This is a genomic window from Microbacterium sp. R1, from assembly GCF_015159725.1.
GTDB classification, from domain to species: Bacteria; Actinomycetota; Actinomycetes; order Actinomycetales; family Microbacteriaceae; genus Microbacterium; species Microbacterium oxydans.
Window position 1 is genome coordinate 280160 of record NZ_JADDUD010000004.1, and the last position, 57630, is coordinate 337789.

Genomic DNA, 57630 nt, shown 5'->3' on the forward strand with positions numbered 1-57630 from the left:
CGCGGCCGTGCTCGCGTATGTGCAGGGCGGCGTGGATCGTCCCATCACCCTCGTGGGTGAGAACACCACCGGCGTCGTCACCCCGACCCCGCAGATCGCGGGCTTCTCGAGCCGCGGGCCCATGCTGGCCGACGGCAGCGACGTGATGAAGCCGGATGTCGCGGCTCCCGGTGTCGCGATCCTCGCGGCGACCGAGAACGCTCCGGGGGAGAAGCCGACGTTCGGCATCCTCTCCGGCACGTCGATGGCCTCCCCGCACGTGGCCGGCCTCGCCGCGCTCTACCTCGGCGAGCACCCCAAGGCGACGCCAGCGGAGATCAAGTCGGCGATGATGACCACCGCCTACGACACCGTGCTGCCCGACGGATCGAAGAACACGAATCCGTTCGAGCAGGGTGCAGGCCAGGTCGACCCGAAGCGCTACCTGAACCCGGGTCTGCTCTACCTCAACGGTGTGAAGGACTGGGCGGCGTTCCTCGACGGGAAGGGACTGTCGGACTTCCCCGGCATCGACCCCATCGACGGCAGCGATCTGAACCAGGCGTCGATCTCGATCGGCTCCCTGACCAGCGCACAGACCGTCACCCGCACGGTGACCTCGACCGAGAAGGGCACCTTCACGGCCAAAGCCTCGGTGCCCGGAGTGAACGTCAAGGTCACGCCGCAGCAGTTGAAGTTCGACCGTCCGGGCCAGACCAAGACGTTCACGGTGACCTTCGACAACGCCACGGCTCCGGTGGAGCGGTGGGCCACCGGTTCGCTCACCTGGACGAGTGCGAAGAACTCGGTGCGCTCGCCGATCGCGCTGTTCCCGGTCACGGCCGATGCGCCGGCCGAGGTCACGGGCAGTGGCGTCGACGGCAGCACCGCTGTCGAGATCACCCCCGGTCTCACCGGTGACCTCGCGCTCGGACTCTCGGGTCTGACGCCGTTCGAACTGCTCGCCGACGCGGACAACCCCGTCGAGGGGCACTCGGGTGACGAGAAGTCGGGCGACGCCAACAAGGACGTCTCGTGGATCGTGAACGTACCCGAGGGCACGACCCTCTCGCGGTTCGACCTCGATTCGTCGGACGACAAGGGCAGCGACCTCGACCTCACCGTGTACCGGGTGGTGAGCCCGGACGACCTGCAGTACTACGAGCGCTGGCGTTCGGCCACCGGCTCGGCGGACGAACAGGTCACGATCCCGTCGCCTAAGGCCGGAACCTACCTGGTGGTGGCGAACATCTACTCGACGACGGGCCCGATGACGTGGGACATGACCTACGCCAACGTGCTGGCCGACGGCGAGGGTGACCTCACGGCAACGCCGAACCCGCTCGCCGCGGTGCGCGGCAAGAAGACGTCGTACAACCTCGGCTGGACCGGCCTGACCGCCGGCACCCGCTACCTCGGGGTCGTGCAGTACGGCGAATCCGACGTGCGCACCGTCCTGACGGTCGACGTGCCGGCGGCGAAGGCTCCGGAGACTCCGGCGCCCGAGACGAAGGCACCGGAGACCCCGGCACCGGAGACGAAGGCACCGGAGACCCCGGCACCGGAGACCCCGGCACCCGAGGCATCACCGACGGGCGCGCCTCCGACGAGTGCGCCGGAGACGGCGAAGCCGGAGTAGCCCCTCCACACACACACGACGCCCCGCGGTCTCCCTTCCGCGGGGCGTCGTGTGCGTGGCGCTCGGAAACAGGCGATCCCGCGGAGACAGGCCGATTCGCGAGGCAGCCGCCTGATGTGGCGGGAGGGCCTGATGCGGCGGGGCGAACGGACATCCCCGGTATCCGTTCATCGCGCCATCCGCGCCGCTCGTCGCAGCAACCGCGGCGAGCGGTCATGTCGGGAGCGGGATCTTCCTAACGTGGGGGAACGCAACGTCGCGTATCCCGAGGAGACCCCCATGACCGCACCTTCGTCGCGCCGCCGCGACGGCGCCGGACTCGTCGACGACGAGCCCATCATCGTCACCGACCCGAACCTCCCTCCCGTGGCCCTCACCGAAGAGCACCACGAGAAGGCGAACCGCTGGACCCTGCCGAAGATCATCCTGTGGGCCGCGATCGCCCTGCTGGGTGCCGTCGCCTGGACCATGCTCGCGATCGTCCGCGGCGAGACGGTCAACGCGATCTGGTTCGTGTTCGCCGCGGTCTGCACGTACCTGATCGGCTACCGGTTCTACTCGAAGGTGATCGAGAAGTACATCACCCGACCCGATGACCGCCGGGCCACCCCCGCCGAGGTGAAGCAGGACGGCAAGGACTACGTCCCCACCGACCGCCGGGTGCTCTACGGTCACCACTTCGCCGCGATCGCCGGTGCCGGCCCGCTCGTCGGCCCCGTGCTCGCGGCGCAGATGGGGTACCTCCCCGGCACGATCTGGATCATCGTCGGCGTCGTGCTCGCAGGAGCCGTGCAGGACTACACGGTGCTCTTCTTCTCGATGCGACGCGGTGGTCGCACGATCGGGCAGATGGCCCGTCAGGAACTCGGCAAGATCGGTGGAACCGCCGCGATCATCGCCTCGCTGCTGATCATGCTGATCATCGTCGCGATCCTCGCCCTCGTCGTCGTCAACGCGCTCGGGGAGAGCCCGTGGGGCGTCTTCTCGGTCGCGATGACCATCCCGATCGCGTTGTTCATGGGCGTGTACCTGCGCTACCTGCGCCCGGGCAAGGTGACCGAGGTCTCGATCATCGGCTTCGTGCTGCTCATGGCCGCGATCATCGGCGGGGGCTGGGTCGCCGGCACCGAGTGGGGCCAGGCGATCTTCCACCTCGACCGCACCACGATCGCCTGGGGCATCATCATCTACGGCTTCATCGCCGCGGTGCTCCCGGTGTGGCTGCTGCTCGCCCCCCGCGACTACCTGTCGACCTTCATGAAGATCGGCGTGATCGTGATGCTCGCCGGGGCCATCGTGCTGGTCCGTCCCGAGATCACCGTCCCCGCCATCAGCATCTTCGGTGAGAACGGCATGGGGCCGGTGTTCGCCGGTCCGCTGTTCCCTTTCCTGTTCGTCACGATCGCCTGCGGAGCACTGTCGGGCTTCCACGCCCTGATCGCCTCCGGCACCACCCCGAAGCTCATCGAGAAGGAGCGTCAGACGCGCTTCATCGGCTACGGCGGCATGCTCATGGAGTCGTTCGTCGCGATCATGGCACTCGTCGCCGCGATCTCCATCGACCAGGGCATCTACTTCGCGATGAACGCACCGACCGCCGCCACAGGGGGCACGGTCGAGGGGGCCGTGGCCTTCGTGAACTCGCTCGGCCTGACGGGGGTGAACCTGACGCCCGACATGCTCACAGGCACGGCAGCGGCTGTCGGGGAGGAGTCGATCGTCTCGCGCACCGGTGGTGCCCCCACCCTGGCGCTCGGCCTCGCGCACATCATGCAACAGGCTCTCGGTGGCCAGGCCCTCATGGCGTTCTGGTACCACTTCGCGATCATGTTCGAGGCGCTGTTCATCCTCACGGCCGTCGATGCAGGAACCCGCGTCGCCCGGTTCATGCTGCAGGACTCGATCGGCGCCTGGTTCCCCAAGTTCCGCGACGTCTCCTGGCGCCCCGGGGTGTGGATCTGCACCGCGATCATGGTGGCCGGCTGGGGAGCGATCCTCATCCTCGGCGTCACCGACCCGCTCGGCGGCATCAACACCTTCTTCCCGCTGTTCGGCATCGCCAACCAGCTGCTCGCCGCGATCGCGCTCGCCGTGGTGATGGCCATCGTCGCCAAGCGCGGCAAGAGCTACATCAAGTGGCTGTGGATCATCGGGCTGCCTCTGGCCTTCACCGCGGTGGTCACGATCACGGCGTCGCTGTACAAGATCGCCTCTCCCGTGCCGGCCATCGGCTATTGGGCGAATCACTTCCGCTACGTCGCCGCCCGCGACAGCGGAGACACCTCGCTCGGCGAGCCGGCGGTGCTCGATGCGGTCATCCGCAACACCGCCGTGCAGGGCACGCTGTCGATCATCTTCGTGACCCTGGCGATCATCGTGATGGTGGCGGCCGTGATCGTCACGATCAGGGCGATCCGCAACGGTGGTGGCGAGAACACCGAGGACGCACCCGTGGCCTCGCGCCGCTTCGCCCCGGCCGGGTTCCTGCCCAGCGCCGAAGAACGCGAGCTCGAGAAGCAGTGGGAGCCGATCCTCGCCGACGAGCGCAAGGCGTCGACCCACTGATGTCGAGACACTGAGATGGCTGACACCACGAGTCGGACGGATGCCGCGACCACCCTCCTGCGGACGCTGCTCAGCGCCGCGGTGCGGGCCGGCCGCGGCATCCGCTGGTACATCACGACCCTGATGGGCGACAGCGCCTACGCGACGTACGTCGCCCATCACGGTCGCGTGCATCCCGGCGAGGAGCCGCTGACCGAGCGGCAGTTCTGGCGGCAGCGGATGGACGACCAGGATCGCAACCCCGGTGCCCGCTGCTGCTGAGGCGTGCGCGGCTCCGTAGGCTGAACCCATGACCGACGTCGTTCTCGCAGCGATCCTCGGCGTGCTCGGCGGCATCGTCCTCTCGGTGCTCCTCCTGCTCGCACGTCGACTCGCCCGCGGCGCCGCCGAGCTGGGGAGCGACGCCGAACAGGCCGCCCTCACCGTGCTGCATCAGGCGAGTCTGGCGGCACCGCATCTACGCGCTGGACTGTCCGCCCCCGACGTCGTCAAGGCCGCGCGTCACCTGCGGGTGCTCCTCGGCAGCGCGGCGGTCGCGATCGTCAGCGCCGAGGGCACGGTGTCGTTCGACGGGCCGTCCGACGGACTGGAATCCGCTGCCCGCCGCATCGCCGCCAGGGTCGGGGAGTCGGGACGCAGGCAGGTCTTCCCCGCGCCCGGTGCCGACGACGACCTCGAGGCCGTCGGGGCGCCCATCCTGGTCGATGGACGCGTGATCGGCGTCGTGGTCGCCTTCGCGGCGCCCGTCCGTGCCGCGCTGGTGCGTGCCTCGGAGGAGGTGGCCGACTGGTGTGCCGCGCAGGTCGAGCTCGGCGGACTCGACGCGTCCAGGACGCAGCTGGCCGAGGCGGAGCTGCGCTCGCTGCGTGCGCAGATCTCGCCGCATTTCATCTACAACGCCCTCACGGCGATCGCCTCCTTCGTGCTCACCGACCCCGCACGCGCGCGCGAGCTGGTGCTGGAGTTCGCCGACTTCACCCGCTACTCCTTCCGGCGCCAGGGGGAGTTCACGACGGTGGCCGACGAGCTCGGCAGCATCCACTCGTATCTCGAGCTCGAACGAGCGCGGTTCGGGGACCGTCTGCGCGTGACGCTGCAGATCGCACCGGAGACGCTGGCCACCGTCATCCCGTTCCTCTCGGTGCAGCCGCTGGTCGAGAACGCCGTCCGTCACGGGCTCGAGCCCGGCGAAGGGGGAGGGGAGATCCGCATCGCCTCACGCGACGACGGCACCCACACCGAGATCACGGTCGAGGACGACGGGGTGGGCATGGACCCCGAGGCTCTTCATGCGACGCTCACCGCCGGCGACGACGGGGTCCACGTGGGACTCCGCAACGTCGACACCCGGCTCCGCCAGCTCTACGGGGCGGACGGCGCTCTGGTGGTCGAGACGAACACGGGCGCCGGTACCCTGGTGCGCATGCGGGTCCCGAAGTCCCAGCCGCAGCACGACCCGGACGGCGACGGCCGAGCATGACCAGAAGCGTGCAGCCGATCGATGTGCTCGTCGCGGACGACGAGAGACCCGCCCTGGATGAGCTGGTCCATCTGCTGCGCACGGACGCGCGCATCGGCGCGATCGTCACCGCATCATCGGGTGCGGAAGCCCTGCGGCTGCTGTCGGAGCGGGCCGTACGGATCGCATTCCTCGACATCCACATGCCGGGGCTCGGCGGGATGGAGCTCGCGCGTGCGCTGCTCGCCCTCGCGGAACCGCCCGCCGTCGTGTTCGTGACCGCCGATGATGCCAGGGCGGTGGAGGCGTTCGAGCTGCGTGCCGCCGACTACCTCCTCAAGCCCGTGCGCATCGAGCGGCTCCGACAGGCGGTCGGACGGGTGGTCGAGGTCGCGGAGGCTCCGACGCCCGGCGACGACGAGATGCTGCCGGTCACGATCGGATCCGTGGTGCGGTTCGTGCGTCGCAGCGAGGTGCGCTGGGTGCAGGCCCAGGGGGACTATTCCCGGTTGCACACCGGCGACGGTGCGGGGCACCTGGTGCGCACGCCCATCTCGGAACTCGAGACGCGGTGGGCGGACGCCGGGTTCCTGCGCATCCATCGCTCCTCGCTCGTGCGCATCGCCGTCGTGTCCGAGGCCCGGCTCTCCGGCGCTGAACCCTCGGTCTCGATCGGCTCCGTCTCGCTGCCGGTGAGCAGACGCCTGGTGCCAGCGGTGCGCGATGCCCTGTTGCGCGGGGAGGTCGGGGGATGACGGAGAAGCCGAAGCGCGTGCGGGTGCGGGTGACCGCTGATCTGCCTGATCGTCGGCCGGCGGCCTTCACCCGGGGAATCGCGCTGCCGGGCGCACCCGTCGACGAGGCGGATGCCGTCTACGCCAGGGCTCTCATGCGCAGTCAGCTGCGACTCGCACTCGGAACGGTCGCCGGGTTCGTGATCGTCGTCATCGCGCTGACTCTGGCGATCGCGCTCATCCCGGAGATCGGGCAGGTCATGGTCTGGGGCCTGCCGTTGTCATGGCTGCTGCAGGCGTACGCGTTCTATCCGATCATCGTGGTGTTCGCGGTGCTCTACGTGCGCACCGCAGCGCGCAACGAACGTCGATATCGTGCCCTCCGGGATCGCGAATGAATGCCGTGCTCGACCTCATCGGCGTCGCGCTCGTGATCGTCGCGACGCTGCTGATCGGCATCTACGGTCTGCGCATCTCGCGCACGACCGGCGACTTCTTCGTCGCGTCCCGCACCGTGCGGCCGGTATGGAACGCCTCGGCGATCAGCGGCGAATACCTCTCGGCCGGCACGTTCCTCGGGCTGTCCGGCCTCGTGCTGCTCGACGGCGCCCGTGGCTTCTGGTTCCCCATCGGCTACGCGGCCGGCTATCTCCTGGTCCTGGCATTCGTCGCGGCACCCCTTCGGCGCAGCGGGGCCTACACGATCCCGGACTTCATCGAGGCGCGGTTGGAGTCGCCGTCGGCGCGCCGGGTCACGAGCGTCGCGGTGCTGGTCATCGGCTGGCTCTACATCGTGCCGCAGCTGCACGGCGCGGGATTGACGCTGCTGGTCGTCGCCGGGCTGCCGGAGTGGGTGGGCGCCGTCACCGTCGCGGTGCTCGTCGCCGCAGCGGTCGCGGCCGGGGGCATGCGCGCCATCACCTACGTGCAGGCTTTCCAGTACTGGCTCAAGCTCACCGCGCTCCTCGTTCCCGTGGTCTTCATCGCGTTCGCGCTCAGCGGGGGGCCGCACGACTTCGATCCGGCGCTGGTGTTCCCCGTCGAGGCCGGGCCCTCGGGGTTCGACGCCTACGAGACCGCCTCGCTCCTGCTCGCGCTGCTGCTGGGCACGATGGGTCTACCGCACGTGCTGGTGCGCTTCTACACGAGTCCGACCGGGGTGTCCGCACGGCGCACGACCGTGATCGTGATCGGCATGGTGAGCGCCTTCTACGCGGTGTCGAGTACGATGGGGCTGCTCGCGCGCATCGCCGCTCCCGACCTCGCGGTGCCCGGTGTCGCCGACACGGTGGTGCTGCTGCTGCCCTCGCGTGTGTTCCCCGGTGTGCTCGGCGAGCTGCTGACCGCGTTGATCGTCGCCGGGGCGTTCGCTGCGTTCCTCGCGACATCGGCCGGACTCGTCGTGTCGCTCGCCGGTGTGATCAGCCAGGACGTGTTCTCCGGATCCGTGCGGTCGTTCCGGCTGTCGGCGGTGCTCTGTGCCCTGGTGCCGCTCGCCGTGGCGCTGCTCACGGCCCCGGCGGGCCTCGGGTCGAGCGTGGGTGTCGTGTTCGTGGTGGCGGCGTCGACCCTCTCGCCGGTCGTGCTGCTCGGCGTGTGGTGGCGGGGGCTCACCGCACGAGGTGCGGTGGCCGGAATGGTGTCGGGTGGGTGCGCTGCGGGACTCGCCCTGCTCGTGCACGCGGCGGTCGGCGGCATCGGAGCAGCGGCGCCCTATCTCGCGCAGCCCGCCGCATGGACGATCCCGCTCGCCACAGCGGTCACGGTCGTCGTCTCGCTGCTGGATCCGCGGGGTCCGTCGCCGCGCACCGAGCGCTTCCTCGCCCGCGTGCACACCCCCGAGCGCGGCTGAGTCAGAGCTTGCGGCTGCGCGGCATGAGCCGAACAGGGGGGAGGGGCGGCGCGGGTATGCGCACATCGTGCCCGGCCACGACTCCGAAACGGTCGGACGCCGCCTCCCACTCCTCGCGGGCCTCGACGATCTCTTCGTGTGTGCGTCCGGCGAAATTCCACCACATCACGATGTCGTCCTCGAACGGCTCACCGCCCAGCAGGAAGAGCAGGGCGCCCTCGGTGCTCGACACCTCGACCGCATCGCGGGAGTCGCCGAGGTAGAGCAGTCCGTTGCGGTCGAGTGGATGCCCGGCCACCACGGCATCGCCTTCGACGAGCATCAGCGCGTGCTCCCAGTCGGAACGCAGTGGCAGGCGCACGCGCGAGCCGGGGGAGATGACGACCTCGGCGCCGACGATCGGGGTGTGCACGGTGGCGGGCGAACGCACCCCGGCGAGTTCGCCGAGCACGACCGTGGCCTCGGCATCTGCTCCCTCTTCGGCCGGGAGTGCGAGTGTCGGCAGCGCGGTGTGCCGTTCGAAGCCGGGGGCACCGCGGCGGGCCGAGTCGGGCAGCACCACCCAGAACTGCAGGGCGTCGAGCGGCACCGGTTCTTCACCGATCGAGTACTCCGAGTGCGAGATGCCGTCGCCCGCTGTCATCAGGTTCAGCTGCCCGCGGCGCAGGTCGGCGTCGCTGCCGAGCGAGTCGCGGTGGCGGATCTCTCCGACGAGCGGCCAGGTCACGGTCTGCAGTCCGATGTGCGGATGCGGCTCGACCCGCATCTTTGTGTCGGCGGGACCGAACCGGTCCAGGAAGCACCAGGCGCCGATCGTCGGCAGGTTGCGGTGGGGCAGCGCCCGCAGCACGTTCATGCCGCGCACTCCGCCCAGCGGCACCTCGCGGGGCTCGAGGATGAGGCGGTGCTGCCCGATCATTCGGCTCGGCCCGTCGGCTCTTCGCCCGTCGATGCGCCATGGCTCGGCGACGCCCGCGGCCAGCGGATCTCGGCTCCGGCGATCTCGTGCGTTTCGAGGTACTTCGCGATGTACGGGCACAGCGGGACGATCGCCTCACCGCGTCCTGCGGCATCCGTCAGCGCTGCCGATGCCAGCTTTCCCGCCAGCCCCTGGCCCTGGAACGCCGGGTCGACCTCGGTGTGGATGAAGCGGATCGATCCGGGGCGCAGGTCGAACTCCGCGAAACCTGCGAGCACGTCGTCGGAGCGGATCTCGTAGCGCGACTCGTCGTCGTTGCGGGTCACGGTGATGTCGGTCATCGGAGGCTCCTTCGAACGGGTTGACTCCAACCTACGCCCGCGTGAGATCGCTGGGGCGGGCGAGAACCCGGTCCGTCTGGCGCCGACGCAGACGGTCCGGGTTCTCGCCCACCGATCCGGTCAGCCCGCTGTTTCCATCACGGCTACCCCGTGCGCATCCTCCCGACTCTTCTTCGGGAAGAGGAAGGTGAGTGCGAGGAAGGCGACGAGCATGATCGCGGGCACGATCAGGGTCTGCTGATACGCCTCCGCCGGGGTACCGGAGTCGATCGCATCGAAGAACACCGAGGCGAAGATCGCGACACCCACTGCGCTCGCGATCGCCTGGACCGCGGTGAGAACGCCCGAAGCCGAACCGATCTCGTCGTCCTTCACCGCGGCGAGGATCGTGCTGAACAGTGCGGCGATGATCGCGCCGCCGCCGACCCCGAACAGGGCGATGCCCGGGGCGATGGTCCAGATGCTGAAGTCGCCCGGCTGCTGCAGCTCGAACCACAGCAGTCCCGCGCCGAGCAGCTGCGTGACTGCTCCGAGCTGCAGCACGGACCGCCCGATCTTCTCGGCGAGCCATGCGCCGCTGATCGCACCGCCGACCGCGGAGCCGATCGCGAGTGGCAGGTTGCTCAACCCCGCCTCGCCGGCGCTGAAGCCGTTGCCGACCTGCAGGAACAGCGTCAGCACCAGCTGTGTGCCGGTCAGGCTGCTGAAGAACAGGGCGATGCCCACGAGCCCGAAGGTGTAGGCCCGACGCGTGAACATGGTCGCCGTGACCAGCGGCACTCCGCCGCGGGCGAGGAGTGCGCGCTGCTGCACCCCGAAGAGGATGAAGCCGGCAAGGCCGGCGGCCACGCACGCCCAGGCCCACAGCGGCCAGTCCAGCTCGGGTCCGAAGGTGAGGCCGAGCACGAGGATGCCGGATGCCGCGACGATGACGGCTGCGCCGAGCATGTCGATGCGGACCGCCCGATCCCCCGAGCGTCGCGGCAGGATGCGCCAGGCGATGACCAGGGCGACGATCCCGATGGGGATGTTCACGAGGAAGACCGAGCGCCATCCGAGCCCGAGGATGTCGGCCTCGATCAGTCCGCCGCCGATGATGGGGCCCAGGATGCCGCCGAGGCCCAGCGCCGGACCGAAGATGCCGAATGCGACGGCGAGCTCGGCGCCGGAGAGGTTCTCACGCAGCAGACCGAGGCCCTGGGGGAGCAGCAGCGCGCCGGCCGCGCCCTGGAGCAGACGGAAGGCGATCAGTAGCTCAGCGGTCGGCGCGAGGGAGCACAACAGCGATGCGATCGTGAACGCCGACAGGCCGAGGAGGAACATCCGGCGCCGCCCGAAGCGGTCACCCAGGCGACCGCCCAGGATCAGTCCCGCCCCCAACGCGAGGGCGTAGCCGCCGATCACCCACTGCAGGCCCAGGGCGTTCGTCCCCAGGGAGGACTCCAACGAGGGGCCGGCGACGTTGACGATCGTCGCGTCGAGCATGTCCATGATCTCGGCCGCGAGCATCACTCCGAGGATCGCCCAGCGCCAGCGGTAGGGCGCTTCTGTCGCGTCTGTCATATCGTCTCAATCCTTGATTATCAATCAAATTAGCAATATGAAGTATTACCATGGTGCGCATGGATGTCAAACGGTCCGAGCGGGCGACGGAATCGGCCTCGACGTATGACCCGTCACGTCGGCACGACGCCGGCGAGATCGACGAGATTGACATCCGCACCCGCGTGCAGCAGCTCACGATGCGTCAGCAGCGCTTCGAGCGCTCGATCGCCAAGCAGCTCGAACTCGACGCCCCGGGCCTCGAGGTGCTCGACCACCTCATCTCCCGCGGCCCCACGACTCCGACCGAGCTGGCCCACCGCGTCGAGATCTCGACCGCAGCCATGACTCTCGTCCTCAATCGCCTCGAAGATCGCGGCCATGTGCGCCGAGATCGGCATCCGTCCGACGGGCGAAAACTCATCGTGACCGCGTCAGAGGATGCCGCCGCCGATGCCGAGCGCCTGGTGGAGCCGCTCATCGTCGAGGTCGAGGCGCAGATCGCCGCGATGAGCGAGGGCGAGCGGGCGACGGTGGCGAAGTTCCTCGACGACCTCATCCGCGCCTACGACCGGTCGACCGCGAGCTGATCGAGACTGCGCCTGTGGATGAGGCGCGGCCCACGTCGGCGGGGGTCGTTACGCTGGAGGGATGCCGCAGACTCCCCGTGACCCGTACGCGGACCTGCCGTACGCCGACGAGCCCTATGACGACGGGTGGGAGTCGTCCATCCCGCCCGAGCCGATGGACTGGGAGCCTCAGGGCGCCGGGTTCGAACCGCCGCTGGACTGGGGTCAGGGTCCGGTCACCCCGGTGGCCCCCGCGGCCTCCGCGCCGGCCGTGCGCCGAGCGACGCCGAGCCGCTACTCCACCGCACGCGAGGCCCTGCACACGGTCTTCGGCTACGACGAGTTCCGCGGCGACCAGGCAGGCATCGTCGATCAGGTCATCGGGGGCGGAGACGCCGTCGTGCTGATGCCCACCGGTGGCGGCAAGAGCATCACGTACCAGGTGCCCGCGCTCGTGCGCGAGGGCACGGGGCTCGTGATAAGCCCGCTCATCGCGCTCATGCACGACCAGGTCGACGCTCTGCGGGCCAACGGCGTCAACGCCGCCTATCTCAACTCCACGCAGGCGATCGACGAGCGCCGCGAGGTCGAGCGGGCGTACGTCGCCGGTGAACTCGACCTCATCTACGTCGCCCCGGAGCGGTTGTCGAACGCGCAGACCACGGCGCTCCTGCAACGCGGCACCCTCAGCGTGATCGCGATCGACGAGGCCCACTGCGTGTCGCAGTGGGGTCACGACTTCCGGCCCGACTACCTGGCTCTCGGCGATCTGGGCGAGCGGTTCCCCGGTGTTCCACGCATGGCGCTCACGGCTACTGCGACCGCAGCGACGCACAAGGAGATCACCGAACGTCTGCACCTCGACGGCGCAGAGGGGCGGGCGCCGGCGAAGCACTTCGTGGCGAGCTTCGATCGCCCGAACATCCAGTACCGGATCGTGCCCAAGGTCGACCCGCGCAAGCAGCTGGTCGCGTTCATCAAGTCGCAGACCCCGGTGACCGACGACGCCGCGCAGCCCGCGGGCATCGTGTACGCGCTCAGTCGCAAGTCGGTCGAGCAGACGGCGACGTACCTCGCCGCCCAGGGTCTCGATGCGCTGCCGTACCACGCGGGTCTTCCCGCCGAGGTGCGCGCGGCCAACCAGGCGCGCTTCCTCCGCGAGGACGGCGTCGTCATGGTCGCCACCATCGCATTCGGGATGGGCATCGACAAGCCGGATGTGCGCTTCGTCGCGCACATCGATCTGCCGAAGTCCGTGGAGGGCTATTACCAGGAGACCGGGCGCGCCGGTCGAGACGGCGAGCCCTCGGTGGCCTGGATGGCTTACGGGCTCGGCGACGTCGTGCAGCAGCGCAGGCTCATCGACCAGAGTCCCGGTGATCGCACCTTCAAGATGCGCATGGGGCAGCACCTCGACGCCATGCTCGCGCTGTGCGAGACCGTGGAGTGTCGTCGGCAGAACCTGCTCGGCTACTTCGGCCAGGAGTCGCAGCCGTGCGGCAACTGCGACACCTGTCTCGACGACACCGAGACGTTCGACGGGCTCGTCCCAGCACAGAAGCTGCTCTCGACGATCGTGCGGTTGAAGCGCGAGCGCAATCAGGCGTTCGGCGCCGGGCACCTGATCGACATCCTCCGCGGGGCCTCGACAGAGCGCATCAGGCAGCAGGGTCACGACAAGCTCGCGACCTACGGCATCGGCAGCGATCTCTCGGATCAGGATTGGCGCAGCGTCGTCCGTCAGCTCCTGGCCCGCGGCATTCTCGTCGCGCAGGGTGACTACGGCACCCTCGCGCCCGGTGAGCAGGCGGCAGGAGTACTGCGTGGTGAGACCGCTGTACCCCTGCGCAAGGACACGATCGGGCGTCCGACGTCCTCGGGCCGGGCCCGCAAGGCCAGCGCCGCCGATGCCCTGGACGCGGGGGATCGGCCACTGTTCGAGGCACTGCGTGCATGGCGTGCCGAGACCGCTCGCGAGCAGGGCGTGCCCGCGTACATCGTGTTCGGTGACGCGACGCTGCGCGCGCTCGCGGAGCGCCGCCCTGCTGCTCTCGCCGACCTCGACGGCATCACCGGCATCGGTGCGAAGAAGCGCGAGGCGTACGGCGAGGGCGTGCTCGCGGTGATCGCCGGCGCCTGACGCCGACGCCCGACGCCTCGCCTTCGGGCGTACTCCGGATCGTGGCGTCTTGAACACTTGCCCATATGGGTATATGTTGATCACATGGCGCGAGCGGCAACCACATCCGATGTCTTCAACGCGATCGCCGAACCGCGACGCCGGGACATCCTGACGCTGCTGCGCAGTGGCGACCGCCCCGTGACCGAGGTGTCCGAGGTGCTGGGGATGACTCAGCCGGGTGCCTCCAAGCACCTGCGTGTGCTGCGCGAGGTCGGTCTCGTGCGCGACCGCCGGGAGGGCAAGCAGCGGGTCTACGGGCTCGACGCCACGGGGCTCCGGGCCGTCCATGAGTGGACGGGCGGCTTCGAGCAGTTCTGGAACGAGAGCTTCGACCGGCTCGACGCCTACGTGCAGGACCTGAAAGCGGAAAGAAGGCAGGAGTAGTGGATGGATACGACGATTGATCGCGAGATCGTGATCTCGCGCGTGATCGACGCCGCGCCGGCGCTGGTGTTCGAGGCGTTCACCACGGTGCAGCACCTCTCGAGGTGGTGGGGCCCCGACGGTTTCACCACGACGACGCGATCGTTCGAGTTCCGTGTCGGGGGCGAATGGGAGTTCGTGATGCACGGACCGGACGGCACCGAATACCCGGAGTGGATCGTGTGGACCGACATCGTCGCGCCGGAGCGGATCGTGATGCTCCATGGTGAGCACCGCGACGATCCTGAGGCATTCGAATCACACCTCACGTTCGTGCTGGACGGCGATCGGACCCGCATCGAGATGCGCACGGTGTTCCCGACACCGGAGCTGCGCGACCGGGCGATCGAGCGGCATGGCGCACTCGAGGGTGGCCGGCAGACACTGGACAACCTCGCCGTCCACGTCGCGGAGATGGCGATCGCGCGAGGGGAGCGCTGATGGCCGGAGCGGTGTTCTTCAGCGTCTCGATGTCTCTCGACGGGTTCATCGCCCCCGAGTCGCCGGACGAGTTGATGGGTCGGCAGTGGATGGAGCTGCAGAAGTGGGTGTTCCGGCTGCGGTCCTTCCGCGAGAATCTGCACCTGGGCGAAGGTGGGGACGAGGGACGCGACAACGACATCGTGCGCGAGACGTTCGAGCGCACCGGGGCGAGTGTGATGGGGAAGCGGATGTTCGACGCCGGCGAGCACGCGTGGCCGGAGGACCCGCCGTTCCATACGCCGGTCTTCGTCGTCACCCATGAGGAGCGCGAGCCGTGGGAGCGCCGCGGCGGCACCACGTTCCACTTCGTGACCGACGGCATCGAGTCGGCGCTCGACCAGGCGCGCGCTGCTGCCGGCGACCTCGACGTCCGCATCTCGGGCGGCGGTGAGACGATCGTCCAGTTCCTCAATGCCGGTCTGGTCGACGAGTTCCACATCGCTCTCTCACCTGTGCTGTTCGGGGCAGGAGTGCGCCTGTTCGACGGTGTGGACGGGGAACGCCTCTCGCTCGACCTGGTGGGCGCGGAGGATTCCCCGCAGACGACGCATCTGCGCTACGCCGTCCGTCTGCGCTGATCCGCGCGGCGTCGTCTCCGCGCGGCATCGTCTCCGCGCGGCATCGTCTCCGCGCAGCGCCGTCTCCGCGCAGCGCCGTCTCAGCGCAGCGCCGTCTCAGCGCGGAGGCAGCACGTCGTCGAGATGAGCCCGCAGGTGCGTGGCGATGTCGACCCTGTCGCGGTCGTACAGCCACTGGTACTGCAGCCCGTCCCACATCGCGATGAGCCAGGTGGCCTCGTGCACGGGATCGCGGTGCGCTGGCAGGTCGCCGTCGACCTGGGCGAGGCGGAAGAGCTCAGCGAAGTAGTCGAGGGCGTTCGCGAACCGCATCGTGAAGTAGTCGTGTGCGGGGTGTGCGACGGGGACGGCCTCGCACGACAGCACCGCGTAGACCTCGATCAGTCCCGGTTCGTCCCGTGCGCTGAGCGCCGCGCCCTCGGGAATGCTGCGGAGCACCGTGGCAGCCGACGCGGTGCTCGTGAACATCTGGTTCTCGTTGATGGCGCTGTCGCGTTCGGTGAGCACGGCGCTCAGCAGCAGCTCCTTCGACGCGTAGTGGTGCAGCAGCGTCGACTTCGACACTCCGACCGCGGTGGCGATGTCCTGCAGGCTGGTGTCGCCGTAGCCGTCGCGGGCGAACAGGCGCATCGCATCGGAGAGGATCTGTGCGCGCCTGCGGCGGCCGACCGCGTAGCCGGGGTCGGTGTCGGCGACACTGGTGGCGCGCAGTCGCGGGAGGGGACCGGCGGCCGTCGCGGACCCGGATGAGGGCTCGTCGTCGGGGTCCCGCCACGCGTGCGGCAGAGCCCACAGGTTCTCGCGCTCCTCGAGCATCTCGACGACGTCCACCCGATCGGGCAGGTACTGCGACAGCAGCTGCAGCCCGTCCCACCCCGCCGTGTGCCGGACGGCCTCGCCGTCGACATCGCGGTCGGCGGCGACCACCCCGTGGTACTGGGCATCCTCGAGCACGTCGTTGCTGAGTGCGCGGATCCGGCAGTAGCGCTCGCGCATCCGCTCGTGCGCGGGGTGGTCCGGCGCCGAGGCCTCCCCGGTGAGGGCCGCGAACAGCTCGAGGTAGCCGGCGGTGCGCGCATTGCGCTCGGCGATGCCGGCGAAGACCAGCTCGCCCGGTTCGGATGCGGCCGAGATCGCGCTGAACACGGTCTCGTTCTCGGCTTCGAGCCCGGCGACCACCTCTCCGAGCAGATCGTCCTTCGAGGCGAAGTGCCCGAGGAGCCCCGGGTGGCTGACGGAGGCGGCTGCGGCGATGTCGCGCAGCGACGTGGATCGGTAACCGCGGGTCACGAACAGATCGTGCGCGGCGTTGAGGATGCGCTGCCTCGTCGCGACGGCGCGCGAGTGACGGGTGCCGGTCGCCGTCATCGTCATCACATCCTCCGTCATCACTCTATCCTCGCTCATTACCAATCGGTCTGGTTTGACTTACCAACCGGTCGAGATTGGTGTACTGTCATGCCAGAACCGCATCGCCCGAAGATGTGCGGTGAATCGAAAGGACTGTCATGACAGAGCTGTCATCCGCCGCCAACGCGGCCGCGGTGGGCACCACGGGATTCAAGGCCCCAGGGACCACGCCGCCCAAGACTCCGCGCGGCTACACCCCCGGCCTCGCCGCGGTGAACTTCGGTGTCTTCCTGGCGCTTCTCACCCCGGTTATGGTGTCCATGGCGTTCAAGATCCAGCACATCGACCCCGTCAACACCGAGGGAAGCCTCGGACTCGTGATGGGCGTCGGTGCGATCTTCGCCCTCGTGGCGAACCCCCTCGTCGGCAGGCTCTCCGACCGCACGACCTCGCGCTGGGGCATGCGTCGTCCGTGGATCCTGGGTGGTGCCGTCGTCGGCCTCGGCGGGTTCTTCCTCATCGGGTCCGCGAACTCCGTCTGGATGGTCCTGCTCGCCTGGTGCCTCGTGCAGACCGCGATGAACGCCGTGCTCGCGGCGGCGAACGCGACCCTGCCCGACCAGGTGCCGGTCACGAGCCGCGGCAAGGTGTCGGGCATCATCGGCATCACCACCCCGATCGGCATCCTCGCCGGCAGCTTCCTGGTGAACTTCCTGCCCGGCGACTTCGAGCGCTTCGTCGTGCCGGGCGTGATCGCACTGATCCTGGTGATCATCTTCGTCCTGATCCTGAAGGACCGCCGCCTCACCGAGAAGCCCGCCGAGAAGTTCACGATCGGGATGTTCTTCGGCTCGTTCGTGTTCAACCCGCGCAAGCACCCCGACTTCGGCTGGACCTGGCTCACCAAGTTCTTCGTGATGTTCGGCTACGCCGGCATCGCCACCTTCCTGCCGCTGTACCTCGTCACCAAGTTCGGCCTCGACGAGCAGGGTGCGGTGGGCGTCATCCTCGCGGCCAACCTCGCCTCGATGGCGGCGATGGCGATCTCCTCCCCGCTCGGCGGCTTCCTCTCCGACAAGATCGGCAAGCGCCGTCCCTTCGTCGCCGTCGCCGGTGTGATCATGGTGGTCGGCCTGGTCATCCTCGCCATCGCCCCCGATATCACGACCGTCATCATCGCCCAGGCCATCATCGGGCTCGGGGCCGGATCGTTCCTCTCGGTCGACCTCGCCCTCGCCACCGAGGTGCTGCCCAACCCGGACGACGTGGCGAAGGACCTCGGGGTGCTGAACATCGCCAACGCGCTGCCGCAGTCGATCGCCCCCGCGATCGCGCCGGGCATCATCGCCATCGGGGCGGCCACGCCGCTGGGCGGCTACACCACGTGGTACCTGTTCGGTGCGGTCGTCGCGCTGGCCGGTGCCGTGCTCGTCTACCGCATCAAGGGAGTTAAGTGACCATGACAGAGACCACCATCGCGCGCCCCTGGCTCGACACCGATCTCTCGGTCGACGAGCGGGTGCAGCTGCTGCTCGATGCCATGAACATCGAGGAGAAGGCAGGGCTCTTCTTCCACACCATGATCGCGATCGGCGACCTCGAGGAGCCCAACCCGGTGTTCGCGACGCCGTCGGCCCGCGAGTTCCTCGAGTCCAAGCAGATGACGCACTTCAACCTGCTGGGTGCCGCGCCCACCGGCCGGGAGATCGCCGCGTGGCAGAACGCCCTGCAGCGGCTCGCGGCGTCCACGCGCCTCGGCATCCCGGTCACGCTCTCCACCGACCCCCGGCACTCGTTCAGCGAGAATCCGGGAGCGTCGATCCTGGCAGGGCCCTTCTCGCAGTGGCCGGAGACGCTCGGCCTCGCGGCCACCCGCGACGAGGAGCTCGTCGAGCGCTTCGCTGACATCGCCCGCCAGGAGTACACGGCCGTCGGTCTGCGCGTGGCACTGCACCCGCAGGTCGACCTCGCGACCGAGCCGCGCTGGGCGCGCCAGACGGCGACGTTCGGCGAAGACGCCGAGCTGTCGGGAAAGCTCGGCGCGGCCTACATCCGCGGCTTCCAGGGGAAGTCGTTCGGGCCTGGCTCGGTATCGACCATGACGAAGCATTTCCCCGGCGGCGGCCCCCAGAAGGACGGCGAGGATCCGCACTTCCCGTACGGCCGCGAGCAGGTCTATCCTGGCGGCGAGTTCGAGCTTCACCTGAAGCCGTTCGAAGACGCGCTCGCCGCGGGTACCCGGCAGATGATGCCGTATTACGGGATGCCCGTCGGCACGGAGTACGAGGAGGTGGGTTTCGGCTTCAACAAGTCGGTGATCACGGGTCTGCTCCGCGAGCGCTACGGCTTCGACGGTCTGGTGTGCACGGACTGGGGTCTGATCAGCGATTCCGAGATATTCGGGCAGCCGTTCCCTGCGCGTGCCTGGGGTGTGGAAGATCTCACCCCTCGCGAGCGGATGAAGAAGGTGCTCGATGCGGGCGCCGATCAGTTCGGCGGTGAGGCGAACCCGGAGCTGCTGCTCGAGCTCATCGCCGACGGTGAGATCACCGAGGCCCGGCTGGACATCTCCGCACGACGCATCCTGCGCGAGAAGTTCGAGCTCGGACTGTTCGAGAACCCTTACGTCGACGAGGACGCCGCCGACGAGATCGTGGGTCGTGCCGACTTCCGTGCCGCGGGGGAGGATGCCCAGCGTGCGTCGATCACGGTGCTCGCGAACGACGGCGCGCTGCCCTTCGCCCGAGGGGCGAAGCTCTACGTCGAGGGCATCGACGTCGCCGTGGCTGAAAAGTTCGCCGACGTCGTCGAGACGCCGTCGGAAGCCGATCTGGCGATCATCCGGCTGCAGGCTCCGTTCGAGGAGCGCGCGACCATGTTCGAGAACTTCTTCCACGCCGGTTCCCTCGACTTCCCGGATGACGTGATCGCCCATGTCGGCGAGGTCGCGGCCGTCGTGCCCACAGTGGTCGACGTGCTCGCCGATCGCCCGCCGATCCTGTCGCCGCTCGCCGAGGTGGCGGCTGCGATCACGGTGAACTGGGGTGCTTCCGGGACGGCGCTGCTGGACGTGCTCAGCGGTGCGTTCCCCGCGCAGGGTCGACTGCCCTTCGACCTGCCGCGCTCGATGGCGGCTGTCGAGGCCTCGCGTCCCGACGTCCCGTTCGACACGACCGACCCGCTGTTCCGCTTCGGTCACGGGCTCTCGCTGTAACACCCGAGGGCATTCGCGAAACGCCTCGACGGCTTCGGCCGCGGGGCGTTTCGTCGTGTCGGCGAACCCTCGATCGCGGGTCCGATGTCGGCCGATGGCGAAGTGTCTCGGACGATGACGATGGCTGAAAAGTTCTCTGGACGAATGCTGGACAACGCGTCCCGTATCCCGTAGAACTGTCCTCAACATCGCTCGGCCGACTGACGTCGACCCGTGGGGGGGCCATGTGACGCGGAAGATCGCATCACACGGGAGTAGCGAATGGAATTGCAGGAGAGGACTCTGCGGCGACGCAGAGCAGCAGGAGGAAGCATCGCCGGCGTCACCGTCGGCGCGGTGATCCTCGCAAGTGCACTGGTGCCGACAGCGGCGAATGCGCTGGACGCGGCGAATCCGAACGATCCGTCGGTCGCGCAGGGGCAGATCATCCAGCTGCCGGCCGCACTGCTCGGCGGACTCGACATCGCCGCGCTCGGTCACACGCTGACGAGCAACCCGGCCGCCCCTGGCTCGGAGCTCGGCGGACTGAACGTCGGACTGCTCGAGGCGCTCAACATCGACGTGGGCACCCTCAACGTGCCGCTGCTGACCGACGGCACCACGCCGGGTCTGCTGCGGCTCGGCGACCTGGGCGCTGCGCAGAGCTTCAGCTCCTCGCCGACGCAGACCCAGTCGATCGCCTCTTCGGGCACGATCACCTCGGGTGGGGCTGTCGACACCGGCGCCATCGACGGCAGCGTGAACCCCGGCACCCTCGAGCTCACAGACCTCTTCGACCAGCTCGCCGTGGCGGGGCTGACCGATGCGGTCCTCGACCAGGCCTCCATCGGCATCGGCGCCCTCGCGTCGCGTGCCGAGTCGAACGCGGGAACGGTGACGTCCGAGTACCGCATCGCCGACCTGAACCTCGATCTGCACAGCAACCTGGTCGCCGGGCTCTCCGGCACCCTCGCCTCCGCGATCCAGGGCACCGTCACTCCCGTGAGCAACCTCGCCGGTCCCGGCGGCGCGCTGACCGCCCTCACCACCACGATCGTCAACACGATCAACGCGATCCCCGATGTGCCGCTCGTCGCCGCCTTCACCGCGACAGGGGGCACGGTCTCGATCGCGGGGCTCGACACGGTCGGGCAGACCGTGACGACGCAGGTGCTGCAGACCCCGGTCGAGAACACGACCGGTTCGGTTCTCGTCGACCTGAGCACCGGCACGGTCTCGGTCGATCTCGCCAAGATCCTCGTCGAGACCGGCGCGGGCGCGAACCTCAACACACTGCCGGCGAACACCCCGGTGCTCTCCGCCACGACGATCTCCGCCATCCAGCAGGGGATCACCTCCGCACTCACGGGCACGCACCCGAACAGCCTGAACGGCAAGGTCTCCACGATCCTGAAGTCGACGCTCGACGCCCTCCAGGTGACGATCACGGTCGGCGTCGACCTCACGGTGCCGCTCACCGGGACGCCGCTCGTGTCGGGCGACGTCACGGTCAAGGGTTCACTGGCGCAGTTCGCCGGCACCGCCACTCCCGTTCCCACGGTCGCGACCGACATCACCCTGGCCGGCCTCAACATCGGCGTGCTCCTGAACCCGGTGGTCGCGACGGTGACGAATGCGGTCGCCACGACGACGGGTCCGCTCGTGAACACCGCGTTGACCAGCGTGATCCCGCTCGTGCAGCCGGCACTCGCCGCTCTCACGGGTCCCGTGCTGACGACGCTCGATCCCGTGCTCCAGGGCGTGCTGTCGGACATCGCGACCATCACCATCAACGAGCAGCCGGCGACGGGAGACATTCCGGGCGGCAGCTTCACGGTGCGTGCGCTCGGAGTGAACCTGCTCCCGGCCGTCGGAGGCGGGGTCGCTCTCGATCTCGGTTCCTCGACGGTCAAGGCTGCCGCGGCAGCTGTGGCGGCTATCGACGCGGCCCCGACCGTCCAGGCGGGGACGAACCTGCCCGTGACCGGCTCCGGCTGGCCCGCGAACACGCAGGTCTCCGTGCAGGTGACCGCACCCGGCGGGGGGATCGTGAACGACCCTGTTCCGGTCACGACCGACGGCAACGGTGCATTCACGGTCGATTACTTCGTCCCGACGGCGACGACGGTGGGCACCGGGTACACGGTCACCGCGACGGCAGGCGCCGTCTCGGCGACGGATACGACCGAGGTGACGGCCGCGGCGACGGTCGATGCCGCCCCGGCCGTACAGGCGGGGACGGATCTCGCGGTCTCCGGTGCCAACTGGCCTGCGAACACCCAGGTCTCGGTGCAGCTGTCGGCTCCGGCTTCCGGCCCGAACGTGGGCGGCCCCGTACTGGTCACCACCGACGGTTCCGGCGCCTTCACGGTCGCCTACCCTGTTCCGGCCGGCACACCCGCGGCCACCGGCTACACGGTGACGGCATCGGTGGGCACGCAGACGGCGACCGACACCACCGAGGTGACGGACGCCCCCGTGGCCGCCGTCGATGCCGCAGCCACCGTGCAGGCGGGCACCAGCCTTCCGGTCACGGGATCGAACTGGCCGGGTAACACCCAGGTGTCCGTGCAGCTGACAGCTCCGGGCGGCGGCGCGAACGTCGGCGGCCCTGTCACGGCGACCACGAACGCTTCGGGTGACTTCACGCTCGACTACCCGGTTCCCGCTTCTGCGGCTCCGGGTGCGGCATACACCGTGACGGCGACCGCAGGTGCCGTCACGGCGATCGACACCACGGAGGTCACGGCCGCCGCGGCTGTCGATGCCGCTGACACGGTGCAGGCGGGCACGAGCCTTCCGGTGACCGGTACGAACTGGCCGGCGAGCCGCCGGGTGGCGGGAACGTCGGCGGTCCGGTGACGGCCACGACCGACCCGTCTGGCGGGTTCACGCTCGACTACCCGGTTCCCGCTTCCGCGACGCCCGGCGCAGGCTACACGGTGACGGCGACCGTCGGCACCCAGACCGCGACCGACACGACCACCGTGACTGCGGCGGCCACGGTCGACGCGGCGGCGACGGTGCAGGCAGGGGACGATCTGCCCGTCACCGGAGCGAACTGGCCGGCGAACACGCAGGTCTCGGTGCAGCTGAGCGCACCCGGCGGCGCGGCCGTCGGTACCCCGCGCACGGCCACGACCGGCGCGCTCGGCGGCTTCGCGCTCGACTACCCGGTCCCGGCCGGCACCCCGGCAGGCACCGGCTACACGGTCACGGCCTCGGTCGGTGCGCAGACGGCGACGGACACGACGGAGGTCACCGCGGCTCCCGTCGTGGTCGACGCGGCCGCCCAGGTTCCGGCGGGCAGCAACCTCGACGTGACCGGCTCGGGCTGGCCCGTGAGCTCCTCGGTCTCGCTGCAGCTGACAGCTCCGGGCGGAGGCGCGAACGTCGGCGGCCCGGTGACGGCGACGACCGATGCTTCGGGAGCCTTCACTGCGAACTATCCCGTACCGGCGGGCACCACTCCCGGAACCGGATACACGCTGACTGCGACCGCCGGTGCCGTCACCGCGACGGACACCACAGAGGTGACGGCGGGCGACCCGGGTGATGTCAACACCAACGCAGCGGCGTCAGCGTCGGCCTCGGCGGACGCGACCGCGGACGGCGACCCGTCGGCCCAGGCCGCTGCGGAGGCGGCTGCTCTGGCCGATGCCACCTCGTCCGCGTCGGCAGCCGCCACCGCTGACGCGACCGCGGCCGCCGAGGCTGCGGCGACGACGACGGCATCGACGACAGCGTCGACCGACTCGACATCGACCGCCAACGCCTCCGCGGCCGTCGCCGCCCAGGCCGCGGCGCTGGCTGATGCCTCGACGAACGCGAACGCCGCAGCCTCCGCGGCAGCGGAAGCGAACTCCGCGGCCTCGTCGGAGTCCGCAGCGACCTCCGACTCGTCCACCGACGCATCCTCGGAAGCCTCGACCAACGCGAACGCGGCTGCCTCGGCATCCGCTTCGGCGAACGCCGACGCCACCACCGCGGCCGTCGCGGAAGCGTCCGCGCAGGCAGCGGCCTTCGCGGATGCGACAGCGCAGGGCTCGGCGGCGGCCGACCCGGCAGCGGACGCCGCATCGGAGTCGGCGGCGACGGCGACCTCGTCCACGGCGGCGACGGCTGATGCCACCTCGGCGGCGAACGCCGGCGCGGCCATCGCGGCCCAGGCCGCGGCCCTCGCCGACGCCACGACGAACACGGCGGCTGACGCCACCGCGACGTCGGATGCCAGCACGAGCGCTGCGGCGAACGCGAGCGCGGCGGCGATCGCGAACGCCTCGACCGATGCCTCGTCCGACGCGGTCGCCTCGGCTGACGCGTCGGCGGAGATCAACACCAACGCGTCCGCGTCGGCAGCGGCCTCCGCCCAGGCTGACGACGACAGCAACGCCTCGGCTGAGGCCGCGGCAGTGGCTGCGGCACTCGCGGACGCGACCAGCCAGGCATCCGCGGCGGCCGACGTGTCGGCCAACGCAGCGGCTCAGGCGGCGGCGACCACCGATGCCTCCACCGATGCCTCGACCACGGCCACCACGGCGGCGAACGCCTCCGCGGCTGCGGCGGCTCAGGCGGCGGCGCAGAACGATGCGACCTCGACGAGCGCGGCGGATGCCTCGGCTGCGGCCGATGCAGACCCGAACGCCTCTGCGGCCGCAGCGGCCAACGCGTCCTCGTCGGCGACGGCATCGGCATCGGCTGCGGCCGACGCCTCGGCCGAAGCCACCGCGGAGGCATCCGCATCCGCCACCGCGAGCGCTTCGGCGGACGCGGCAGCCGACCCGACCGGGAACATCGCGATCGCCCTCCGGTCGCCGGTCCTGGAACGCGGACAGCAGCAGACCGCCGTCGGCACCGGCTTCAAGCCCGGAGAGAAGGTCACCGGCGTGATGGCCTCCGATCCGGTCGCGCTGGGCAGCCAGGTCGCGAACGCGCAGGGCACGGTCACCTTCACCTGGACCGTGCCGACCGCCACCGACCTCGGACCGCACACCGTGACACTGACCGGGGCGACCTCGGGCAGCGTATCGGCCTCGTTCCAGGTGGTGGCCTCGGGCCTGGCCACGACCGGTGGACAGGCGCAGGGCGGTTGGATCGCCCTGGCCGCACTGCTCCTCGTCCTCGGCCTGGGGACGATGAGACTCGCGACATCCCGACGGCGACTGATCCGTACGGAGTGATCGCGATGCAGGAACGCTGAGTGGTCGGGACCGTTTCCCCACGGCGGTCCCGACCCCTCGGCGGTATGGAGGGAAGTGAATGAGCACCAGACTCGAGTCCGCACCGCACTCCGACGCGGCAGGTTCCGACACGGTCGAGCCGGAACCCTCAGCAGCCGTGCGGCCACGGCCGACGTGGTGGGTGAAGCTCATCGCCTTCGCGGCCTGCCTCCTGACGCTGTGGCACATCGGCGCCTCGTTCCTGTGGATAGCGCCTTACTCCGCACTACGGGAGATCCCCACCCAGCAGGTCCTCGCCGGGTACATGCTGCCGATGTTCGGTCAGTCCTGGAGCGTGTTCGCTCCGGAGCCCATCAACGGCGACTACCACTTCAACGTCCGCGCCCTCATCGAGAAGGACGGCGAACAGGTCGAGACCGGGTGGGTCAGCGCCACCGACGTGGAGCTCTCGATGATCCGGTACAACCTCTTCCCTCCGCGGGCCGGCATCCAGTCGAGTGAGGTGGCGAGCGGACAGATGAACGCCTACAACAAGCTGAACGCGGACCAGCAGGCCGTCATCGGCCTGGACTTCATGAAGGACGACTGGGAGGAGTGGATGGTGCGCTCCTTCGACGAGCTGCAGGGTGAAGACAATCCATCGACCGAGGCCTACATGGCCGAGGAGCACCTCTCGACCGCGTACGCGACCCAGGTGGCCTACGCGATCTGGGGAGCGGATGCGGTGGTCGCGGTGCAGTACCGCGTGAGCCGCCAGAACGTGGTCCCCTACAAGGATCGCAACGACCCCGGCGCGCAGCGCCCCGACCCGACGTTCTCGACGACCGGATGGCGTCTGCCCATAGAAGAGGAAGGGCAGAGTCGCGAGAACTTCGCGAACACCTTCCGCGGCCAGTTCGAGCGGATCCAGCCGTGAGCGCGCCGGTCAAGACCGCGGACCGCCGGAAGGACGCGAAGAAGAAGGACTCCGCGCCACGGAGCACCATCACCGCTCCGGCCCCGGCGTCCGCGCCGCCCACCCCTCCTCGCGAACCCGCTCCGGCACCGGCTCCGGCGAGCACCGTGCCGCCGCGGTCGTTCGTCACACGGCTGCTGACCTTCGTGTCGTCGATGATCGGTGGTCTCTGGTCGATGGTGCTGTCGGCGATCGACCGCATCTCGGCGTTCGTCGGCGACTGGCTCTTCCACGGGAAGAAGGCGCTCTACGGACTCGCGGTCACGCGCATCCTCTTCGGACTCACCGCGATCGGCCTGCTGATCTCGAACTTCAGCACCCGGCTCTACACGTTCGGATCGGGGTCGGCCTGGAACGGCGAGCTCGCGGAGCCGGTGAGCGAGTTCCCCAGGATCTGGGTGTTCAGTGCGTTCCATGCCGCGATGGGGAACGATGCGCTCTACACGGCGCTCTACCTTCTGCTCGGAGTGCTCGCCGTGCTGTTCGTGCTCGGGTGGCGCTTCCGGATCGTGCTGCCGATCTTCTTCTGCCTCTGGGTGGGGTTCATCGAGGCGAACGACATGGTGGGCGATCAGGGCGACAACATGTTCCGCATCGCCCTGCTGCTGCTGTTCTTCGCCGACCCGGCGGCGCGCTGGTCGCTGGATGCCCGGCGTCGGGCGAAGTCGGGGGAGTGGTTCGCCTCGAACAGCCAGCCGGCGCTGCTGGGAACCATGTTCCACAACCTGGCGCTCGTGGCTCTCACGGCACAGGTCTGCTTCGTCTACGCCTCCGGCGCTCTCTACAAGGCGGGCGGCGCACCGTGGGAAGAGGGGTATGCGGTCTACAACCCGCTGCAGACCGCCCGGTTCGGCACCTGGCCGGTGCTGAGCGACCTCGTCACGACATGGGGACCGATGGTCACCGTCGCCAGCTGGGGTTCGATCATCCTGCAGGTGGCGTTCCCGCTCATGCTGCTCACCCGTCCCACGCGGTTGATCGGACTGCTGGGCATCCTGTCGTTCCACATCGGCATCGCCGTGCTCATGGGGCTGCCGTGGTTCTCGCTGACGATGATCGCGATCGATGCGATCTTCATCCGCGATCGCACGTGGGCGCGTCTGAGCGCGGGGACGAAGCGGCGTTGGCGGGAGGCAGGAGCGCCACCGCCTACCGTGCCGGAAGATGCGCTGCCGGCCCGGACTGTGGTCTGACGACAAGCCGACGGGGAGATGCCCCCGCAGCGCATTGGAGGAAGTGGACAGGGCAGTAGGACTCCCGTTGTGGCAGACCTACCATGGCAGTATTCCCACTTCCCTCTGAGAGGAACGCTCATGGTCGACGCCGCCGTCCGTCCGAAGACGACCCGCACCTCCCCCGACAACGCTGCCGCCACCCCGCGTCTCGATGTCGCCCGCGTGAACGACGCCCTGATGGGCACGTGGGGTGACGTGCGTCGTCAGGCCCGCGAGATGATCAAGGACTCGGCGTTCTGGCGCAAGGACGAACTCGGCAAGGACGAGCACCGCGAGCGCGTGCTCAGCCAGCTGCACCTGCTGGTGGAGAACAAGGCCGTGCATCGCGCGTTCCCGAAGTCGCTCGGCGGCGAGGAGAACAACGGCGCGAACATCGCGGGCTTCGAGGAGCTCGTGGTGGCCGACCCCAGCCTGCAGATCAAGTCGGGTGTGCAGTGGGGTCTCTTCGGATCGGCGATCCTGCAGCTGGGTACGGAGGAGCACCACGCGAAGTGGCTCCCCGGAGTGATGGACCTCTCGATCCCCGGTGCCTTCGCGATGACCGAGATCGGCCACGGCTCCGACGTCGCTGCGGTCGGCACCACGGCCACGTACGACCCGGAGACGGAGGAGTTCGTCATCAACACCCCGTTCCGCGGGGCGACGAAGGAGTACCTCGGAAACGCCGCACTGCACGGCGTAGCGGCGACCGTCTTCGCGCAGCTGATCACGAACGGCGTGAACCACGGCGTGCACTGCTTCTATGTGCCGCTGCGCGGTGAGGACGGGGTGGACCTCCCCGGCATCGGCCGCGAGGACGACGGTCTCAAGGGCGGACTCAACGGCATCGACAACGGGCGCCTCTCGTTCGACCACGTGCGGATCCCGCGGACCAACCTGCTCAACCGCTACGGCGACGTCGCGGCCGACGGCACCTACTCCAGTGCGATCGACAGCCCTGGCCGCCGCTTCTTCACGATGCTCGGCACCCTCGTGCAGGGGCGGGTGTCCCTCGACGGCGCGGCCTCCTGGGCCTCCGCCCTCGGTCTGCACATCGCGATCACCTACGCCACCCAGCGCCGTCAGTTCGACGGTGCTGATGGGCAGGAGGTGGTGCTGATGGACTACGGCAAGCACCAGCGCCGTCTGCTGCCGCGCCTGGCGACCACCTACGCGCAGATCTTCGCGCACGACGAGTTCCTGCAGAAGTTCGACGGTGTCTTCTCCGGCCGGACCGACACCCCGGCGGACCGGGAAGACCTGGAGACCTTGGCCGCCGCCCTCAAGCCGCTGTCGACGTGGCATGCGCTCGACACCCTCCAGGAGGCCCGAGAGGCCACCGGCGGTGCCGGCTTCATGTTCGAGAACCGTCTGGTCGGGCTTCGTGCCGACCTCGACATCTACGTCACCTTCGAGGGCGACAACAACGTGCTGCTGCAGCTGGTGGGCAAGCGTCTGCTGACCGACTACGCGAAGCAGTTCCAGGGCAAGGATGCGGCGGCCCTCGCCAAGTTCGCCGTGGGCATGACCGCGGGCAAGCTGTTCCACGGTGCGGGCCTGCGTCAGCTCGGTCAGGCCGTCTCCGACTTCGGTCAGGTGAGCCGATCGGTCGAGCGGGGCCTGCGCGAGGAGCAGCAGCACGATCTGCTCGCCGGACGTGTGCAGCAGATGGTGGCCGACATCGCCTCGCGCCTCCGCCCCGGTGCGAAGGACAAGGCCCTCGGCGCTCGCCTGTTCAACGAGAACCAGGCCGAGCTCATCGAGGCCGCCCGTGCGCACGGAGAGCTGCTGCAGTGGGAGGCGTTCACCGACGCCGTGCACCAGATCGACGACGAGGACACCAAGAAGGTGCTCACCTGGCTGCGCGACCTGTTCGGCCTGCAGCTCATCGAGAAGCACCTCGCCTGGCATCTGATCCACGGACGTCTGTCGATGCAGCGCGGCGCGGCGGTGTCGAGCTACATCGACCGCCTGTGCGCCCGTCTGCGCCCGTACTCCCTCGACCTCGTGAACGCGTTCGGCTACGAGCCCGAGCACGTGCGCGCTCCCATCGCGAGCGGCCTGGAGAAGCAGCGGCAGGACGAGGCCCGTGCGTACTACGCCGACCTCGAGGCGAGCGGACAGGCCCCCATCCAGGAGAAGGCGCTCAAGAAGAAGCAGCGCTGACCCGCCCGGGGTTCGCTCTCCTCTCGACGACCGTCGACTCGCGCGGCACGGCTGATTCACCTCCCGCGCTGGGTAGTCTCGGCAGGTACCCGATCCGAGGAGTCCGAGATGCCTGCCGTGAACGCCTATGCCGCACCCCGTGAAGCAGCCCCGCTGGAGAAGACCGTCATCCAGCGACGCGAACTCGGCCCGCTCGACGTGCTGATCGACATCGCCTTCGCCGGGATCTGCCACTCGGACATCCACACCGTCCGCGGCGATTGGGGTCCGCAGCAGTATCCGCTCGCTCCCGGGCACGAGATCACCGGCACGGTCGCTGCGGTAGGCGAGGCCGTCACCCGGTATGCGGTCGGCGATCGTGTCGGCGTCGGATGCCTGGTGAACTCCTGCGGGGAGTGCCGCAACTGTCTGCGCGGCGAAGAGCAGTTCTGCACCCAGGGGGCCGTGCTCACCTACGGCGGCATCGATCGCGACGGCACCGTCACCCAGGGCGGCTACTCGGAGCAGGTGGTCGTGACCGAGGCCTTCGTGCTGCGCATCCCCGACGCTCTGCCGCTGGACGTCGCCGCACCGCTGCTGTGCGCGGGCATCACGACCTATTCGCCGCTGCGGCACTGGAACGTCGGGCCCGGCACACGCGTCGCGGTCGTCGGGCTCGGCGGCCTCGGGCACATGGGAGTGCAGATCGCCCATGCTCTCGGCGCGGAGGTGACCGTGCTCTCGCAGACCCTGAGCAAGAAGGACGACGGTCTGCGGCTCGGCGCCGACCACTATCGCGCCACCAGCGACCGGGAGACCTTCCGCGAGCTGCGCTCATCGTTCGATGTGATCCTCAACACCGTGAGCGCCGTGATCGATCTGCGCTCCTACCTGAGCCTGCTCGACGTCGGCGGAGCCATGGTGTGCGTCGGCGCTCCCGGCGAACCCCTGGAGGTGGGCGTGATGTCGCTGATCGGTGGTCGGCGCTCGCTTGCCGGCAGCAACATCGGCGGCATCGGCGAGACGCAGGAGATGCTCGACTTCTGTGCCGAGCACGGCATCGCGGCAGAGATCGAGGTCATCCCCGCCTCCGACATCAACACCGCCTACGAGCGCGTGCTGGCCTCCGACGTGCGGTACCGGTTCGTGATCGACGCCGCCACCTTCGCCTGAGCGTTCGCCGATTGCAGCCGCGAGGCGCGAAGGCATCCGGTGTCGGTCGCCGCGGATAGCCTGAGCGCATGACCTCTCTTCTCACGGGCCCCGACGCCCGCGACCGCTGCGCCTGGGTGGGCGACGACGACGAGTACCGCCGCTACCACGACGAGGAGTGGGGCACGCCGTTGCACGGCGACCGCGCGCTGTTCGAGAAGATGGCGCTGGAGGGGTTCCAGGCCGGGCTCTCCTGGATCACGATCCTGCGCAAGCGTCCGCGGTTCCGGGAGGTGTTCGAGGGGTTCGTGCCCGAGATCGTCTCGGAGTTCGACGAGTCCGACGTCGAACGTCTGATGGGGGATGCCGGCATCATCCGCAACCGCGCGAAGATCGAGGCCACGATCGGCAACGCCCGCATCGTCCGTGGCATGGCCGATGGCGAGTTCGACGAGCTGATGTGGTCGTTCGCTCCTGCGGTCTCCGGTGAGCGCCCGGCATCGTTCGCCGACGTCCCGGCCGTCACACCGGAATCGACCGCTCTGAGCAAAGAACTGCGCCGTCGCGGGTTCCGTTTCGTCGGGCCGACCACCATGTACGCCCTGATGCAGTCGGGTGGGATGGTCGACGACCACATCGCGGGGTGCTGGAGAGCGTGATGTCGGCTCCGTCGGCGCTCAGTGCCCGGCAGCCTCCCGGGTGAGCGCTGAGCGCGCGTCGGAGGTGTTCTCGACGGCGAAGGTGGCCATCGTCGGCAGGTAGCGGTCGTCCGCCACCTCGACGAGGGAACCGTCGGCCGCCCATCCCGTTCGTCGTACGCGCAGCAGCGGTGTGGACACGGACACCGCCAGTGCCGCCGCATCGATCTCGTCCGCCGGTACCGCGTCGAAGACATGACGTGCGCGAACGGGCGCCATGCCATGCTCCTGCATCGCCTGGTAGATGCTCCCCGCATCGAGATCGGCGGCGAGCAGCAGTCTGCCGACGGGGAGCGGGAACGCCGAGCGTTCGAGCATCGCCGGTTCGTCGTCGAGCAGTCGCAGCCGTACGATCTCCACGATCGCGGCGCCCGTCTCGATTCCGAGGTCATCGGCGATCGCTTCCGAGGCGGGTCGGCGTGCGGCCTCGAGCACGCGTTGGCCGGGGCGTCGTCCGATCGAACGTGCCCAGTCGGTGAACGAGACGAAGGTCTGGAACGACTGCGTCGGCACGATTCGCCGCACCCGAGGCGGTGCGCCTCTCCCGCCGTCGACAGCACCTTCGGCTCGCAGCGTCGCGAGAGCCTGCCTGATCGGTCCGCGAGAGGTCCCGAACTCGGCGATCAGGGAGTGCTCACTCGGCACACGTTCGCCCTCCGGCCATTCGCCGCTTCTGATGCGATCGAGCATCCGCTCGTAGAGCTGCTCGTGCAGAGGTCTGGGCATTCTCGTTCGTGCTCCTGTTGTCGTGACTTCTCATCCCCGCGGCGACCGCGACATGTTCACTCTGACGCACATCGGTGAACAATCGGGGAATTTCCGTAGAAAAAGTTGTCATGACTACTTTTGCTCCTCATGCTCGGAAGAGACGGAATCCCCCTGCCTCGGCCGACATGAGCGGTCGACCAACCCCTAGGAAGAGACATGAGAACCAGACACGGAATCGGCGCCATCGCCGTGACGTGCGCCCTCACGCTGCTCGTCGGCGCGGCGGCGACGCCCGCCTTCGCTGCAGCCCCGCCGCTGACCGAAGGCTTCACCGACGCGACGGCCTCGCAGCCCCCTGCCGGATGGTCGATCGACAACACCAACGTGACCGGTATGCGGGCGGACTGGCAGGGCTGGTCGTTCCACACCTCGGCCGAGGTCGTGTCGACCTGGGGGAACAGCGGCGATCGCGGCTCCTTCACACGTGCGGACGGTGTCACCGCGGTCGTGCACTCCGACGCCAACCGGCCGACGGACGGGCGCTTCAGCTCCGTGCTGTGGGCCCCAGCCGTCGACCTGCAGAGTCAGGACGGGGCGGTGCGGGTGCGCTTCGACAGCCACTACAAGCAGGGGCAGTCGCCGCAGACCGCGCAGCTCGTCGCTCGCTTCGACGACGCAGCGCCGGTGGTGGTCGAGTCGTTCGCCCGGAACCGTCTCGACGAGCAGGTGGACGTCTCGATCCCGGTGCCTGCGGGGAGCGATGCCGTCACGGTGGGCTGGTCGTACGCCGAGAGCAGCAACAACTGGTTCTGGATGATCGACGACGTGCAGATCAGCGAGGCCCCGCCGGCAGATGCAGCACCGCGCATCCTCTCCGCCGCGAAGCCCGTCGCCAGAGCAGGTGCGACGGTTCCGGTGAAGGTCGGCGGACTGCGCCCCGGCCAGCAGCTGACGGCGTCGTTCGGCGAAGCCGGGGCGGCGGTTCCCGGTATCCCGGTCGCTGACGCCGCGGGGGAGACGTCGTTCTCGGTCGCGCTGCCCGCTGACCTCGCGCCCGGCTCGGTGACGCTGTCTCTCGGTGGCGCCGGCATCGTGTCGACCCCGCTCGTGATCACCGTGCTCACCGCCGATGACCCGGACACCTCGACCACCGAGCAGCTGCTCTGGTTCGACGGCTTCGAGACGGACAGCTGGACGAGAGCGGGGGCGTGGACGCTGTCGAACCTCGACAGCGTGATCGCTCAGTACGGCACCGATCGCCGACACGCGTTCACCCGCGCTTCGGGGCGGATCGCCGTGGCGGAGGCGACGAGCGGGGCATTCGCCGGCAGCCTCGCCTCCTCTCCGATCGCCGTGAAGGCGGGGGATGCGCTGGAGGTGCGCCTCGACAGCCACTACCGCAAGAGGGGCGGAACCCAGCATGGCACCGTGACGGCGGTGTTCGACGAGGGAACGGAGACCGTGCTGCGCGAGCTCTCCGATGCCGACGAGGAGTCAGCGCAGCTCCGGCTGCCGGTCACGGTGCCGGCGGGCGCATCCGCGATGACCCTGCGGTTCGTCTTCGACGCCCCCGGCGCCGCGGGATCGTGGATGCTCGACGACGTGCAGGTGGTGCGCCCGCTCGCGGCACTCGCCGAAGGAGTCGAGGCCAACACCGTGGTCGACATCTTCAGCGACGTGCAGGGGGCGACGACGCGACTGAGCCAGAACGTGCTGCCGGGGTTCCGCGCGATGGCGCAGACGGCGGACGTGCTCGTGTCCAACGGCGACCTGGTCAGCAACGGATCGACCGCGAACTACACCTCCTATCTGTCGGCGCTCGCGGCGGGTGGCGGCGGCGAGTACGGCACGGTCGTCTCGACGATCGGCAATCACGAGTACTACGGCAGCGAGGGATCGGCGGTGTACCGGGAGCGCTTCCTCGATTCGACGGGGATGCGCGACATCGGTGGCCAGGGTGGGCTGTGGGGTGAGGTGCTCGTGGACGGTCAGCTTCCCCTGATCTGGATCGGCAGCGAGTTCTACGACTACACGGCGAAGACCGGCGCAGGCCCGTTCGTCGACTTCAGCGAGGAGCAGTTCACCTGGCTGCGTGATCGGCTCGCCCACTGGCGCGCCCAGGACCAGCCGGTGCTGCTGTTCTCGCACCACCTGCTGCCGTACTCGGTCTCCGGATCGTACGCGCGGTTCTACGAGAACGACTTCGGTCAGGAGGAGGCCCGGTTCGCCGCCCTGCTCGCACAGAACCCGAACGTCATCATGTTCAACAGCCACACGCACTGGTCGCCGACGTTGAACGACTGGAGTACAGAGCTGCGGCCGGATCCGACGCGCGCGCACGGCCCCACGGTCGTGAACACCGGAGCCGTCACCACGATGTACGGACCGAGCGGGGACTGGGAGGAGAAGGCCGTCGGCGGTGCCGACCCCGTCGGGCTGCGCGCCGCGCTGTACGACGACCGCGTGCGCGTCACGGTGTACTCCTTCTCGACGGCCGGAGCGACGGAGATCAAGCACGTCGACATCCCGCGTCCCACCGACGCCCCCGTGGATCCGGTGGATCCGGTCGATCCGGTCGATCCCGTCGATCCGGCCGTGGCGCTGAGCACGCAGACGGTCGCGGCCGGTGGCCGGGTCACGATCTCCGGAACCGGATTCCCCGAGGCTGCGGAGCTCGCGATCGAGCTGCGTTCCACACCGGTGCGGGTGGGCGTCGCGACCGCCGATGCCGACGGGTCGTTCCGCACCGCTGTCACGATCCCCGCGAAGACGCCGGCCGGTGCGCACACACTGGCGGTGATCCTCCCCGACGGGACCGAGGCGACCGCGCCGATCACGGTCACCCGCGCGGGGGACGGCTCCGGCGGCGTCGCACCGGGAACGGGGACGGGCACAGCCCCCGGCTCGGGATCCAGTGGCGGAGCGGATGCGTCGTCCACGGGCGGTGACCTCGCCACGACGGGCGGTGCACCCGGTTGGTACCTCGTCGGCGGCGCTCTGCTGCTTCTGAGCCTCGGTGGCGCGCTCGTCCTCCGACGGCGTCGGGGTCGCAGCTGACGCACGCGCCCTCATGCTCCATGGGCGGGGCGGCTTCGAGGTCTTCTCGACGTCGCCCCGCTCGATGGGCAAAACTCCCCATCGAGCGGTATTCCAGGACGCAGTTAGGATGAACGGGTGCTTCGTGGGCCCGTCGGGTCGCGATCGAGGAGAACAGAGAGTGTCACCCTGGGGGGGAACCGGGTATGAAGGCGTTGTCATGGATGCGCGCACGACCGAAGACGCTGGCGTCAGCGGCCGGTGTCACCGTGGGCGTGATCGCCATCACCACGATGGCCTTCACCTATGAGGGGTTCCCGACCACCAAGGTCGATCTGAACGACGGCGGCGTCTGGATCACCAAGACGTCGAGCCTTCTCGTGGGGCACTTCAACCACGAGTCGACGGTGCTCGACGGCGGGCTGCGCACCACGGGTGAGAACTACGACATCCTGCAGGACACGAACAACATCCTGGTCGTCGATGAGAACGCGTCCACGCTGACCGCCGTCGATCCTGCACGCGTCTCGCTCGGCGACTCTGCGAAGGTCCCCTCCTCCGCGAAGGTCGCGCTGGGCAACCGCACGGCTGCGATCCTCGATCAGAAGACCGGCGAGCTCTGGGTCGTGCCGGCGCAGGGCGTCGCGTCCTTCGAGGCCGAGGTCAACGAGCCGGTGGCCGAGCTGGGCGCTGGCGCCGATGTCGCTGTGGCCAAGGACGGCACCGTCTTCGGACTCGCCCCGGAGCGCGGCGAGGTCGTCACCGTCCCCGTCGACAACGAGGGGGAGGCGCTCGACGCCTCCGCCGCTTCGGTCGGCGAACTCGACGCCTCGGCGAAGCCCGCGATCACCGCCGTGGGTCGCACCCCGGTCGTGCTGGATCGCGCAGCCGGCGTCGTGACCTCCCCGGGCGGCGTCCGCACCGAGATCCCCGGCGCGGACAAGGCCGTTCTGCAGCAGGCCTCCGAGAACACCGACGCGGTGGCGGTCTCGACGGCGAACGCACTGGTGAGCGTTCCCCTCGACGGCGGCGAGCCGACAGAGGTCGAGGCGGGTGGAAACGGCGTGCCGGCGGCGCCGGTGTGGCTGCGCGGCTGCACCTACGGCGCATGGGCAGGAACGGCCACGTTCATCCGGGAATGCCCGGGGTCGGCGAACGACGTCAACGCGAACGTCGACGGCGCCGAGGATTCGAAGAGCCTCGTGTTCCGCGTCAACCGCGACGTCATCATCCTCAACGACGCGGTGGGCGGAGCGGCCTGGCTGGCGAACGAGAGCCTGCAGCGCGTCGACAACTGGAACGACCTCACCCCGCCGGAGGGCGAGACCGAGAACGAGGACGACTCGACCGAGGAGACCGTCGAGACCACGCTCCCCGAGCGCAAGGAGGAGAACACTCCTCCGATCGCCGAGGACGACACGTTCGGTGTGCGCCCCGGTGTGACGACGATGCTTCCCGTGCTCGACAACGACAACGATCCGGATGGCGACGTCCTGGTCGCGACCCTCGCCGAGGCCCAGCCCGCCCTCGGCACGATCCAGCAGGTGCAGAACGGCGGATCCCTGCAGATCGCGGTCGACGAGGACGCGACAGGATCGACCACCTTCACCTACGAGGCCGATGACGGTCGCGGCGGGAAGGACACGGCAGCGGTCACGCTGACCGTCTACGACAAGAGCGTGAACACCGCTCCGGTGCCCAAACGGCACACCAGTCTCACCGTGGAGACCGGCGGAACGATCTCGTACAACATCCTCCCGGACTGGATCGACCCCGAGGGCGACGATGTCTACCTCAAGGAGGTCGTCCCCGCGCCGGGCGACGAGGTCGACTTCAGCACCGACGGCCAGATCACGTACAAGGCGACCGCGAGCCAGCAGGGACGCAAGGACGTGCAGGTCACCGTCGCCGACGGATACGGGGAGAGCGCCACCACGACGGTGACCCTCGATGTGCGGCCTGAGGGCTCGACCAAGCCCAAGACCAACGCCGACCACGTCGTGACCCGCGTCGGCGAGCAGGTCACCGTGGCACCGCTGGCCAACGACACCAGTTCGGGGCGCGAGCTGCTGCGACTCGGCCGCGTGAACGAGGTTCCCGGCGCGACCATCGTCACGGACGGGCCGAACAAGACCTTCTCCTTCACCGCTGATGCTCCCGGCACCTACTACGTGCTGTACCTGGCGACCGCCGGCCCCGAGAACGGCGAGGGGATCGTGCGCGTCGACGTGCTCGAGGCGAGCGAGACGGATCTCCCTCCGGTCGCCGTGCGCGACGTGGCCCTGCTGCCGACGGGCGGCGATGTGCTCATCGGCGTGCTCGCGAACGACGTCGACCCCGCCGGCGGCATCCTGGTGGTGCAGTCCGTCTCGATCGACGATGACTCGGGCATCTCCGTGTCAGTCATCAACCACGAGACGCTTCGCATCACCGATCAGGGCTCGCTCACCGACCAGGCGCGCATCAAGTACCGCATCTCCAACGGCTCCAAGTCGGCGGAGGGCGAGGTGGTGGTCATCCCGATCCCCGCGCCGGACAAGCTCCTGCAACCCGTCGTGAACGACGACACGGCGATCGTGCGCGCGGGCGACGTCGTCACCATCCCGGTGCTCGACAACGACACGCACCCGAACGACGACGTCATGCACGTCGTTCCCGAGCTGGTCGAGCCGCTGGTCGACCCGGAGGACGGCGAGGCGTTCGTCTCGCAGGACACGATCCGGTTCAAGGCCGGACCCGTCGCGAAGACCGTGTACCTCACCTACGAGGCGGTCGATTCGCGCCAGCAGAAGGACGCCGGCTACGTCACGATCCAGATCCTTCCGGTCGACGAGGAGACGAACGCCGCTCCGCGCCCGCAGGACCTGGTGGCCCGCGTGCTCGCCGGGTCGACCGCGAACATCGCCGTCCCTCTCGACGGCATCGACGCCGACGGCGACTCGGTCGAGCTGATCGACATCGCCTCCAGCCCGCAGAAGGGGCGCATCACCGAGACGGCGCAGAACTACTTCACGTACGAGGCGTTCGACGACTCCTCCGGTGTCGACGTGTTCCGCTATCGCGTGCGCGACCGCCTCGGCAAGGAGGGCATCGCCACGATCCGGGTGGGCATCGCACCGGGCGAGCAGATCAATCAGAGACCGTTCGCGGTGAAGGATGCCGTGGTCGTGCGGCCGGGTCGCGAGATCTCGGTGCCGGTGATGCTGAACGACTCCGACCCCGAGGGCGACAAGATCATCCTCGTGAAGGACGGCCTCGAGGTTCCGACCGAGACGGGCATCACGGCCCGCGTCTCGGGTGATCGGGTGCTGGTGCAGGCGCCGAACCGCGAGCTCGAGACGTCGCTGCAGTACACGATCCGCGACGCGAGGGGCGCCGAGGCGACCGCGGCGCTGCAGATCACCGTCGACGAGGACGTCCCGCTGCAGGCGCCCGTCGCGCGTGACGACCGTGTGCGGCCGACCGACCTCACCGACGGCACGATGAGTGCCGACCTCGACATCCTCAAGAACGACGAGGACCCGGACGGCACCACCGATCGCCTGAAGCTCGTGCTCGGAGAAGGCGCGACCCAGCTGGAGAACGGCAAGGTGCGGGTCACCGTCACCGAGCAGCTGCAGCTCATCCGCTACACGATCACCGATCAGGACGATCTGGCCGCATCCGCGTTCATCTTCGTGCCGGCCGAGTCCGACCTGCGGCCGATCCTGGATTCGACCAAGCCGCTCGAGGTCATGAGCGGCGAGACCAGGGAGATCCCGCTCTCGAAGTTCGTCACCGTCGCAGGCGGGGGGACCGCGCGGATCACCGAGCATGCCAAGGTGAACGCCGTGTACGCCAACGGCGACGACCTCGTGAAGGACGAGACCACCCTGGTGTACACCTCGGCCGAGGGCTACTTCGGGCAGGACTCGCTCACGTTCGAGGTCACAGACGGCACGGGGCCGGACGACCCCGAGGGCCGTACGGCGACGCTGAGCATCCCGATCAACGTGCTGCCGCCGGAGAACCAGCAGCCGGTGTTCACGGGCGCAGAGGTCATCGTCGCTCCGGGCGAGAAGGCATCGACGCTCGACCTGGCCGCCCTCACGGCCGACCCCGATCCGGAGGATGAGGGCAAGCACAGGTACAAGTACGTCAGCGGTGCGGGCAAGGGCATCACCGCCAAGATCGACGGCTCGAAGCTGCTCGTCGAGGCCTCGTCCGACGTCGAGAAGGGCACGGTGTCCTCCCTGAAGCTGGAGATCACCGACGGGACGACGGAAGCCGTCGAAGGCACCGTGACCGTGCGCGTCGGCGCCTCGACCCGCCCGCTTCCTGCTGCGAACACCGACACGATCTCGGAAGCGGATCAGGGCAAGAGCATCACGGTGCCCGTGCTCGCGAACGACTACAACCCGTTCCCGGAGACCCCGCTCAAGCTGATGACTGCTGCCACGGAGTCGGGCTCCGGCGGCGCGGCCGTGAAGGGCGATCAGGTGGTCGTCACGCCTGACGCCAGCTTCGTCGGAACCATGGTCGTGCGCTACCGCATCCAGGATGCGACGAAGGACCCCGACCGCGAGGCCAACGGCCAGATCGTCGTGACCGTGCAGGGCGTGCCGGAGGCACCGGGCACCCCGCTGGTGTCGAGCGTGCAGGACCGCACCGTCGTGGTCTCCTACGGCGCACCGTCGAACAACGGCGCCGAGATCACCAAGTACACGGTGAAGTCGGTCGGCGGCAGCCCGTACTCGAAGGAATGCCGCTCGACGACGTGCACGCTCGACGGCCTCACAAACAACGTGGAGTACACCTTCCAGGTGACCGCGACCAACCGGGTCGGCGAGTCGAAGCCGTCCGGCACGTCGGCGGTCGCCCGTCCGGACGCTCGTCCCGACACCCCGACCCCGCCGACGCTGACCTTCGGCGACAAGTCGCTCAAGGTCGCGTGGGCCACCCCGACCACTCCCGGCTCTCCGGTGGAGAGCTACACGCTGGAGATCTCGCCGGCTCCGCCGTCCGGGGTCTCGCAGAAGCAGGCCACCGGGAACTCGATGACCTGGGAGGGTCTCGAGAACGGCGGCATCTACCAGGTGCGCGTGCAGGCCCACAACCGCGCGCCCGAGCCGTCGAGCTGGAGCGGCTGGTCGGCCTCCGAGGTGCCCGCGGGGCCGCCGATGCCCGCCGCCGCGCCCACCGTCACACAGCTGCAGGGCGTGGGCACCGAGGCGCAGATGCAGGTGAACTGGGTGCCGGGGAACGCGAACGGCGACCCGATCGACTCGTTCCAGCTGCAGGTGTGGGAGGGCGGCACGCTGCGGAACACCATCACGCCGGGAGCCGACGCCAGGTCGCAGGCGGTGAAGGTCCCGACCTCGGAGACGCCGTATACGTATCGCATCCGCGCGCACAACAAGGCGGACTGGGGTGAATGGAGCCCGATGTCGGCACCGCGTCGCGGTGTGAACAAGCCGGGTGCGCCCTCGCTGTCGAACGTCGCCGAAGGCGATCGGTCGCTCACGCTCACCTGGTCTCCCGGCGCGCTCAACGGTGCGAGGTCGAACGAGGTGCAGTACCAGTACTCCATCGGGGGCAACTGGGCGGCGATGCCGGGCAACAACGTCATCACCGGCCTCTCGAACGGCACGAACTACAACGTGCGGGTCCGTGCCGTCTCGACGGTCGACGGCCAGACCTACTCGAGCGACGCCTCGAACCAGATGTCCGGCAATCCCTATGGACCGCTGAGGCAGCCCTCGGTGACGGTGAACTCGAACCCGAAGAGCGTGACGTTCGGATGGAACGCGAACGTCTCGGCCAACGGACGTGGGATCAAGGTCGTGCGCATCCGGATCGACGGCGGCGGGTGGACGCACGTCGGTGCGAACGGAAGCACCACCGTGGGCGACGGCTACAGCCAGCGCCACACGATCGACGTCGAGGTGACGGACGACGCGGGGCAGAAGATCACGCGGAGCGAAGCCGGCACGTCGGGTCCGAAGCCCAATCCGCGCGCCTGGGTCACCTCGACCGGCAACGCGAACGGCCAGCCGAACTGCAACGACGGCACCTGCGCGTACTTCTACCTGAACGCTCAGGACTTCGACCCGGGGCAGACCATCTCCGTGCAGTGCAACAACAACGACGCGACGTACGGCGGCGTATGGGGTGGACCGTACTCGATCACCATGGACGGCAACGGCAGCTACGGCGGCCGGCTCAGCTGCTACCTCGGCAACCGCCGTGGCGTGATCGAAGCCTGGGTGATGGTCAACGGCACCGCCTTCGAGCACCGAGTCTGGCAGTGACCCGTCTCCCCAACCCCGCTGTGAACACCGGTTCTGAACAACAACAAGGAACGACACACTCATGACAATGACCCCCGAGCAGGCCGCCTGGTTCCAGGGCACCTTCCAGCGCCTCGTCGAGAACATCGACAAGGCCGTGCAGGGCAAGCAGGAGATCGTCGGTCTCGTGCTGGCCTCGATGCTCGCCGAGGGCCATGTGCTCCTCGAAGACGCACCGGGCACGGGCAAGACCAGCCTCGCCAAGGCGCTGGCCGCGACCGTGCAGGGCACCAGCACGCGCATCCAGTTCACCCCCGACCTGCTGCCGTCCGACGTGACGGGTGTGACGATCTACGACCAGCAGTCGCACCGCTTCGAGTTCCACAAGGGCCCGATCTTCGCGTCGATCGTGCTCGCCGACGAGATCAACCGTGCCTCGCCGAAGACCCAGTCGGCGCTGCTCGAGGTCATGGAGGAGTCGCGCGTGACGGTCGACGGTGTCACCCACGAGGCCGGGCGCCCGTTCCTCGTGATCGCCACGCAGAACCCCATCGAGCAGGCGGGAACCTACAAGCTGCCCGAGGCGCAGCTCGACCGCTTCCTGATCAAGACCTCGATCGGATACCCCGACCTCGCGGTGACCGAGAGCATCCTCGCCGGCGCCTCCGACCGCAACCCGTCTGCAGGTCTGTCCGCGATCATCACGACCAGCGCCGTCGCCGACATGGCCGACCTCGCGGCCACCGTGCACGTCGAGCCCGCCGTGCTCCGCTACGTGGCAGAGCTCGCCGAGGCGACTCGTGAGGACGGCGCCATCCGTCTCGGCGTCTCGGTGCGCGGTGCGATCGCGATGATCCGCATCGCCAAGGTCTGGGCCGCGGCTCAGGGACGCCACTTCGTGCTCCCGGACGACATCAAGGTGCTCGCCCGCCCGGTGTGGCAGCACCGTCTGCTGCTCGACGCCGAGGCCGAGTTCGCCGGCACCAGCAGCGACACCGTCATCGCCCGCGTGCTCGACGCCGTTGCGGCCCCCCAGGCCCGAGCGGCGGCCTGATGACCGCGGAGGCCCTTCCGGCGTCGACGCCGCAGACGGAGCGCGACGCCGGATGGCGTGACATCGCGGCCGTCCTCGGTGCGCGCGCCCTGACGCGCCTCCGCAAGATCACCTCCGCCATCCGCCCGCTGGCGTGGGTGCTGATGGCGCTCGCGGTCGGCTTCTGGGTGCTCGGGCAGATCGCCGGCTGGTCGGAGTTCACGATCGCCGCGGTCGTCATCGCGATCGCCGTCGCCCTGTGCGCGCTGTTCCTGATCGGCCGCACCGCCTACGACGTCGCCCTCGACCTCGCCCGCACCCGCGTCGTCGTCGGAGAGCGCGCGGTCGGCGCCCTGACCCTCGCGAACCGCGGCAGCAGGGCCATCCTGCCGTCGCGAGTGGTGCTCCCCGTCGGTTCGGGGCGCGGCGAGTTCGGCATCCAGCGGCTCGCGCCGGGGGAGGAGGCGGAGGAGCTCTTCGCGATCCCGACCCAGAAGCGCGGTGTGGTCAAGGTGGGCCCTGTGAGCGTCGTGCGCGGCGACCCCCTCGGCCTGTTCGAGCGGGCGCACCGTCGCGACGACCCCGTCGACCTCTTCGTGCACCCGCGCACGGTGCTGTTCGACGGCCAGTCCCTCGGCTACCTGCGTGACCTCGAGGGTCTTCCCGCCGCCGACCTGTCCCGCGACGACGTGTCGTTCCACGCCCTGCTCGAGTACCAGCCGGGCGACGACCTCCGCCACGTGCACTGGCGCTCGACGGCCCGCACCGGCACCATGATGGTCCGGCAGTACGAGGAGACCCGGCGCTCGCACTTCGTGATCGGTCTGTCGCGCTCCCTCGCCGACTACGCCACCCCCGACGACTTCGAGCTGGGAGTCTCGGCCGCAGGGTCGATCGGCCTGCGTGCTCTCCGCGACTCGCAGCGCGTCGACATGCGGGTGCAGGGGCGCGAGCTGCCGGCAGGCACGGGCAAGCAGCTGCTCGATTCCCTCTCGGCCGTCGAGAACAGCAAGCCCAAGGAGGGCGGCATCGCCGAGCTCGCCGGAGTGGTGTCGGCGACGATGCCGCTCGCGAGCGTCGTGGTGCTCGTGTGCGGGGCGCGGGTCAAGCCCGACGACCTCCGTCTCGCCTGTGCGCGTCTTCCATTCGGCGCCCGCGTGCTCGTGGTCGTCGCCGACACCACCGCCTCCGCTCCGGCCCTGCGCCGCATCGGCGATGCCGACGTCGTGACGGTCGGTGCGCTGGAGCAGATCCCCCTCGCCCTGCAGAAGGTGCTCGCATGACCGCATCCTCCGCCGCGTTCGCCGGTCTTCCCGTGCGTCGCTGGATCCTCGATCTCGGTGCCTCCGCTCTCCTGGTGGTCACCGCGCTGGTCGGCTTCTGGCCGACGTTCGCCGGTCCGTCCTTCCTCCCCGCCGTGGTCGGCGGCGTCGTGCTCGGCCTCGCGATCGCGGCGGTCACGACCTGGCGCCGTTGGGGCATCCTGATCATCGCGGGCCTCACGGTCGCCGCCTACTTCGTGTTCGGCGGCGCGTTCGCCCTGCCGCAGACCTCGATCCTCGGCTTCATCCCGACGCTGGAGACGCTGCAGAAGCTCGCGCTCGGGACGGTCACCGCGTGGAAGCAGATGCTCACCACGGTGGCGCCCGTGGCCGCGGCGGACGGTCACCTCGTGGTCCCCTTCCTCCTGGCGCTGGTGTTCACGACGGTGACCGCGTCGCTCGCGCTGCGCCTGTCGCAGGTGGCCTGGGCGCTGATCCCGGCCGGCGTGCTGCTCATGCTCGTGATCGCCCTCGGCACCCCTGAACCCGCGTTCCCGCTGGTGCAGGGACTCGTGTTCGCGGTCGTGAGCATGTCCTGGCTCGCGCTTCGCCAGCTGTGGGCGCCGCAGAACACGGCGATCTCCGTCAGCGAGGTCGACCCCTCCAGGGCCTCGCACATGCGCACCCGTCGTCTGCTCGCCGGCGTGGCCGTGCTGGCGATCGCCGGTGGTGCGGGGGTGGCCACGAGCGCGGTCGCGAACCCGGCGCAGCCGCGGCACGTGTTCCGCGACGTGATCATCCCGCCGTTCGACATCCGGGACTACCCGAGCCCCCTGCAGGCGTTCCGCAAGAACGTGCGCGATGAGGCGGACGAGACGCTCTTCACGGTGCAGGGACTGCCCAAGGGCGCGCGGATCCGCACGGCCGTCATGGATCAGTTCGACGGCATGGTCTACAACGTCACCGACGGCGGACCCACCTCGTCGAGCGCCTTCAGCCCGCTGCGCTCGAACATGTCACCGGATGCCGAGGGCGTCCCGGTGACGCTCAACGTCGAGATCGGTGCCTATCGCGGTGTGTGGATGCCGACCGCGGGCGAGCTGTCCGAGATCAGGTTCTCCGGCGATGACGCCGAGCAGCTGCGCCGCGGCACCTACGTGAACACCGAGACGGGCACTGCCGTCTCCACCACGAAGCTGACGAAGGGCGACGAGTACACGGTGGACGCCGTGATGCCGAACATTCCCGACGACGAGCAGCTCGCCGAGGTGCCGTTCGGCAAGGTCTCGATGCCCAAGCCGAGCAACGTGCCGGAGGAGCTCACAGCCCTCGCCGCCGAGACGGTGGTCGGCGCGGAGACGCCCATCGAGCGGGTGCGGGCCCTCGAGAACTTCCTGGCGAAGGAGGGCTTCTTCAGCCACGGGCTCGAGGGGGAGGTCATCTCCCGGGCTGGACACACCGCCGAGCGCATCTCGACCCTCGTCGGCGGCGAGCAGATGATCGGCGACGACGAGCAGTACGCCGTGGCGATGGCCCTGCTCGCCGGACAGGTCGACATCCCCGCTCGTGTGGTCATGGGCTACTACCCCGACGAGGAGAATGCGGGAGAAGCCACGTTCGCTGCCACCGGCGACGACGTGCATGCCTGGGTCGAGGTCAACTTCGAGGGGCTCGGGTGGATCGCCTTCAACCCCACCCCTCCCGAAGACCAGGTGCCGAACGATCAGAACACCAAGCCGCGCGTCGACCCGAAGCCGCAGGTGCTGCAGCCCCCGCCTCCGCCGCAGGAGCCCGTCGACCTGCCGCCCACGCTGCCCGACGACCGCGAGGGCGAGGACGAGAGTCTCAACATCGCGGGCATCATCGGTGCGATCCTCGTGATCGGTGGCATCTCCCTCGGAGTGATCGCACTCCTGGCATCGCCGTTCATCGTGATCGGTGCGTGGAAGGCGGCGAAGCGTCGTTCCCGACGCGCGGCCGCACGCAACGCCGACCGCATCAGCGGGGGATGGGACGAGCTCACCGACCGTGCCGTGGACTACGGCGCGCGCATCCCTCCCGGCGGCACGCGGATCGAGGAGGCGGTGGTCGTCGCGTCTTCGTTGACGGTTCCGCAGGTCACCGCCCTCGCCGAGCGGGCCGATGCCGATGTGTTCGGTCCCGCCGAGCCGAGCCAGGAGGACGTCGATTCCTTCTGGCACGAGGTCGATGACATCGTGGGCGGCCTCGGCAAGGAGGCCGGCTTCTGGAAGCGTCTTCAGGCGCGACTGAGCATCCGCTCCCTGGTCGGCGGCACGGCCATCTCGAACGGATTCCAGAATCTGAAGGAAGCGGCGGCCGTGCGCGTCCGCCGTGAACCTGGCACCATCAAGAACAGCACGACGCCCCCGTCCTCCGAGAGCGAGACCTCATGACGCAGCCCGCGACCGACCAGATCGCGCCGGTCTCCCGTCGCGCCGTCGCCTACCTCATCGACGCCCTGATCGCCGGGGGCCTCGCGATCGTGCTCGGCGGTGGACTCCTGGTCGGCGCCTCGCTCACCGGCAGCCTCGAGGGCAGTGTCGGAGTCCTGCTGATCGGGGGTCCGGTCGTGAGCCTGATCCTTCTCGGCTGGTTCGTCGTCTACACCGTGATGCAGGCGGGCACCGGCTCGATCGGCATGCGCGCCCAGGGCCTTCGGCTGGTCTCGGCGACGGACGGGAGCGGCCTCGGCTTCGGACGGACGCTGCTGCGCAACGTCATCTTCGGCCTCGCCGCCGCCATCGTCGTGGGCTACTTCACGCCGCTGTTCGACGGCTCCGGTCGGTACCAGGGGTGGCACGACAAGGTGGCCGGCTCCCTCATGGTGGACGCGCGCGTGCCTGCACCCGCCACCGCGACACCCGCCACCGCGACGACCGCGGTCCCCGCCTCGACCGGATCCGGGGCCGCGGCCCCGGCGCCCGCACCGGCGATCCCCGGACTCCCGCAGCCGGCTCCTGCCTCGGCTCCGGCCCCGATTCCGGGTCCCGCGCCGTTTCCTGTTCCGGCTCCGGCGACGGCTCCCGCCACGCCGCCCTCCGCTTCGATCCCTCCGCGACCGGCCGCTCCCGCGGCACCGGTCGCCGACGCGGGATCCCTCATCGCCTTCGTCCCCGGCATCACGCAGGATGCTCCCGCACGCCCAGCGCCCGAGCCCGAGCCCGAGCCCGAGACCGCACCCTCACCTGCACTCGACGAGACGATCCAGCAGCAGCCTGCGGCTCCGGTGAGTCCGCCCGCCGCGCCTGCCGCCCCCGCGGCGCCTGCCGCGTCGCGCACCACCGAGGAGGACGACCTCGAGGACACCAGGATCAGTGTTCCGGGACACCGGCTCGTCTTCACGTGGGACGACGGGACGCGTGTCTCCGTCTCCCGCCGCACGGTGTTCGGGCGCAACCCCGCACCGGAAGAGGGAGCGACGCTCGTGCCCGTGCGCGACGAGACGCTCTCGCTCTCGAAGACGCACTTCGAGGCGGCGGCCGAGACCTCGGGCGGCTGGGTGATGGACCGACACTCCACGAACGGCATGACGATCGTCCGCGCAGGCCAGCGGATCGCCTGTCCCGCGGGGCAGCGCGTCCCGGTGCGACTGGGCGACGCCATCGAGATCGGCGACCGCATCGTCACGATCGGCGGATACGCATGAGGCCGGGACTGGTCGTCTCGACCGGGTCGGCCACGCATCCGGGACTCCGGCGTGCGCTGAACGAGGACGCGCATCTGGCATCGGCGCCGATCTTCCTGGTCGCCGACGGAATGGGTGGGCACGAAGCGGGGGAGCGCGCGAGCGCCGCCGTGATCGCGGAGTTCGCGCGCTACATCGGTCGGTCCGCGCTCGAACTCGACGACGTGCGTCTGGCACTCTCCCTGGCGAGGGAGAGTGTCGAGGAGCTGTCCACCTCGGGCAACGGCCGCGCAGGTACGACACTCAGCGGTGTGTTCGTCGCCTCGGTCGACGGCATGGGCTACTGGCTCGCACTCAACATCGGCGACTCGCGCACCTATCGCTTCGCAGACGGCGAGCTGGAGCAGATCACGGTGGACCATTCCGTGGTGCAGGAGCTGATCGAATCGGGTGAGCTCACGGTCGAGGATGCCGTCTCCGACCGCCGCCGCAACATCATCACGCGGGCGATCGGCGCGAGCAGCACGGGCGACGCGGACTACTGGATGTTCCCCGCCGAGCTCGGCGACCGGATGCTGGTGTGCTCGGACGGACTCACCTCCGAGGTCGCCGACGCCCGCATCCGCGAGATCCTGATCGCCGAGAAGGACCCGCAGCGGGCGGCAGACGTGCTCATCGACGAGGCCGTCAGCGCCGGGGGTAGGGACAACATCACGGTGCTCGTCATCGATGCCGTCTCCGTCGCCTCGAGACCGGGGACGCTGATGGCCACCGATACGGACATCGACCAGGACACACGTCCACGAGAAGCCGCAGCAGGAGGGGTTCGCTGATGCAGACCAGCTACCGACCGGGACAGTGGTACCTGATCGTCATCCCGGGAGCGCTCGTCGCCCTCCCGCCCGAGGTGCCAGGCGATGTCGTCGCGCGGCTGTGGGAGCGCCTGCCGGAGGAGAAGACGCTCGCGACCGTTGTCGATGTGCTCACCGCGCAGTCGGGGGTCTCGTTCACTTCGCTGCCCTCGTTCGTCGCGGCCGTCGCCGAAGGATCGGACATGCGGATCGCCCTGCGGGGGGCGGTCACCGCGAGTGTGGAGACCGGCTCGGAGTCGTTCGAGCTCTCCGGCGCCGATGTCACCACCTGGAACGAGCGCTACCTCGGCGGTGCGACGAAGGTCGAGATCACGGTCGAGAGCGCCGATGCCGACGCCGACGGTCTGCCCGTGCAGAGCGGAATCGTCCGGGCGGCGGCTGTGAGCGCCGAGCTCGAACCGAGCGATGCCGATCCGCTCCCCTCCATCCTCGGCCCTGCCCCGGTCGTCGGGGAGTCCGCGCCGGCCGCGAACGTCGCGGCGCCGGAGCCTGTCGCGGCTCCTGAACCCGCGCCGGAGCCGGTGGCCGAGCCCGCGCCGCAGCCCGAGCCCGCGCCGGAGCCCGCGCCGGAGCCGGTGGCAGCTCCCGAGCCGGAGCCGGAGCCGGAGCCCGAGGAACCGCTCCCCGTCATCGACGATGCCTTCCTGCCGCCCACCGAGGTGACACTCGCTCCGCCGGTCGACGACGACTTCGACCAGCTGTGGGGCGCCACGGTGCACTCCGTCGGCGGGGCGGCGACACCGGCCGCGCCGATCGCCGTCGAGGGCGACCACGACGGCGCGACGATCTCGGCCGCAGACCTCCGCGCGCTCCGTCAGCAGCCGCCGGTCTCCAGTGACGCCCCGACGGAGGTGCTCGATGTCGCCCCGGCACCGGCCGCGGCCTCCGTCGGCCGCATCCGCCTGTCCACAGGGCAGGAGACGGCTCTGGATCGCACCGTGATCATCGGGCGCCGCCCGCGGTCGACGCGGGCGAGCGGCGCGAATCTTCCGCATCTCATCGCCGTCGAGAGCCCTCAGCAGGACATCTCGCGCAGCCACCTCGAAGTACGGCCGGAGGGCGACACCGTGGTGGTCATCGATCTGCACACCACCAACGGGTCCACCCTGCTGCGGCCGGGAGCCGACCCCGTGCGGCTGCACCCCGGCGAGCAGACGCTGGTGCTCTCCGGCGACGTCGTCGACCTCGGCGACGGTGTCACGGTCGCCTTCGAGGATCTGCCGTGACGCGTCGCCCCTCCCCGCCGCCGGACCTTCCCGGCTTCACCTACGTCGAGCCGCTGGGCACCGGCGGCTTCGCCGACGTCTTCCTCTACGAGCAGGAGATGCCCCGCCGCCGGGTCGCGGTGAAGGTGCTGCTCGCCGATCGCATCTCCAGCGGCGCCGCCCAGGAGTTCGCGGATGAGGCGAACGTCATGGCGATGCTCTCCACGCACCCCGCGATCGTGACGATCTACCAGGCAGGGGTCGCCGGAGACGGACGCCCGTACCTGGTGATGGAGTACTGCCCGCGGCCCAACCTCCAGCTGCGCGCGCGGAAGGACCCGTTCTCGGTGGCCGAGGCGCTGCGGGTCGGTGTGCAGGTGGCCGGTGCCGTCGAGACAGCGCACCGCGCCGGTGTGCTGCACCGCGACATCAAGCCCGCCAACATCCTGGTCACCGAGTACAACAGGCCGGCGCTCACCGACTTCGGCATCGCGTCCACCACCGGAGCCACGGGAGAGGCGTCGGGGATGTCGATCCCGTGGTCGCCCCCCGAATCGTTCGCCGAGCCGCCGCAGAGCGGACCCCGAACGGATGTGTGGGCCCTCGGAGCGACGCTGTACACCCTTCTGGCCGGCCGTTCGCCGTTCGAGCGTCCGGGGGAGCGCAACTCGAGCGCCGACCTCATCGAGCGCATCGAGCGTGCAGCTCTCCCCTCGCTGAAGCGGCCGGACTCGCCCGAGAGCCTGCAGCGCCTCCTCGAGCGCGCGATGGCGAAGAACCCCGACGATCGTTTCCCGAGCGCCGTGGCGTTCGCGCGGGCACTGCAGAAGGTGCAGATCGAGCTCTCGCATTCGGTGACGCCGATCGACATCGTCGACGACCACCCGCCGGCGGAGGATCTGGACGACGACGGCGACGGCCTCACGCGGGTGCGCGAGATCGTCAGCATCGACCCCGACGTGGCATCGTTCACCCGCCCGTCGGCGACGACGCAGCGCAAAGAGCCTCCGGCCGCGCTGCCCGGCATCCCGCGCTTCGACGCGCCACTCGCCGAGACATCGTCCGTGCCGTCCGTCGAGCAGACGCAGCTGCGTGCTCCGACTCCGACTCCTGCTCCGCCGCAGCCGCTGCCCCCGAGCGCCGATGACCGGACGATCGCCCGAGCCCCGCAGGTGGTCGCCCCCGACGCTGCCGTGCCGCCGGCGATGGTGCCCGGCACGCCCGTCGCAGCTCCGGCCGCACCCGAAGCGCCGCGCAGCCGCAAGGGCCTCTGGATCGGGCTCGCCGCCGCCGGCGTCGTGATCGTGATCGGCGGGATCGTCGGTCTGAACCTGCTGGTCGCCGGGATCACACCCGAACCGCAGGAGACGGCCGAGGCCGTCGACCCGAAGGATGTCGGCACGGATGTGGTGCCGAAGGTGACCGGGCTCGCCGGGACGCGGCAGGGCGAACAGGTCGTCTTCACCTGGACGAACCCGAGCCCGCTCGACGGCGACTCGTACATCTGGACCCCGGTGGCCGTGTCGGGAGAGGTCGATCCGCAGCAGACGCCGGATCCGACCGCTACCCTTCCTGCCACAGCGGGGACCGTGTGCATCGACGTGATGCTGCGACGCGACGACGGGCGCGCGTCCGAGACCGTGCGGGGGTGCGTGGAGTGAGTGGTGAAGGCGGTGTGACCGTCGAGTTCGCGGGGGAGTACTTCCCGGTCCGTCGAGGCGGGCGGTTCATCGTCGGACGCGAGGGCGACCTCGAACTCGACGACAATCTGTTCCTGCACCGGCACTTCCTGGAGATCACCGACGCCGACGGGCTGTGGTGGCTGTCGAACGTCGGCACGCGCCTCACGGCGACCGTGACCGACTCGGCCGGCGGAGTGCAGGCATGGCTCGCGCCCGGCGCCCGTCTTCCGCTGGTCTTCGAGACCACCACGGTCGTGTTCAGCGCAGGACCGACGACGTACGAGCTCACCCTGCACGCGGCCGAGCCGACGTTCCGTGCGACCAGACGCGAGCACGACGACGGCGGCGCATCGACGATCGGAGACGTACCGCTGACCCTCAGCCAGAAGCTCCTCATCCTCGCGCTGGCCGAGCCGCAGCTGCGCAGGGACGGCACGGGCATGAGCGAGATCCCCACCTCGGCGAAGGCCGCGGAGCGACTCGGGTGGACGGTCACCCGCTTCAACCGCAAACTCGACAACGTGTGCGACAAGTTCGACCGGATCGGTGTGCCCGGCATGCGCGGTGGGCAGCGCAGCTTCGCGACCAACCGTCGCGCGCGGCTGGTCGAACACGTGATCGCCTCGCGCCTGGTCGGCAAGAGCGACCTGCCTCTGCTCGACACCGCGCACGCCGTCGACGAGGCCGAGGGAGAGCAGGAGTGATCTGGGAGATCGACGACCACGCTCCCGAGGTCGAAGGGCTCGACGCGCACGGACGCCCCGACCCCGCGTACGCGGCGTCGCTGGGGCTGCGACCGGCGGGACGGGGAGCGCGTGTTCTCGCCGCTCTCATCGAGTGGACGGTGGCCGTGCTCATCGCGCTTCCGGCCATCATCGCGCTGACTCCCGTGCTCGCTCAGGCGGTGTCGGGGGAGTTCGACGCGGAGACGTTCTTTGCCCGGGGTGACCTGGTGTGGCTCATCGTCGCCGCCGCGGTCTCGCAGGGGCTGATGATCGCGTATGTGGTGGTCCAGCTCGTGCTGCACGGACGCAAGGGAGTGACGCTCGGCAAGGCGATCTGCGGCATCCGCTCGGTGAACGTCCGCACTCTCGAGCGCCCGGGATTCTGGCGCGGCGCCGTGGTCCGGTACCTCGTCGCGTACGCCTCGTTCATCGTGCCGATCGTCGGCCCCGTGCTGGTGATCATGCTCTCGCCGCTCTTCGATATCGAGAAGCGCGGCCGTGGATGGCTCGACCTGGCCGCCGCGACCTGGTTCGTGGACGTGCGGGGCGGCTTGAACCCCTACGACCAGAAGCGCATGCGCATCGCGCGCAAGCGGGTGAAGACGCCGGAGCACGAGGAGAAGGCGCCGCTCCCGTCCCTGGCCACGCCGGTACATCGCGATGCCCCGGCGGAGTATGTTCCGAGTGCACGGTTCTCCGGCGGCGTGATCGGCGCGCATCGATCCGCCGGGGGCACCGCGCCGGAGCCGCAGGAGGCCCCGGGCGTCGGATCCATGGTGTCGGCCGTGCCCCCGTCCCTGGCGACGGGTGCTCCCGGCCCGGCAGCATTCTCTCCGGCTCCGGCTCCGGCTCCCGCACCGGCTCCGGCTCCCGCACCGGCTCCGGCTCCTTCTGTCCCGGAACCGGCGCCCGTTCGGCCCCCGACATCCGCTCCTGTCGCCGCCTCTGCCGCCGCCACAGCGGCACCCGCTGTGGAAATGCCGGCAGCCCCGGACGCACCGGCACCTGCCGCATCTCCCGCGTCCGCACCCGCCGCTTCCCCCGCGCCGATGGGAGTACGAGCGCTCCTGGTGCTCGACACCGGGCAGCGTATCGAGGTGCGGGGGACGACGCTGTTCGGGCGGTCCCCGAGTGCCGCCGCTGGCGAGGGCGAGGCGCTCCTGGTGCCGGTCGTCGACGACACGCGCTCGGTGTCCAAGACCCACATCGCGGTGATGCCGGCCCGACGGGGCGTCTTCGTCGTCGACCGGGCCTCCACGAATGGCAGCGCGATCGTCCGAGGCGGTTCTGAGACAGCGCTGCCGGCGGGACACCCCGCGGAATTGCAGATCGGCGACACGGTGCGCTTCGGCGACCGGTCCCTCCTGGTGGAGTGGGTATGACCCTGAGCAGTGAGATGCGCCCTCGGCGCGGTGAGGACGAGCGATGAGAGTCAAGCTGACCCTGCGTCGACCCGCGGCACCCCTGACCGACGTGGTCGTGATGGCCGACTCGACGGCGACGATCGCCGACGTGGCGCGGCAGATCGCCACGACAGACCCCGCGCGCAGCATCATGGCGGCGCCCAGCGATGTGCTCACGCTGTCTGTCGCCCCGCCGACCAGCGAGCAGCTCACGATGCTCAACCCCGACCTGCTCGTGGGCGATGCCCCGATCGGCTCCGGGTTCCTCGCCGAGGTGATCAACGTCGGATCCCATCGGGCGTCGGTGGGCGGGGCGGGCACGCACCCGGCCGCCGTCCTCACGGTCGTCGCCGGTCCTGCCGCCGGCCAGGAGTTCCCGTTGCCGATCGGTCACTTCCTGATCGGACGCGACGCCGCGAACGATGTGACCATCGCCGACCCGCTGGTCTCGAAGCGGCACGCCCGCATCGAGGTCGCGGCGACCTTCGTCGAACTGGTCGATCTGAACTCCGCGAACGGCATCCTCGTCGACGGCGGACTCGTGCAGCGGCTCCGGGTCATCCCGGGACAGAGCTTCGTGCTGGGCGACTGCGAGTTCGTCGTGCACATGGTGAGCGATTTCGACGGCTCCGCCAGCGGCGACCCGGTGCTCGAGCGCGGAGGCGCTCTGATGTTCAACCGCAGCCCGCGCGTCGAGGAGCGCTTCACCGGGCAGGAACTGGACGAACCGCGCTACCCCCGCGACCAGCCGTCCCGGCTGTTCCCCTGGCCCATGCTCGTCGCTCCGATCCTGCTGGCCGTCACGATGTTCAGCATCACGCAGCGTCCGGCATCCCTCCTGATCGCGGCCGCGTCGCCGATGATGATGTTCGGGAACTTCATCTCGCAGAAGACCAACCTCGGTCAGCGTCTGCGCAAGGAGGCGGAGTCGTTCGAGGAGCAGTTCGAACGCCTGGAGGAGACGCTCTACCACTCCCACCCGCGGGAGCGGGAGGTGCGGCAGAACGAGGTACCGGCCGTCGCCGTCGTGTTCGACGAGGCGATGCGGCTCGGACCCCTGCTGTGGACGCGACGCCCCGAGCACTGGAACTTCCTCGCGATGCGCCTGGGCGTCTGCGAGAGCGAGGCGCGCACGCGCATCAAGCGCACCGAGAGCCCTGACGCGCTCGTCGAGTACGTCGAGCGCGTCGACCGCCTCGAGGAGCGGTACCGGATGATCGACGACGTGCCGATCCTGGAGTCGCTCCAGAGCGTCGGGTCGATCGGTGTCGCCGGTCCCACATCGCTGGCGAGCGACGCGCTCCGCGGCATCGCCGTGCAGCTGTTCGGCACGCATTCGCCGAACGAGCTGGTGACGGTCGCGCTGACCGAGCCGGGCTGGGCCAACGAGCTCGACTGGCTCAAGTGGTTGCCCCACACCTCCAGTGAGCGCAACCCGTTCAAGGAGATGCCTCTGGCAGACTCCGCCTCGACCGGCACGGCACTGCTCAGCGGCCTGGAGGAGATCGTCCTGCGTCGCTCGCGGGAGTCGAAGTCCGCCCGGCCCCCGTACGGCGCCGACTGGGACCCGATGCGCTACGGCACCGACGTCAAGCGCGCCGCCGAGGACGCGACATTCCCCGGCCAGACGGCGATCCTCGTGATCATCACGAACGATGCTCCTGTCGATCGCGCCCGGCTGACCCAGATCCTGGAACGCGGTGCCGACGTCGGCGTGTACGCCCTGTTCGTCGCTCCCGTGGTCGAGGCGCTGCCCGCCGCGTGCCGCACGTTCGTCGACGTGAGCGCAGGGCTCGGCGATGCGGTGGTCGGCACGGTCCGCAGCGGCGTGGACTATCGCGGAGTGCAGGTCGAGGGCGTCTCGCACGCCTACATGACCATGTTCGCCAAGCGGCTGGCCCCCGTCGTCGACTCCAGCACCGTGATCGAGGACTCCTCCGACATCCCGAACTCGGTCAGCTTCCTCTCCCTGGTGGGCACCGAGGTCGCGGAGGACGCGAACGCGGTGATCGACCGCTGGCGCCAGAACAACACGATCATCGACCGCTCCGGCGCCCCGCAGGCCCGGCTGAAGAAGGCGGGGAACCTGCGCGCCATCATCGGACAGTCGCAGACCGACGCGATGACCCTCGACCTGCGCACCCAGGGTCCGCACGCCCTCGTCGGCGGGACGACCGGTGCCGGTAAGAGCGAGTTCCTGCAGGCCTGGGTGCTCGGCATGGCAGCCGCCCACAGCCCGGATCGCGTCACCTTCCTCTTCGTCGACTACAAGGGCGGCTCCGCGTTCGCCGACTGCGTCGACCTGCCGCACACGGTGGGCCTGGTCACCGACCTGAGCCCGCACCTGGTGCGTCGCGCCCTCACCAGCCTGCGCGCCGAGCTGCACCACCGCGAGCACCTCTTCAACCGCAAGAAGGCCAAGGACCTGCTCGAACTCGAGAAGCGGCGTGACCCGGAGACTCCGCCGGCGCTCGTGCTCGTGATCGACGAGTTCGCCGCGCTCGCCGGAGAGGTGCCGGAGTTCGTCGACGGCGTCGTCGACATCGCCCAGCGCGGTCGCTCCCTCGGCATCCACCTGATCATGGCGACGCAGCGACCGGCCGGTGTCATCAAGGACAACCTGCGGGCGAACACGAACCTGCGCGTCGCGCTGCGCATGGCGGACGAATCCGATTCGAAGGATGTCGTCGACGATCCGGTGGCGGCGACGTTCCCGCCCTCGCTGCCGGGGCGCGGCATCGCGAAGACCGGTCCGGGACGCCTCGTGCCGTTCCAGTCGGCCTACGCCGGCGGATGGACGACGGACGAGGCGCAGGTCGCCGAGGTGAAGGTGGCGGAACTCCGGTTCGGCTCCATCCAGACCTGGGAGGCCGAGCAGGCTCCGGAGTCCGAGTCCCACGACGAGGATCTCGGACCCAACGACCAGAAGCGCATCGTGGCGACGCTCGTGAACGCGGCACGTGCGGCTCGTATCCCCGCGCCTCGACGTCCGTGGCTCGACGACCTCGAGGGGGCCGTCGACATGCGCGACCTCCCGGTGCTCGGCGACGGACAGGTGCTGCTCGGCAAGATGGACGTGCCGGAGCGGCAGCTGCAGGAGCCGGCGTACTTCCATCCTGACAAGGACGGCTCGCTCCTCGTCTACGGAACGAGCGGGTCGGGCAAGTCGACCGTGCTGCGCACCATCGCGATCGCGGCGGGCTTCGACCCCGCGCATTCGAACGTCGAGGTGTACGGACTCGACTTCGGTTCCGGCTCGCTCAAGAGCCTGGAGATGCTCCCGCACGTCGGCTCGATCATCTCGGGCGACGACTCCGAGCGCGTGCAGCGCGTGCTGCGCTCGTTGGCCGCGGTGCTGGATGACCGCGGCAAGCGCTTCAGCGCTGCCAACGCCTCGAGCCTCACCGAGTACCGCGAGCTCACCGGGCGGGACGAGGCGCGCATCCTGCTGCTGATCGACGGCTTCCCGCAGTTCCGCAGCGAGTGGGAGTCGACCACCGCGCGGATGCCGTTCTACCAGACTTTCATGCGCATCCTCGGCGAGGGTCGCCCGCTGGGCGTGCACGTGATCGCGAGCGCTGACCGTTCCGGCTCCGTGCCCACAGCGGTCAGCGCGAACGTCTCGCGGCGCGTGGTGCTGCGCCTCTCGGATGAGTCCGGGTATGCGATGCTCAACGCGCCCAAGGATGTGCTGGACGAGCGTTCCGCGCCCGGTCGCGCCATCGTCGATGGCCGCGAGACGCAGATCGCGACGCTGGGCGGGACCCCGAACGTGGCGGAGCAGACCAAGCTGCTCGAGGGCGTCGCCGAGAGGCTGCGTGCGGCGGGAGCGAGGGAGGTGCCCGAGATCGGTGCGCTGCCCACCCGCCTGTCGGTGCGCGACCTGCCCGATCGCCTGGGCGAGTTCCCGGTGCTCGGTGTCGCGGAGGACACCCTGGCGGCGCGCGACTTCGACCCGGTCGGCACGTTCGTCGTGGCCGGTCCGCCGTCGTCGGGCAAGACCAACGCCCTCAAGTCGCTCATCACCTCGATGGGGCGACTCGACCCGGCGACCGTGCTGTTCCACTTCGGAGGCCGTCGTGCCCAGCTCAAGGACTACACGAGCTGGACGCGCAGCGCCGTGACGCCGGAGGACGCGAAGGAGCTCGCCAAGGAGATCACCGAGCTGATCGCCGACGACTCGCTCCCGACGAGAGTGCTCATCGTGGTCGAAGACGTGCCCCAGTTCGCCGACAGCCCGGCCGAGCGCGAGATGAAGGCCCTCTTCCAGGCGATCAACCGCAGCGACCACCTGCTCATCGGCGATGCCGACGTCACGCAGGTCACGAGCGGCTTCGGGTTCATCGGCGACTTCAAGGCCGGGCGCAAGGGCATCATCCTCAAGCCCGATTCCTTCGACGGCGACGCGGTGTTCAAGGTGCCGTTCCCGAAGGTCAAGCGCACCGACTTCCCCGAGGGGCGAGGCATCTTCGTGCAGGCCGGACGCCAGGTCACGGTGCAGCTGCCGCTCGTCGAGGGGTAGACGACGGCCGCAATCGTGGATGGGGAGTTGTCCCCATCGACGGTGTTCGTGGGTGCCGCGTAGGGTGGGGTTATTCGGGCCGGAGGGGTCCGGTTCTCTCGATTTGCGGAGGTGT

The 57630-nt window shown here is 69.5% G+C and carries 38 protein-coding genes (1 of these 38 running past the window's edge); 33 read left to right on the top strand and 5 right to left on the bottom strand.

Annotation, left to right across the window (positions count from 1 at the left end; all coding sequences use genetic code 11):
- The 7 genes from ILP86_RS16670 to ILP86_RS16700 form a co-directional block, all read left to right on the top strand.
- Positions 1–1618, top strand: the 3' portion of a protein-coding gene (locus tag ILP86_RS16670) for a S8 family serine peptidase (protein ID WP_193762484.1). Its footprint begins 1592 nt before the window's first position; only the last 1618 of its 3210 coding nucleotides appear in the window; the start codon falls outside the window, past its left edge; the stop codon is at positions 1616–1618.
- Positions 1619–1897: 279 nt separating this feature from the next.
- On the top strand, positions 1898–4183 hold the full coding sequence (locus ILP86_RS16675) for a carbon starvation CstA family protein (RefSeq protein ID WP_058632149.1): 2286 nt from the start codon (positions 1898–1900) through the stop codon (positions 4181–4183).
- Positions 4184–4198: 15 nt separating this feature from the next.
- Entirely contained in the window at positions 4199–4444 is a 246-nt protein-coding gene (locus ILP86_RS16680) for a YbdD/YjiX family protein (RefSeq protein WP_046746616.1), read from the top strand.
- 28 nt (positions 4445–4472) lie between these two features.
- A complete protein-coding gene (locus tag ILP86_RS16685; RefSeq protein WP_046746617.1) occupies positions 4473–5663 on the top strand; it encodes a sensor histidine kinase in 1191 nt (396 codons plus the stop codon).
- Positions 5660–6397, top strand: a complete 738-nt coding sequence (locus tag ILP86_RS16690) for a LytTR family DNA-binding domain-containing protein (RefSeq protein ID WP_193762485.1) — start codon at positions 5660–5662, stop codon at positions 6395–6397. The genes ILP86_RS16685 and ILP86_RS16690 overlap by 4 nt, the downstream gene beginning before the upstream one ends.
- A complete protein-coding gene (locus ILP86_RS16695; protein ID WP_046746619.1) occupies positions 6394–6774 on the top strand; it encodes a hypothetical protein in 381 nt (126 codons plus the stop codon). The genes ILP86_RS16690 and ILP86_RS16695 overlap by 4 nt, the downstream gene beginning before the upstream one ends.
- Positions 6771–8228: a cation acetate symporter gene (locus ILP86_RS16700; protein ID WP_193762486.1), complete on the top strand. Its 1458-nt coding sequence runs from the start codon at positions 6771–6773 to the stop codon at positions 8226–8228. The genes ILP86_RS16695 and ILP86_RS16700 overlap by 4 nt, the downstream gene beginning before the upstream one ends.
- A gap of 1 nt (position 8229) precedes the next feature.
- Here ILP86_RS16700 and ILP86_RS16705 read toward each other — a convergent pair whose 3' ends face one another.
- The 3 genes from ILP86_RS16705 to ILP86_RS16715 all read right to left on the bottom strand — a co-directional run bounded on the left by ILP86_RS16705 (position 8230) and on the right by ILP86_RS16715 (position 11051).
- A complete protein-coding gene (locus ILP86_RS16705) occupies positions 8230–9147 on the bottom strand; it encodes a pirin family protein (protein WP_058632152.1) in 918 nt (305 codons plus the stop codon).
- Positions 9144–9488, bottom strand: coding sequence for a GNAT family N-acetyltransferase (locus tag ILP86_RS16710; RefSeq protein ID WP_058632153.1), 345 nt, complete (start codon positions 9486–9488; stop codon positions 9144–9146). The genes ILP86_RS16705 and ILP86_RS16710 overlap by 4 nt, the downstream gene beginning before the upstream one ends.
- Positions 9489–9608: 120 nt before the next feature.
- Entirely contained in the window at positions 9609–11051 is a 1443-nt protein-coding gene (locus ILP86_RS16715) for an MFS transporter (RefSeq protein ID WP_113681846.1), read from the bottom strand.
- A 59-nt stretch (positions 11052–11110) separates the two neighbouring features.
- Between ILP86_RS16715 and ILP86_RS16720 the strand changes: the two genes are divergently transcribed.
- The 5 genes from ILP86_RS16720 (at position 11111) to ILP86_RS16740 (ending at position 15265) form a co-directional block, all read left to right on the top strand.
- A complete protein-coding gene (locus tag ILP86_RS16720) occupies positions 11111–11620 on the top strand; it encodes a MarR family winged helix-turn-helix transcriptional regulator (RefSeq protein WP_058632155.1) in 510 nt (169 codons plus the stop codon).
- 61 nt (positions 11621–11681) lie between these two features.
- Entirely contained in the window at positions 11682–13739 is a 2058-nt protein-coding gene (gene recQ / locus ILP86_RS16725; RefSeq protein ID WP_058632156.1) for a DNA helicase RecQ, read from the top strand.
- 84 nt (positions 13740–13823) lie between these two features.
- Positions 13824–14165 (top strand): helix-turn-helix transcriptional regulator, encoded by a 342-nt coding sequence (locus ILP86_RS16730; RefSeq protein ID WP_046746624.1) that lies wholly within the window; start codon positions 13824–13826, stop codon positions 14163–14165.
- Positions 14166–14168: 3 nt separating this feature from the next.
- Positions 14169–14645, top strand: a complete 477-nt coding sequence (locus ILP86_RS16735) for an SRPBCC family protein (RefSeq protein WP_193762487.1) — start codon at positions 14169–14171, stop codon at positions 14643–14645.
- Complete coding sequence (locus ILP86_RS16740) at positions 14645–15265, top strand: dihydrofolate reductase family protein (RefSeq protein WP_046746626.1); 621 nt, start codon at positions 14645–14647, stop codon at positions 15263–15265. The genes ILP86_RS16735 and ILP86_RS16740 overlap by 1 nt, the downstream gene beginning before the upstream one ends.
- A gap of 96 nt (positions 15266–15361) precedes the next feature.
- Here the strand turns inward: ILP86_RS16740 and ILP86_RS16745 are convergent, their stop codons facing one another.
- The gene (locus tag ILP86_RS16745) at positions 15362–16654 is read right to left on the bottom strand and encodes a TetR/AcrR family transcriptional regulator (protein WP_227751334.1); all 1293 of its coding nucleotides are present in this window, start codon (positions 16652–16654) and stop codon (positions 15362–15364) included.
- Positions 16655–16773: 119 nt separating this feature from the next.
- Between ILP86_RS16745 and ILP86_RS16750 the strand changes: the two genes are divergently transcribed.
- From ILP86_RS16750 to ILP86_RS16790, 9 genes are all read left to right on the top strand, one after another.
- Positions 16774–18072: an MFS transporter gene (locus ILP86_RS16750; RefSeq protein WP_058632158.1), complete on the top strand. Its 1299-nt coding sequence runs from the start codon at positions 16774–16776 to the stop codon at positions 18070–18072.
- A gap of 2 nt (positions 18073–18074) precedes the next feature.
- The gene (locus tag ILP86_RS16755) at positions 18075–19829 is read left to right on the top strand and encodes a glycoside hydrolase family 3 protein (protein ID WP_193762488.1); all 1755 of its coding nucleotides are present in this window, start codon (positions 18075–18077) and stop codon (positions 19827–19829) included.
- Positions 19830–20090: 261 nt separating this feature from the next.
- The gene (locus ILP86_RS16760; RefSeq protein WP_193762489.1) at positions 20091–22670 is read left to right on the top strand and encodes a choice-of-anchor G family protein; all 2580 of its coding nucleotides are present in this window, start codon (positions 20091–20093) and stop codon (positions 22668–22670) included.
- Positions 22667–24988 (top strand): hypothetical protein, encoded by a 2322-nt coding sequence (locus ILP86_RS16765; protein WP_193762490.1) that lies wholly within the window; start codon positions 22667–22669, stop codon positions 24986–24988. The genes ILP86_RS16760 and ILP86_RS16765 overlap by 4 nt, the downstream gene beginning before the upstream one ends.
- 79 nt (positions 24989–25067) lie before the next feature.
- Positions 25068–25904 (top strand): DUF5819 family protein, encoded by an 837-nt coding sequence (locus ILP86_RS16770; protein WP_193762491.1) that lies wholly within the window; start codon positions 25068–25070, stop codon positions 25902–25904.
- Positions 25901–27136 (top strand): HTTM domain-containing protein, encoded by a 1236-nt coding sequence (locus ILP86_RS16775; RefSeq protein ID WP_193762492.1) that lies wholly within the window; start codon positions 25901–25903, stop codon positions 27134–27136. The genes ILP86_RS16770 and ILP86_RS16775 overlap by 4 nt, the downstream gene beginning before the upstream one ends.
- A gap of 120 nt (positions 27137–27256) precedes the next feature.
- Positions 27257–29323: an acyl-CoA dehydrogenase gene (locus tag ILP86_RS16780; RefSeq protein WP_193762493.1), complete on the top strand. Its 2067-nt coding sequence runs from the start codon at positions 27257–27259 to the stop codon at positions 29321–29323.
- A gap of 108 nt (positions 29324–29431) precedes the next feature.
- A complete protein-coding gene (locus ILP86_RS16785; protein WP_113680840.1) occupies positions 29432–30475 on the top strand; it encodes an NAD(P)-dependent alcohol dehydrogenase in 1044 nt (347 codons plus the stop codon).
- A 68-nt stretch (positions 30476–30543) separates the two neighbouring features.
- Positions 30544–31113: a DNA-3-methyladenine glycosylase I gene (locus tag ILP86_RS16790; protein WP_046746634.1), complete on the top strand. Its 570-nt coding sequence runs from the start codon at positions 30544–30546 to the stop codon at positions 31111–31113.
- An 18-nt stretch (positions 31114–31131) separates the two neighbouring features.
- Here ILP86_RS16790 and ILP86_RS16795 read toward each other — a convergent pair whose 3' ends face one another.
- Positions 31132–31878, bottom strand: coding sequence for a GntR family transcriptional regulator (locus ILP86_RS16795; protein WP_193762494.1), 747 nt, complete (start codon positions 31876–31878; stop codon positions 31132–31134).
- Between the two features lie 198 nt (positions 31879–32076).
- Here ILP86_RS16795 and ILP86_RS16800 point away from each other — a divergent pair, with 198 nt between their 5' ends.
- From ILP86_RS16800 to ILP86_RS16855, 12 genes are all read left to right on the top strand, one after another.
- The gene (locus tag ILP86_RS16800; protein ID WP_193762495.1) at positions 32077–34917 is read left to right on the top strand and encodes a metallophosphoesterase; all 2841 of its coding nucleotides are present in this window, start codon (positions 32077–32079) and stop codon (positions 34915–34917) included.
- 203 nt (positions 34918–35120) lie between these two features.
- Positions 35121–41186 (top strand): Ig-like domain-containing protein, encoded by a 6066-nt coding sequence (locus ILP86_RS16805; RefSeq protein WP_193762496.1) that lies wholly within the window; start codon positions 35121–35123, stop codon positions 41184–41186.
- A gap of 61 nt (positions 41187–41247) precedes the next feature.
- Positions 41248–42219, top strand: a complete 972-nt coding sequence (locus ILP86_RS16810; RefSeq protein WP_061017080.1) for a MoxR family ATPase — start codon at positions 41248–41250, stop codon at positions 42217–42219.
- Positions 42219–43481 (top strand): DUF58 domain-containing protein, encoded by a 1263-nt coding sequence (locus ILP86_RS16815; RefSeq protein WP_046746638.1) that lies wholly within the window; start codon positions 42219–42221, stop codon positions 43479–43481. The genes ILP86_RS16810 and ILP86_RS16815 overlap by 1 nt, the downstream gene beginning before the upstream one ends.
- Complete coding sequence (locus ILP86_RS16820; RefSeq protein WP_193762497.1) at positions 43478–45874, top strand: transglutaminase domain-containing protein; 2397 nt, start codon at positions 43478–43480, stop codon at positions 45872–45874. Before ILP86_RS16815 ends, ILP86_RS16820 begins: the two co-directional genes overlap by 4 nt.
- Positions 45871–47127 carry an RDD family protein gene (locus ILP86_RS16825; RefSeq protein ID WP_193762498.1) on the top strand — a complete coding sequence of 419 codons (1257 nt, stop codon included), beginning with the start codon at positions 45871–45873 and terminating at the stop codon, positions 47125–47127. Before ILP86_RS16820 ends, ILP86_RS16825 begins: the two co-directional genes overlap by 4 nt.
- Positions 47124–47939 (top strand): PP2C family serine/threonine-protein phosphatase, encoded by an 816-nt coding sequence (locus ILP86_RS16830; protein ID WP_046746681.1) that lies wholly within the window; start codon positions 47124–47126, stop codon positions 47937–47939. Before ILP86_RS16825 ends, ILP86_RS16830 begins: the two co-directional genes overlap by 4 nt.
- A complete protein-coding gene (locus ILP86_RS16835; protein WP_058631574.1) occupies positions 47939–49204 on the top strand; it encodes an FHA domain-containing protein in 1266 nt (421 codons plus the stop codon). Before ILP86_RS16830 ends, ILP86_RS16835 begins: the two co-directional genes overlap by 1 nt.
- The gene (locus tag ILP86_RS16840) at positions 49201–50844 is read left to right on the top strand and encodes a serine/threonine-protein kinase (RefSeq protein WP_193762499.1); all 1644 of its coding nucleotides are present in this window, start codon (positions 49201–49203) and stop codon (positions 50842–50844) included. Before ILP86_RS16835 ends, ILP86_RS16840 begins: the two co-directional genes overlap by 4 nt.
- A gap of 14 nt (positions 50845–50858) precedes the next feature.
- On the top strand, positions 50859–51569 hold the full coding sequence (locus ILP86_RS16845; protein ID WP_230977970.1) for a hypothetical protein: 711 nt from the start codon (positions 50859–50861) through the stop codon (positions 51567–51569).
- Positions 51566–52972, top strand: coding sequence for an RDD family protein (locus ILP86_RS16850; RefSeq protein ID WP_193762500.1), 1407 nt, complete (start codon positions 51566–51568; stop codon positions 52970–52972). Before ILP86_RS16845 ends, ILP86_RS16850 begins: the two co-directional genes overlap by 4 nt.
- A 43-nt stretch (positions 52973–53015) precedes the next feature.
- Positions 53016–57515 (top strand): FtsK/SpoIIIE domain-containing protein, encoded by a 4500-nt coding sequence (locus ILP86_RS16855; RefSeq protein ID WP_193762501.1) that lies wholly within the window; start codon positions 53016–53018, stop codon positions 57513–57515.
- The last annotated feature ends 115 nt before the right edge of the window (positions 57516–57630 follow it).

Bases quoted from the DNA above. Each gene is read 5' to 3' on its own strand.
- ILP86_RS16755 (WP_193762488.1), top strand. From the start codon at position 18,075: ATGACAGAGACCACCATCGCGCGCCCCTGGCTCGACACCGATCTCTCG.
- ILP86_RS16790 (WP_046746634.1), top strand. From the start codon at position 30,544: ATGACCTCTCTTCTCACGGGCCCCGACGCCCGCGACCGCTGCGCCTGG.
- ILP86_RS16700 (WP_193762486.1), top strand. From the start codon at position 6,771: ATGAATGCCGTGCTCGACCTCATCGGCGTCGCGCTCGTGATCGTCGCG.
- ILP86_RS16735 (WP_193762487.1), top strand. From the start codon at position 14,169: ATGGATACGACGATTGATCGCGAGATCGTGATCTCGCGCGTGATCGAC.
- ILP86_RS16695 (WP_046746619.1), top strand. From the start codon at position 6,394: ATGACGGAGAAGCCGAAGCGCGTGCGGGTGCGGGTGACCGCTGATCTG.
- ILP86_RS16855 (WP_193762501.1), top strand. From the start codon at position 53,016: ATGAGAGTCAAGCTGACCCTGCGTCGACCCGCGGCACCCCTGACCGAC.
- ILP86_RS16770 (WP_193762491.1), top strand. From the start codon at position 25,068: ATGAGCACCAGACTCGAGTCCGCACCGCACTCCGACGCGGCAGGTTCC.
- ILP86_RS16780 (WP_193762493.1), top strand. From the start codon at position 27,257: ATGGTCGACGCCGCCGTCCGTCCGAAGACGACCCGCACCTCCCCCGAC.
- ILP86_RS16690 (WP_193762485.1), top strand. From the start codon at position 5,660: ATGACCAGAAGCGTGCAGCCGATCGATGTGCTCGTCGCGGACGACGAG.
- ILP86_RS16835 (WP_058631574.1), top strand. From the start codon at position 47,939: ATGCAGACCAGCTACCGACCGGGACAGTGGTACCTGATCGTCATCCCG.
- ILP86_RS16785 (WP_113680840.1), top strand. From the start codon at position 29,432: ATGCCTGCCGTGAACGCCTATGCCGCACCCCGTGAAGCAGCCCCGCTG.
- ILP86_RS16750 (WP_058632158.1), top strand. From the start codon at position 16,774: ATGACAGAGCTGTCATCCGCCGCCAACGCGGCCGCGGTGGGCACCACG.
- ILP86_RS16760 (WP_193762489.1), top strand. From the start codon at position 20,091: ATGGAATTGCAGGAGAGGACTCTGCGGCGACGCAGAGCAGCAGGAGGA.
- ILP86_RS16805 (WP_193762496.1), top strand. From the start codon at position 35,121: ATGCGCGCACGACCGAAGACGCTGGCGTCAGCGGCCGGTGTCACCGTG.
- ILP86_RS16825 (WP_193762498.1), top strand. From the start codon at position 45,871: ATGACGCAGCCCGCGACCGACCAGATCGCGCCGGTCTCCCGTCGCGCC.
- ILP86_RS16685 (WP_046746617.1), top strand. From the start codon at position 4,473: ATGACCGACGTCGTTCTCGCAGCGATCCTCGGCGTGCTCGGCGGCATC.
- ILP86_RS16795 (WP_193762494.1), bottom strand. From the start codon at position 31,878: ATGCCCAGACCTCTGCACGAGCAGCTCTACGAGCGGATGCTCGATCGC.
- recQ (WP_058632156.1), top strand. From the start codon at position 11,682: ATGCCGCAGACTCCCCGTGACCCGTACGCGGACCTGCCGTACGCCGAC.
- ILP86_RS16720 (WP_058632155.1), top strand. From the start codon at position 11,111: ATGGATGTCAAACGGTCCGAGCGGGCGACGGAATCGGCCTCGACGTAT.
- ILP86_RS16675 (WP_058632149.1), top strand. From the start codon at position 1,898: ATGACCGCACCTTCGTCGCGCCGCCGCGACGGCGCCGGACTCGTCGAC.
- ILP86_RS16740 (WP_046746626.1), top strand. From the start codon at position 14,645: ATGGCCGGAGCGGTGTTCTTCAGCGTCTCGATGTCTCTCGACGGGTTC.
- ILP86_RS16810 (WP_061017080.1), top strand. From the start codon at position 41,248: ATGACAATGACCCCCGAGCAGGCCGCCTGGTTCCAGGGCACCTTCCAG.
- ILP86_RS16715 (WP_113681846.1), bottom strand. From the start codon at position 11,051: ATGACAGACGCGACAGAAGCGCCCTACCGCTGGCGCTGGGCGATCCTC.
- ILP86_RS16730 (WP_046746624.1), top strand. From the start codon at position 13,824: ATGGCGCGAGCGGCAACCACATCCGATGTCTTCAACGCGATCGCCGAA.
- ILP86_RS16710 (WP_058632153.1), bottom strand. From the start codon at position 9,488: ATGACCGACATCACCGTGACCCGCAACGACGACGAGTCGCGCTACGAG.
- ILP86_RS16815 (WP_046746638.1), top strand. From the start codon at position 42,219: ATGACCGCGGAGGCCCTTCCGGCGTCGACGCCGCAGACGGAGCGCGAC.
- ILP86_RS16830 (WP_046746681.1), top strand. From the start codon at position 47,124: ATGAGGCCGGGACTGGTCGTCTCGACCGGGTCGGCCACGCATCCGGGA.
- ILP86_RS16705 (WP_058632152.1), bottom strand. From the start codon at position 9,147: ATGATCGGGCAGCACCGCCTCATCCTCGAGCCCCGCGAGGTGCCGCTG.
- ILP86_RS16745 (WP_227751334.1), bottom strand. From the start codon at position 16,654: ATGACGGAGGATGTGATGACGATGACGGCGACCGGCACCCGTCACTCG.
- ILP86_RS16820 (WP_193762497.1), top strand. From the start codon at position 43,478: ATGACCGCATCCTCCGCCGCGTTCGCCGGTCTTCCCGTGCGTCGCTGG.
- ILP86_RS16800 (WP_193762495.1), top strand. From the start codon at position 32,077: ATGAGAACCAGACACGGAATCGGCGCCATCGCCGTGACGTGCGCCCTC.
- ILP86_RS16680 (WP_046746616.1), top strand. From the start codon at position 4,199: ATGGCTGACACCACGAGTCGGACGGATGCCGCGACCACCCTCCTGCGG.